The 55,121-nt window shown below is 50.0% G+C and carries 63 protein-coding genes and 3 pseudogenes (2 of these 66 cut by a window edge); 43 read left to right on the forward strand and 23 right to left on the reverse strand.

The annotated features are described in order from the left end of the window. From manX to mntP, 5 genes are all read left to right on the forward strand, one after another. A protein-coding gene (manX, locus tag ACKI5T_RS20635; protein ID WP_059179741.1) for a PTS mannose transporter subunit IIAB crosses the window boundary here: on the forward strand, positions 1–405 show its end. 558 nt of this gene lie to the left of the window's left edge; the window shows 405 of its 963 coding nt (coding positions 559–963); the start codon falls outside the window, past its left edge; it ends in the stop codon at positions 403–405. Between the two features lie 47 nt (positions 406–452). Continuing rightward, positions 453–1,253, forward strand: a complete 801-nt coding sequence (locus ACKI5T_RS20640; RefSeq protein WP_012017769.1) for a PTS mannose/fructose/sorbose transporter subunit IIC — start codon at positions 453–455, stop codon at positions 1,251–1,253. A gap of 12 nt (positions 1,254–1,265) precedes the next feature. Continuing rightward, positions 1,266–2,117 (forward strand): PTS mannose transporter subunit IID, encoded by an 852-nt coding sequence (locus ACKI5T_RS20645; RefSeq protein WP_012017770.1) that lies wholly within the window; start codon positions 1,266–1,268, stop codon positions 2,115–2,117. A 54-nt stretch (positions 2,118–2,171) separates the two neighbouring features. Next, positions 2,172–2,630, forward strand: coding sequence for a DUF986 family protein (locus ACKI5T_RS20650; RefSeq protein WP_407439856.1), 459 nt, complete (start codon positions 2,172–2,174; stop codon positions 2,628–2,630). A gap of 397 nt (positions 2,631–3,027) precedes the next feature. Then, a complete protein-coding gene (gene mntP, locus ACKI5T_RS20655) occupies positions 3,028–3,594 on the forward strand; it encodes a manganese efflux pump MntP (protein ID WP_235135751.1) in 567 nt (188 codons plus the stop codon). Here mntP and rlmA read toward each other — a convergent pair. The 6 genes and pseudogenes from rlmA to mgrB form a co-directional block, all read right to left on the reverse strand. Continuing rightward, complete coding sequence (gene rlmA / locus ACKI5T_RS20660) at positions 3,547–4,407, reverse strand: 23S rRNA (guanine(745)-N(1))-methyltransferase (protein ID WP_407439858.1); 861 nt, start codon at positions 4,405–4,407, stop codon at positions 3,547–3,549. The genes mntP and rlmA overlap by 48 nt on opposite strands. 66 nt (positions 4,408–4,473) lie before the next feature. Beyond that, positions 4,474–6,192 carry a peptidoglycan glycosyltransferase FtsI gene (ftsI, locus tag ACKI5T_RS20665; RefSeq protein ID WP_407439859.1) on the reverse strand — a complete coding sequence of 573 codons (1,719 nt, stop codon included), beginning with the start codon at positions 6,190–6,192 and terminating at the stop codon, positions 4,474–4,476. 220 nt (positions 6,193–6,412) lie between these two features. Next, positions 6,413–6,622, reverse strand: a complete 210-nt coding sequence (gene cspE / locus ACKI5T_RS20670; protein ID WP_001062678.1) for a transcription antiterminator/RNA stability regulator CspE — start codon at positions 6,620–6,622, stop codon at positions 6,413–6,415. A gap of 12 nt (positions 6,623–6,634) precedes the next feature. Next, positions 6,635–6,779: pseudogene (locus ACKI5T_RS20675) on the reverse strand (DUF2627 domain-containing protein). An 846-nt stretch (positions 6,780–7,625) separates the two neighbouring features. Continuing rightward, positions 7,626–7,916, reverse strand: coding sequence for a YebO family protein (locus ACKI5T_RS20680; protein ID WP_407439861.1), 291 nt, complete (start codon positions 7,914–7,916; stop codon positions 7,626–7,628). A gap of 71 nt (positions 7,917–7,987) precedes the next feature. Then, positions 7,988–8,131, reverse strand: a complete 144-nt coding sequence (mgrB, locus tag ACKI5T_RS20685; protein ID WP_015959397.1) for a PhoP/PhoQ regulator MgrB — start codon at positions 8,129–8,131, stop codon at positions 7,988–7,990. 160 nt (positions 8,132–8,291) lie between these two features. On the opposite strand from mgrB, the gene ACKI5T_RS20690 reads away from it, so the two are divergent. After that, positions 8,292–8,531 (forward strand): YobH family protein, encoded by a 240-nt coding sequence (locus tag ACKI5T_RS20690; protein WP_407439862.1) that lies wholly within the window; start codon positions 8,292–8,294, stop codon positions 8,529–8,531. A 73-nt stretch (positions 8,532–8,604) separates the two neighbouring features. Here the strand turns inward: ACKI5T_RS20690 and kdgR are convergent, their stop codons facing one another. After that, positions 8,605–9,396, reverse strand: a complete 792-nt coding sequence (gene kdgR / locus ACKI5T_RS20695) for a DNA-binding transcriptional regulator KdgR (RefSeq protein WP_407439864.1) — start codon at positions 9,394–9,396, stop codon at positions 8,605–8,607. Between the two features lie 178 nt (positions 9,397–9,574). Here kdgR and ACKI5T_RS20700 point away from each other — a divergent pair, with 178 nt between their 5' ends. After that, positions 9,575–10,948: an MFS transporter gene (locus ACKI5T_RS20700; RefSeq protein ID WP_407439866.1), complete on the forward strand. Its 1,374-nt coding sequence runs from the start codon at positions 9,575–9,577 to the stop codon at positions 10,946–10,948. A gap of 56 nt (positions 10,949–11,004) precedes the next feature. Here the strand turns inward: ACKI5T_RS20700 and htpX are convergent, their stop codons facing one another. The 4 genes from htpX to ACKI5T_RS20720 all read right to left on the reverse strand — a co-directional run bounded on the left by htpX (position 11,005) and on the right by ACKI5T_RS20720 (position 15,426). Continuing rightward, the gene (gene htpX, locus ACKI5T_RS20705; RefSeq protein ID WP_015959401.1) at positions 11,005–11,886 is read right to left on the reverse strand and encodes a protease HtpX; all 882 of its coding nucleotides are present in this window, start codon (positions 11,884–11,886) and stop codon (positions 11,005–11,007) included. A 193-nt stretch (positions 11,887–12,079) separates the two neighbouring features. Further along, on the reverse strand, positions 12,080–14,128 hold the full coding sequence (prc, locus tag ACKI5T_RS20710; protein WP_407439868.1) for a carboxy terminal-processing peptidase: 2,049 nt from the start codon (positions 14,126–14,128) through the stop codon (positions 12,080–12,082). 19 nt (positions 14,129–14,147) lie between these two features. Beyond that, positions 14,148–14,831 (reverse strand): RNA chaperone ProQ, encoded by a 684-nt coding sequence (gene proQ, locus ACKI5T_RS20715; protein ID WP_407439870.1) that lies wholly within the window; start codon positions 14,829–14,831, stop codon positions 14,148–14,150. Between the two features lie 97 nt (positions 14,832–14,928). Continuing rightward, the gene (locus tag ACKI5T_RS20720) at positions 14,929–15,426 is read right to left on the reverse strand and encodes a GAF domain-containing protein (protein ID WP_407439872.1); all 498 of its coding nucleotides are present in this window, start codon (positions 15,424–15,426) and stop codon (positions 14,929–14,931) included. A 129-nt stretch (positions 15,427–15,555) separates the two neighbouring features. Here ACKI5T_RS20720 and yebS point away from each other — a divergent pair, with 129 nt between their 5' ends. From yebS to ACKI5T_RS20745, 5 genes are all read left to right on the forward strand, one after another. Next, positions 15,556–16,839, forward strand: coding sequence for a membrane integrity lipid transport subunit YebS (gene yebS, locus ACKI5T_RS20725; RefSeq protein ID WP_235133495.1), 1,284 nt, complete (start codon positions 15,556–15,558; stop codon positions 16,837–16,839). Beyond that, a complete protein-coding gene (locus tag ACKI5T_RS20730) occupies positions 16,808–19,441 on the forward strand; it encodes an MlaD family protein (protein ID WP_407439874.1) in 2,634 nt (877 codons plus the stop codon). Before yebS ends, ACKI5T_RS20730 begins: the two co-directional genes overlap by 32 nt. A 77-nt stretch (positions 19,442–19,518) precedes the next feature. Then, positions 19,519–20,961, forward strand: a complete 1,443-nt coding sequence (gene rsmF / locus ACKI5T_RS20735; protein ID WP_407439876.1) for a 16S rRNA (cytosine(1407)-C(5))-methyltransferase RsmF — start codon at positions 19,519–19,521, stop codon at positions 20,959–20,961. Positions 20,962–21,065: 104 nt separating this feature from the next. Continuing rightward, a complete protein-coding gene (locus ACKI5T_RS20740; RefSeq protein WP_015959408.1) occupies positions 21,066–21,305 on the forward strand; it encodes a YebV family protein in 240 nt (79 codons plus the stop codon). Positions 21,306–21,409: 104 nt separating this feature from the next. After that, positions 21,410–21,601 (forward strand): YebW family protein, encoded by a 192-nt coding sequence (locus ACKI5T_RS20745; RefSeq protein WP_015959409.1) that lies wholly within the window; start codon positions 21,410–21,412, stop codon positions 21,599–21,601. Here ACKI5T_RS20745 and pphA read toward each other — a convergent pair whose 3' ends face one another. Next, positions 21,602–22,246, reverse strand: a complete 645-nt coding sequence (gene pphA / locus ACKI5T_RS20750) for a protein-serine/threonine phosphatase (protein WP_407439879.1) — start codon at positions 22,244–22,246, stop codon at positions 21,602–21,604. A 167-nt stretch (positions 22,247–22,413) separates the two neighbouring features. Here pphA and ACKI5T_RS20755 point away from each other — a divergent pair, with 167 nt between their 5' ends. The 3 genes from ACKI5T_RS20755 (at position 22,414) to ACKI5T_RS20765 (ending at position 25,779) form a co-directional block, all read left to right on the forward strand. Continuing rightward, on the forward strand, positions 22,414–23,355 hold the full coding sequence (locus ACKI5T_RS20755) for a VirK/YbjX family protein (protein WP_407439881.1): 942 nt from the start codon (positions 22,414–22,416) through the stop codon (positions 23,353–23,355). Between the two features lie 350 nt (positions 23,356–23,705). Then, a complete protein-coding gene (locus ACKI5T_RS20760; RefSeq protein ID WP_407439883.1) occupies positions 23,706–24,584 on the forward strand; it encodes a retron St85 family effector protein in 879 nt (292 codons plus the stop codon). A gap of 271 nt (positions 24,585–24,855) precedes the next feature. Beyond that, on the forward strand, positions 24,856–25,779 hold the full coding sequence (locus ACKI5T_RS20765) for a retron St85 family RNA-directed DNA polymerase (RefSeq protein WP_407439885.1): 924 nt from the start codon (positions 24,856–24,858) through the stop codon (positions 25,777–25,779). 21 nt (positions 25,780–25,800) lie between these two features. Here ACKI5T_RS20765 and ACKI5T_RS20770 read toward each other — a convergent pair whose 3' ends face one another. Further along, a complete protein-coding gene (locus ACKI5T_RS20770) occupies positions 25,801–26,643 on the reverse strand; it encodes a phage repressor protein CI (protein WP_407439887.1) in 843 nt (280 codons plus the stop codon). Positions 26,644–26,755: 112 nt separating this feature from the next. Between ACKI5T_RS20770 and ACKI5T_RS20775 the strand changes: the two genes are divergently transcribed. The 10 genes from ACKI5T_RS20775 (at position 26,756) to ACKI5T_RS20820 (ending at position 33,776) form a co-directional block, all read left to right on the forward strand. Beyond that, a complete protein-coding gene (locus tag ACKI5T_RS20775) occupies positions 26,756–27,157 on the forward strand; it encodes a hypothetical protein (protein ID WP_064554414.1) in 402 nt (133 codons plus the stop codon). A 31-nt stretch (positions 27,158–27,188) separates the two neighbouring features. Beyond that, a complete protein-coding gene (locus ACKI5T_RS20780; RefSeq protein WP_407439889.1) occupies positions 27,189–27,698 on the forward strand; it encodes a phage regulatory CII family protein in 510 nt (169 codons plus the stop codon). A gap of 10 nt (positions 27,699–27,708) precedes the next feature. Next, on the forward strand, positions 27,709–27,897 hold the full coding sequence (locus tag ACKI5T_RS20785; RefSeq protein ID WP_407439891.1) for a phage filamentation protein Fil family protein: 189 nt from the start codon (positions 27,709–27,711) through the stop codon (positions 27,895–27,897). Further along, positions 27,894–28,277 carry a hypothetical protein gene (locus ACKI5T_RS20790; protein WP_407439893.1) on the forward strand — a complete coding sequence of 128 codons (384 nt, stop codon included), beginning with the start codon at positions 27,894–27,896 and terminating at the stop codon, positions 28,275–28,277. The genes ACKI5T_RS20785 and ACKI5T_RS20790 overlap by 4 nt, the downstream gene beginning before the upstream one ends. Positions 28,278–28,346: 69 nt before the next feature. Continuing rightward, positions 28,347–28,574, forward strand: a complete 228-nt coding sequence (locus ACKI5T_RS20795; RefSeq protein WP_407439895.1) for a DUF2732 family protein — start codon at positions 28,347–28,349, stop codon at positions 28,572–28,574. Further along, complete coding sequence (locus ACKI5T_RS20800; RefSeq protein ID WP_407439897.1) at positions 28,574–28,801, forward strand: TraR/DksA family transcriptional regulator; 228 nt, start codon at positions 28,574–28,576, stop codon at positions 28,799–28,801. Before ACKI5T_RS20795 ends, ACKI5T_RS20800 begins: the two co-directional genes overlap by 1 nt. Next, positions 28,798–31,152, forward strand: a complete 2,355-nt coding sequence (locus ACKI5T_RS20805) for a replication endonuclease (protein WP_407439899.1) — start codon at positions 28,798–28,800, stop codon at positions 31,150–31,152. Before ACKI5T_RS20800 ends, ACKI5T_RS20805 begins: the two co-directional genes overlap by 4 nt. Before the next feature lie 114 nt (positions 31,153–31,266). After that, entirely contained in the window at positions 31,267–31,452 is a 186-nt protein-coding gene (locus ACKI5T_RS20810; RefSeq protein WP_115628244.1) for a hypothetical protein, read from the forward strand. Between the two features lie 100 nt (positions 31,453–31,552). Next, the gene (locus ACKI5T_RS20815; protein WP_407439901.1) at positions 31,553–31,699 is read left to right on the forward strand and encodes a hypothetical protein; all 147 of its coding nucleotides are present in this window, start codon (positions 31,553–31,555) and stop codon (positions 31,697–31,699) included. Positions 31,700–31,724: 25 nt separating this feature from the next. Next, entirely contained in the window at positions 31,725–33,776 is a 2,052-nt protein-coding gene (locus tag ACKI5T_RS20820) for a hypothetical protein (protein ID WP_407439903.1), read from the forward strand. 31 nt (positions 33,777–33,807) lie between these two features. On the opposite strand, the gene ACKI5T_RS20825 is transcribed toward ACKI5T_RS20820, so the two are convergent. Together ACKI5T_RS20825 and ACKI5T_RS20830 are read right to left on the reverse strand one after the other, a co-directional pair. Next, positions 33,808–34,830, reverse strand: coding sequence for a phage portal protein (locus ACKI5T_RS20825; protein ID WP_407439905.1), 1,023 nt, complete (start codon positions 34,828–34,830; stop codon positions 33,808–33,810). Next, positions 34,830–36,512: pseudogene (locus ACKI5T_RS20830) on the reverse strand (terminase ATPase subunit family protein); the annotation flags it as partial. The gene ACKI5T_RS20825 and the pseudogene ACKI5T_RS20830, both read right to left, overlap by 1 nt. On the opposite strand from ACKI5T_RS20830, the gene lysB reads away from it, so the two are divergent. The 4 genes from lysB to ACKI5T_RS20850 are packed head-to-tail and all read left to right on the forward strand — an operon-like array spanning position 36,512 to position 37,810. After that, on the forward strand, positions 36,512–36,802 hold the full coding sequence (gene lysB, locus ACKI5T_RS20835; protein WP_407440109.1) for an Rz-like lysis system protein LysB: 291 nt from the start codon (positions 36,512–36,514) through the stop codon (positions 36,800–36,802). The pseudogene ACKI5T_RS20830 and the gene lysB sit on opposite strands and share 1 nt — an antisense overlap. Beyond that, positions 36,690–36,935, forward strand: a complete 246-nt coding sequence (gene lysC / locus ACKI5T_RS20840) for an Rz1-like lysis system protein LysC (protein WP_407439907.1) — start codon at positions 36,690–36,692, stop codon at positions 36,933–36,935. The genes lysB and lysC overlap by 113 nt, the downstream gene beginning before the upstream one ends. Beyond that, positions 36,898–37,365 (forward strand): phage tail protein, encoded by a 468-nt coding sequence (locus ACKI5T_RS20845; protein WP_407439909.1) that lies wholly within the window; start codon positions 36,898–36,900, stop codon positions 37,363–37,365. Before lysC ends, ACKI5T_RS20845 begins: the two co-directional genes overlap by 38 nt. Beyond that, the gene (locus tag ACKI5T_RS20850) at positions 37,358–37,810 is read left to right on the forward strand and encodes a phage virion morphogenesis protein (RefSeq protein WP_407439911.1); all 453 of its coding nucleotides are present in this window, start codon (positions 37,358–37,360) and stop codon (positions 37,808–37,810) included. Before ACKI5T_RS20845 ends, ACKI5T_RS20850 begins: the two co-directional genes overlap by 8 nt. A gap of 69 nt (positions 37,811–37,879) precedes the next feature. Here the strand turns inward: ACKI5T_RS20850 and ACKI5T_RS20855 are convergent, their stop codons facing one another. Next, a complete protein-coding gene (locus tag ACKI5T_RS20855; RefSeq protein WP_407439913.1) occupies positions 37,880–38,740 on the reverse strand; it encodes a pentapeptide repeat-containing protein in 861 nt (286 codons plus the stop codon). Positions 38,741–38,841: 101 nt separating this feature from the next. Here ACKI5T_RS20855 and ACKI5T_RS20860 point away from each other — a divergent pair, with 101 nt between their 5' ends. The 10 genes and pseudogenes from ACKI5T_RS20860 (at position 38,842) to ACKI5T_RS20905 (ending at position 46,000) form a co-directional block, all read left to right on the forward strand. Then, positions 38,842–39,483, forward strand: a complete 642-nt coding sequence (locus ACKI5T_RS20860; RefSeq protein ID WP_407439915.1) for a phage baseplate assembly protein V — start codon at positions 38,842–38,844, stop codon at positions 39,481–39,483. Further along, positions 39,480–39,830, forward strand: a complete 351-nt coding sequence (locus ACKI5T_RS20865) for a GPW/gp25 family protein (RefSeq protein WP_407439917.1) — start codon at positions 39,480–39,482, stop codon at positions 39,828–39,830. The genes ACKI5T_RS20860 and ACKI5T_RS20865 overlap by 4 nt, the downstream gene beginning before the upstream one ends. 4 nt (positions 39,831–39,834) lie before the next feature. Next, positions 39,835–39,936, forward strand: a pseudogene (locus tag ACKI5T_RS20870) (baseplate assembly protein); the annotation flags it as partial. Positions 39,937–39,968: 32 nt separating this feature from the next. Next, a complete protein-coding gene (locus ACKI5T_RS20875) occupies positions 39,969–40,274 on the forward strand; it encodes a phage tail assembly protein (protein ID WP_407439919.1) in 306 nt (101 codons plus the stop codon). A 32-nt stretch (positions 40,275–40,306) separates the two neighbouring features. Beyond that, on the forward strand, positions 40,307–40,426 hold the full coding sequence (locus tag ACKI5T_RS20880) for a GpE family phage tail protein (protein WP_407439921.1): 120 nt from the start codon (positions 40,307–40,309) through the stop codon (positions 40,424–40,426). Continuing rightward, positions 40,419–42,869, forward strand: coding sequence for a phage tail tape measure protein (locus ACKI5T_RS20885; protein WP_407439923.1), 2,451 nt, complete (start codon positions 40,419–40,421; stop codon positions 42,867–42,869). The genes ACKI5T_RS20880 and ACKI5T_RS20885 overlap by 8 nt, the downstream gene beginning before the upstream one ends. Before the next feature lie 12 nt (positions 42,870–42,881). Beyond that, entirely contained in the window at positions 42,882–43,343 is a 462-nt protein-coding gene (locus ACKI5T_RS20890; RefSeq protein WP_407439924.1) for a phage tail protein, read from the forward strand. Next, positions 43,343–44,497: a phage late control D family protein gene (locus ACKI5T_RS20895; RefSeq protein ID WP_407439926.1), complete on the forward strand. Its 1,155-nt coding sequence runs from the start codon at positions 43,343–43,345 to the stop codon at positions 44,495–44,497. The genes ACKI5T_RS20890 and ACKI5T_RS20895 overlap by 1 nt, the downstream gene beginning before the upstream one ends. Before the next feature lie 82 nt (positions 44,498–44,579). Continuing rightward, a complete protein-coding gene (locus ACKI5T_RS20900; RefSeq protein ID WP_074388636.1) occupies positions 44,580–44,798 on the forward strand; it encodes a DNA-binding transcriptional regulator in 219 nt (72 codons plus the stop codon). A gap of 164 nt (positions 44,799–44,962) precedes the next feature. After that, positions 44,963–46,000: a tyrosine-type recombinase/integrase gene (locus tag ACKI5T_RS20905; protein WP_407439927.1), complete on the forward strand. Its 1,038-nt coding sequence runs from the start codon at positions 44,963–44,965 to the stop codon at positions 45,998–46,000. Between the two features lie 336 nt (positions 46,001–46,336). On the opposite strand, the gene ACKI5T_RS20910 is transcribed toward ACKI5T_RS20905, so the two are convergent. The 3 genes from ACKI5T_RS20910 to yobA are packed head-to-tail and all read right to left on the reverse strand — an operon-like array spanning position 46,337 to position 47,938. Beyond that, complete coding sequence (locus ACKI5T_RS20910) at positions 46,337–46,675, reverse strand: YebY family protein (protein WP_407439929.1); 339 nt, start codon at positions 46,673–46,675, stop codon at positions 46,337–46,339. Between the two features lie 14 nt (positions 46,676–46,689). Beyond that, a complete protein-coding gene (gene copD, locus ACKI5T_RS20915) occupies positions 46,690–47,562 on the reverse strand; it encodes a copper homeostasis membrane protein CopD (RefSeq protein WP_407439931.1) in 873 nt (290 codons plus the stop codon). Position 47,563: 1 nt separating this feature from the next. Further along, positions 47,564–47,938: a CopC domain-containing protein YobA gene (gene yobA, locus ACKI5T_RS20920; RefSeq protein WP_407439932.1), complete on the reverse strand. Its 375-nt coding sequence runs from the start codon at positions 47,936–47,938 to the stop codon at positions 47,564–47,566. A 137-nt stretch (positions 47,939–48,075) separates the two neighbouring features. Here yobA and ACKI5T_RS20925 point away from each other — a divergent pair, with 137 nt between their 5' ends. From ACKI5T_RS20925 to exoX, 3 genes are all read left to right on the forward strand, one after another. Then, positions 48,076–48,306, forward strand: a complete 231-nt coding sequence (locus ACKI5T_RS20925) for a DNA polymerase III subunit theta (RefSeq protein ID WP_407439934.1) — start codon at positions 48,076–48,078, stop codon at positions 48,304–48,306. A 110-nt stretch (positions 48,307–48,416) separates the two neighbouring features. Then, entirely contained in the window at positions 48,417–49,073 is a 657-nt protein-coding gene (locus ACKI5T_RS20930; RefSeq protein ID WP_407439935.1) for a nitrilase-related carbon-nitrogen hydrolase, read from the forward strand. A 24-nt stretch (positions 49,074–49,097) separates the two neighbouring features. Next, positions 49,098–49,760 (forward strand): exodeoxyribonuclease X, encoded by a 663-nt coding sequence (gene exoX / locus ACKI5T_RS20935; protein ID WP_133630027.1) that lies wholly within the window; start codon positions 49,098–49,100, stop codon positions 49,758–49,760. Here the strand turns inward: exoX and ptrB are convergent. Continuing rightward, positions 49,742–51,817, reverse strand: a complete 2,076-nt coding sequence (gene ptrB / locus ACKI5T_RS20940) for an oligopeptidase B (protein ID WP_407439937.1) — start codon at positions 51,815–51,817, stop codon at positions 49,742–49,744. The two genes, exoX and ptrB, sit on opposite strands and share 19 nt — an antisense overlap. An 87-nt stretch (positions 51,818–51,904) precedes the next feature. Next, positions 51,905–52,555: a tellurite resistance TerB family protein gene (locus ACKI5T_RS20945; RefSeq protein ID WP_407439939.1), complete on the reverse strand. Its 651-nt coding sequence runs from the start codon at positions 52,553–52,555 to the stop codon at positions 51,905–51,907. Between the two features lie 176 nt (positions 52,556–52,731). Here ACKI5T_RS20945 and purT point away from each other — a divergent pair, with 176 nt between their 5' ends. Further along, entirely contained in the window at positions 52,732–53,910 is a 1,179-nt protein-coding gene (purT, locus tag ACKI5T_RS20950; protein WP_407439940.1) for a formate-dependent phosphoribosylglycinamide formyltransferase, read from the forward strand. A 34-nt stretch (positions 53,911–53,944) separates the two neighbouring features. Here purT and kdgA read toward each other — a convergent pair whose 3' ends face one another. Together kdgA and edd are read right to left on the reverse strand one after the other, a co-directional pair. Continuing rightward, complete coding sequence (gene kdgA, locus ACKI5T_RS20955) at positions 53,945–54,586, reverse strand: bifunctional 4-hydroxy-2-oxoglutarate aldolase/2-dehydro-3-deoxy-phosphogluconate aldolase (protein ID WP_407439942.1); 642 nt, start codon at positions 54,584–54,586, stop codon at positions 53,945–53,947. 39 nt (positions 54,587–54,625) lie between these two features. Next, on the reverse strand, positions 54,626–55,121 hold the 3' portion of the coding sequence (gene edd / locus ACKI5T_RS20960) for a phosphogluconate dehydratase (protein WP_407439943.1). The gene runs 1,316 nt beyond the window's last position; only the last 496 of its 1,812 coding nucleotides appear in the window; its start codon lies off the right edge, out of view; the stop codon is at positions 54,626–54,628.

Genomic DNA, 55,121 nt, shown 5'->3' on the forward strand with positions numbered 1-55,121 from the left:
CGTATCATTGTTGTCAGTGATGAAGTCGCCGCCGATACCGTGCGTAAAACGCTTCTTACCCAGGTTGCTCCTCCGGGCGTTACCGCGCACGTCGTGGATGTCGCCAAAATGATCCGCGTTTATAACAACCCGAAATATGCGGGCGAGCGCGTGATGCTGCTGTTTACCAACCCGACCGATGTCGAACGCGTGGTTGAAGGCGGCGTGAACATCACCTCGGTGAACATTGGCGGTATCGCTTTCCGCCAGGGGAAAACTCAGGTCAACAATGCGATTTCAGTCGATGAAAAAGATATCGAAGCATTCAAAAAATTGAATGCTCGCGGTATTGAGCTGGAAGCCCGTAAGGTCTCCACCGATCAGAAACTGAAAATGATGGATTTGATCGGCAAAGTTGGGAAATAACCCTGCGCTGATTTTTTACACAAAGCTTATGTTATAGGAGAAGTACAATGGAGATTACCACTCTTCAGATTGTGCTGGTGTTCATCGTCGCGTGTATTGCGGGTATGGAATCCGTACTTGATGAATTTCAGTTCCACCGTCCTCTGGTGGCCTGTACGTTAATTGGCGCCGTTCTTGGCGATATGAAAACCGGTATTATCATCGGTGGTACGCTAGAAATGATCGCCCTGGGCTGGATGAACATCGGTGCGGCGGTTGCGCCTGATGCCGCACTGGCGTCCATCATTTCTACCGTTCTGGTTATTGCCGGACACCAAAACATCGGTGCGGGTATTGCCCTTGCAATTCCACTGGCCGCAGCGGGCCAGGTTCTGACCATTATCGTTCGTACCATTACCGTTGCTTTCCAGCATGCGGCAGATAAAGCGGCGGATAGCGGAAACCTGACGGCCCTTTCGTGGATCCACGTTTCATCGCTGTTCCTCCAGGCAATGCGTATTGCGATTCCTGCGGTTATCGTGGCAATTTCTGTGGGTACCAGCGAAGTCCAGGGCCTTTTGAACGCCATTCCTGAAGTGGTGACCGGCGGTCTGAACATCGCGGGTGGCATGATTGTTGTGGTCGGTTACGCGATGGTCATCAACATGATGCGCGCAGGCTACCTGATGCCGTTCTTCTACCTCGGTTTTGTGACTGCGGCCTTCACCAACTTCAACCTGGTTGCACTGGGTGTGATTGGTGCAGTGATGGCGATTCTGTACATCCAGTTGAGCCCGAAATATAACCGCGTCGCAGGTGCCCCAGCGCAAGCTCCGGGTAGCAACGATCTCGATAACGAACTGGACTAGCAGGTGAGCGAAATGGTTGATATGACTAAAACTACCCCTGAGAAGAAACTGACTCCGGGTGATATTCGTGGCGTGTTCCTTCGTTCAAACCTCTTCCAGGGTTCGTGGAACTTCGAACGTATGCAAGCGCTGGGCTTCTGTTTCTCCATGGTCCCGGCAATCAAACGCCTGTATCCGGAAAACAACGAAGCACGTCGTCAGGCGATTAAACGTCACCTGGAGTTCTTTAACACGCATCCCTACGTCGCCGCACCTGTTCTGGGCGTAACGCTGGCGATGGAAGAGCAGCGTGCGAACGGCGCTGAGATCGACGATGGTGCTATCAACGGGATCAAAGTCGGTCTGATGGGACCGCTAGCAGGCGTGGGTGACCCAATCTTCTGGGGTACGGTGCGCCCTGTCTTTGCAGCACTGGGTGCGGGCATCGCCATGAGCGGCAGCCTGCTGGGTCCTCTTCTGTTCTTCATCCTGTTCAACGCAGTCCGACTGCTGACCCGTTATTACGGCGTTGCCTACGGCTACAGCAAAGGTGTCGATATCGTTAAGGATATGGGCGGCGGCTTCCTGCAAAAACTGACTGAGGGGGCGTCTATCCTCGGCCTGTTTGTCATGGGGGCGCTGGTGAACAAGTGGACGCATGTGAACATCCCGCTAGTGGTCTCGACCATCACCGGTCAGGATGGTCAGACTCGCGTGACCACTGTGCAAACTATTCTTGATCAGTTGATGCCAGGCTTGGTGCCGCTGCTGCTGACCTTCGCCTGTATGTGGCTGCTGCGTAAGAAAGTGAATGCGCTGTGGATCATCGTGGGCTTCTTCGTCATCGGTATCGTCGGTTACGCGATCGGTCTGCTGGGTCTATAAGTTTAGTGGTTCTGCACCGGGGGCATGCCCCCGGTTTTTTTATCTGGAGGATGAATGACGGTCACGGACATCGTACTGGTTTTGTTTATTGTTGCCCTACTGGCTTATGCCGTCTATGACGAATTCATTATGCCCCGCCGCAACGGCGAGACTCTTTTGGCCGTTCCTCTTCTGCGCCGTGGGCGCGTTGATGCCTTCATCTTCGCCGGACTGTTAGCCATCCTGATTTATAACAACGCCATGAGCCAGGGTGCTTTATTAACCACATGGTTATTATGTGTGCTGGCATTAATGGCTTTTTACCTGTTCTGGATCCGAGCGCCTAAGATTATCTTCAAAAGTCATGGCTTTTTCTTCGCTAATGTATGGATAGAATATAACCGTATTAAAGAGATGAATTTATCTGAAGACGGCGTGCTGGTCATACAACTGGAACAACGTCGTTTATTGGTGCGGGTGAAGAATATTGATGACCTGGAAAAAATATACAAAATAATGGTTAAAACTCAATGAGTTGAAATTATAGCAGCGGCTATATTTTGTCGCCATTTTGCGCGGGCAATATATAGCCATCGCTATATTCCCTTCTGTATTTACCTTATATTTATTAACGTTAAGTTTACCAATAAACCTAAATGAAAATCGTTATCAACAAGTTAACGGAATAATACATCCCTGTTGTTGTTTTATATTCTCAAAATATGTTAAGGTTGCGCCGTCGTTGGGGAGTAGCCGATTTCCTGTCTAAGGAAATGTACGTGTCAACATACTCGTTGAAAAACGTGGTGCGTACGGATGACTTACTGCACATTTCTTGTGCGTAATAGTCAGGCGAGACCATAGACGCATCAACTGCTGTTTACTGGGGGCAGTGATGTGTCATATGGATATCCCCGGTCTGGACGCTGTTATGAATATCTCCGCCACGATCCTTCTCGCTTTTGGCATGTCCATGGATGCTTTCGCCGCTTCCATTGGTAAAGGTGCTACGCTCCACAAACCCAAATTCTCTGAAGCGCTGCGTACCGGTCTTATTTTCGGCGCAATCGAAACGCTCACGCCTCTTATCGGCTGGTCACTCGGCATGCTGGCGAGCCAGTTCATTCTGGAATGGAACCACTGGATTGCCTTTACGCTGCTGGTTTTCCTGGGCGGACGAATGGTTATCGAAGGGTTTCGCAATACTCCCGATGATGACGATGCGCCGCAGTATCGACACGGCTTTTGGATACTGGTGACCACGGCTATTGCAACCAGTCTTGATGCGATGGCAGTGGGCGTCGGGCTGGCATTTCTTCAGGTGAATATTATCGCTACAGCACTGGCGATTGGTTGCGCCACGCTAATTATGTCAACAATCGGGATGATGGTTGGACGTTTCATCGGCCCACTGCTAGGCAAGCGAGCCGAAATCCTGGGCGGGATTGTTTTAATCGGGATTGGTGGGCAAATTCTCTGGTCGCATTTCGCCGGTTAACGTGTCGCGCTGCCAGCAGTGGATACTGAAATCCGTCTGGCAGTGAAATTCTTTTTCGTTTGTTAACGCTTCCCAAACGTCTGGTTTTGCGCGCCAGGCGAACGGCGTCATCTGTAACAACGCAACCGCTTCTTTTCCTGTCAGCTGCATGTCGTAACCCAATGACTGTTCATGCTTGAGCGTGAACCCGGCCAGCTGCTCTGAATGCGGCGCATGCAAACGCACGTCGTCGTAAATTAGCCCTTTCATTTCCATTAGGTGCCGCGGACCCGGCGTAACGGTCACGACCCAGCCGCCCGGTTTCACCACGCGTGCCAGCTCTTGCGCTTTGCACGGTGCGTAGATGCGAATAATGGCATCCTGGCTCACATCGGCAAACGGAAGACGATGGCTGGAAGCGACGCAGAATGTGACCTGCGGATAACGTTTTGCGGCAGCGCGAATGGCCGATTTCGAAACATCGAGACCTACGGTTGCTGCACCGACACGCCCCGCTACTTCGGCAAACGAGGCCGTGTAATAGCCTTCGCCACAGCCAATGTCCAAAATCGAGCTCGCGCTTTCACTGAGCGCGGTGGCTAACCACTGCGCAACCGCATCCCTCAGCAACTGGTAATGGGCGGCGTCGAGGAATGCGCGCCGCGCCTGCATCATCTCCGCGCTATCGCCCGGATCGCGGGAGCGTTTATGTTGCACGGGCAGCAAATTCACATACCCTTCTTTCGCCTTATCAAACGTGTGCCCCTGTGGACAGATGTAGCTATTTTCAGCCTGCGTGAGCGGCGCGTGGCATAAGGGACAACTGAATGACATGGTAACTCCCGGCAATATCAAAGGCCGAAAGTGTACCCCTATTCGCCCTGGTATAAAACGTCTGCCTTAGCGCATCACGACAAGATGGCTGGAATCGGGTGCTAATCCATCAGGTTCAACGTTCTCCAGACGCAATACGTCACCCATAATCTGGCTAAATACCGGTGCCGAAACGGCCCCGCCATAATATCGACCATTTTGCGGATCGTTAATGACCACGGCCAATGCATACTGTGGATGGCTTGCTGGTGCCACACCCGCGGTATACGCCACATACTTGTCGACATATTTGCCGTCATCACCGATTTTTTTGGCCGTGCCCGTTTTGACCGCCACGCGATAATCGCGCACGGCAGCCTTTGTGCCACCGCCGCCCGGTAAAGCAACGCTTTCCATCATGTGTTCAACATCATGTACGATTTCTTCAGGCATAACCTGATGACCCTCAACTGGCGGGTCAATGCGCGTTATCGACAAGGGCCGCTCCAGCCCGTAACTTCCGATCGTGGCGTAAACATGCGCCAGCTGGAGCGGTGTCGCCATCAGACCGTATCCGAACGCAAAGGTGGCGCGATCGAGCTGGCTCCAAAATTTACGCTGAGGAAGGAGCCCGCTGCTCTCGCCCGTGAGACCCAGACCTGTCGTTGTACCAAAACCAAAGCTCTTATACGTATCGAGCAAGTGCTGTATCGGCATGGCCAGCGAAAGGCGTGACACCCCCGTATCACTCGACTTCTGCAAAATGCCTGTCAGCGATAATTCCGGATAATATCCCACGTCACGGATTCGGTGCCCATCTAGCGTATAAGGATGAGTATCGAGAACACTATCAGGTTTAACAATGCCATAATGTAGCGCCGTCATGAGAACCAACGGCTTGACGGTCGACCCCGGTTCAAAGGTGTCGCTGATGGCGCGATTGCGGAAGTCGTTGAGCGTGGCGCCATCCCGATTGTTGGGGTTAAAGTCCGGGAAACTGGCCATGGCGAGTATCTCGCCGGTTTGAACATTGATTAACACCGCTGCGCCGGATTCTGCTTTGTTCCAGGCGACGGCATTATCTAACGCATCTTCAGCGATCGTCTGCAGCCGCTCATCAATACTCAGTTGAATGTTATGAGCAGGAACCGGTGAGACTTCTGTTAAATTCTCAATCACATGGCCGTAGCGGTCTTCTCTGACTCGCCTGATCCCAGCTTGACCGGTCAATTGTGCATTAAAACTCTTTTCAACCCCTTCAATCCCCTGCCCATCGATATTCGTAAATCCAAGCAGATTTGCCGCCACATGTCCTGCCGGATAAAAGCGGCGTGACTCATCCCGCAGGTTAATCCCTGGTAAGTTGAGCTTATCAATCCATTTAGCCTGCGAGGGGTCCACCTGACGCGCAAGATAGATAAAACGCCCGTTAGGATCGTGATTAATGCGAGAAGCCAACGACGTCAGTGAAATGTGCAACGTTGTCGCGAGCGCTTGCCAGCGTTCGTCAAAGCCTACGCCGCCCTTAGCCAACACGATTTTAGGATCGGCCCACACCGCCCTGACCGGTACACTGACCGCTAACGGTCGGCCATCACGGTCGGTAATCATCCCGCGCGGCGCGTCAATCGACACTTCACGCAATGAGCGCATGTCTTCCTGTTTGACCAGGTTGTCAGGCTTAATAATTTGTAGCCATGCAACGCGTCCCAGAAGAAACGCAAGGCTTACAAAAATGGCAAGGCAAAGCAATGCAAAACGCACCGGGGTAAAATTACCGGCAGGACTAGAGGGTTTCGTTTTCACCCTGGCTCCAGGTCAATGAAACAACGCCCTGATTTAACGGTAAAAAACGAATCAGCATGGAGAAAACAATGATTCTAATCTCGCAGCTTTGCAACAAACTGCTAACCAGACAGTAAAGGGTTACATTTTGAAAAATAGTGCATAAAAAAGCCCCGCAAAATGCGAGGCTTGATGTCTGAGTATGAGGCGCTGTAGCGCTTCTGAATCAGCAGTGATTCGATCAGATAGCGGTTACGTTAACAGCAGCCGGACCTTTCTGGCCGTCCTGAATTTCGAACTCAACGTTCTGGCCTTCAGCCAGAGTTTTGAAGCCGTTACCCTGGATTGCAGAGAAGTGTACGAACACATCTTTGCTGCCATCAGCAGGAGTAATGAAACCAAAACCTTTAGACTCGTTGAACCACTTAACTTGACCTTTAATCTTTGCCATTTGCAAAATTCCTTAGATTGTTTTCTTAGCCCGCAGGCATTGACCTAGATAAAACTGAGACATTACTGCTTGAGGCACTAATATAAGGTTCGGCAGAGAAGCGGTATTCAACGACAACGTGTTTACTCAGAACTTCTTTACTGAAAATGCCACACATAAACAGAACTGTACCTCGTTTGACCCAAACCGTGTTATCACATACAACGTTAATCATGGCAAGCCATTTTTAAACATGACAAGATCCGCCGCACAAACTCTGATGCCGCCTTGCTAAATTTTGAGCAACTCTACGTTATCATCATATCACTCTGAATAAGACACTCAGTATCGCCTTCCAGTTCATAGCCACTGTAATATAAGGATTTTTACCGTTTTCCCTATACCGAAGGTGTGAAAGAAAGCCGATAATGTTTATTAGATTCACTGTTACAGTTAGAACAATTTGTGAAAAGTTATGCTCAAATCAACTCAGCGATAAAATGTTTACATTGAAATAACAATGCTTATTCGCGCCGCAGCTCTCGCATAATGAATACGCATGGAAAAAAGTAGCTTTGCACCAAAATAATGAATTTTTTGTGACTTTGCTTCATAACAAGGCAAGCAAAACGTTTCGATAAAAATAAAACTATAGAGGTACGTGAAAAATACAGAATATATAGTTACGGCACGCGATGACGTCACAAGCGCAAATAGTAACCAATTTTTTATATTCTAAAATGTTTATTCATTACCACTAAACTCTTTTGCGCTTCATGAAGCCTGCCGTAGGAATTCTCGTACGTCTCATCAGCTACAGCAGCATCGGAGAAGTAAGTCCCGTCCCTGCGCCCATGGAACAGCTGAAAGCGTAATAGAGGGATTTGAACCATCCTGGTGCAGAAGTGGGAAAGGTTTGAGTAATGCACAGGCGGCTGGCATCGAGGGTATTTGTTTGAAATCGTTGGATAGGCATTAAGGGAGGGGTCATAACGGGATACAGCCGCCTCCCTAGTCTTGCAGATTAACGCTCAGCAACCAGACGGATAAAATCATCCTCGTCTTCTTCAGGCAATGCTTCAGGGGCTTTTACCACCGGTTTTTCTTCAGGCTCATTGGCTTCGCACAAACGGCGAAGCAACGCATTTTGGCGTTTCTGCTGATCAAGCAGCGCTTCCAGAAGCTCGATCTGCTCATTGGTACGTGAGCTGGTGCGATTCACAAAGAACCACAAAACCAGACCAATGACCATAATGATTGCAGAGATCGCCAGTGAGGCTACGTTCAGTAGCCCCGAATTTTGTAACTCACCCATTTTACCACCTCAATGAAAACATCTATTTTACCACTGACGCAGAGGAAGGTAACGATCTATAAAAAAGTGTCCTACCAGGGGATGAATTGATTGATCGCGCAAATGCCACTAAAGAACTGTACATCCTGATCGCACATCACATTGATTGTCTGCGTCCAAAGAATGACACAGGCAATCAGCACTATGATCAGAATTACCCAGCGTATTTTTTTCACTCCACACTCCGTCGTTTGACCTGATGTGTCCAGGTTATCACGCTTATCTTAAACAAGAACTAACTCTGCGTTACATCTGATTTTTTTCAGAATTATGCACTTGTTTAATATAGCGAAACTATTACGCTGAATAGCATTATTAGTAAAAAAAGAGGCAGCTATGCGGTTAATCATTAGGACAATGGTTGTCCTTGCCATTGTTTGGATAGGCTTATTATTATCGGGCTATGGCGTACTGGTGGGAAGCAAAGAGAACGCCGCTGGCCTGGGTATTCAGTGTAAGTACCTCACCGCCAGAGGCACCAGCACTGCGCAATATTTACACACTGACAGCGGTGTCATTGGTTTGTCTAACTGCCCGATTCTGCGCAAAAGCCAGGTGGTGGTGGATAACGGTTAATTAAGCACCGCTTAATAGCCCTGACAACAAATAAAAACGCCGCAGTGATGCGGCGTTTCATATGATTCACACGTTAGAATGGATAGTCGTTATAACCCATCTGTTCAGAAATTTTACGCGCAGCAGTATGCAGCATTTCAACATACTCGTGCAGGCGCTCTTCTGAGAATCGAAGCGTCGGGAAAGAAATACTTAACCCTGCGATGACTACACCAAAACGGTCAAATACCGGGACGCCAATGCAACGCAGCCCCTCTTCCTGTTCCTGATTATCTTCGCCATAACCCTGCTCACGCACTTTATCAAGCACTGCCAGGAGTTCTTCTGTGCTGGTGATGGTGCGCTCGGTGCTACGTTTGTACTCGACATCCTGGAGGATTTCTTTAACTTCCTCGCGGTCACGCCACGCCAGCAGTACCTTACCAATAGCAGTACTGTAAAGCGGGTTGCGACGACCAATGCGCGAATACATGCGCAGGTTATACATAGAATCTATTTTATGGATATAAACTATGCTGTCTTCATCGAGCGCCCCAAGGTGAACGGTTTCTTTCGTCAAACGAGAAAGCTCGCGCATCTGGATATCTGCACTGCGAATAAGATCGACATTTTGAAGTGCGCGAGCGCCCAGCTCAAAGAGTTTCAGCGTCAGAGAATATTTCTCAGACTCGCCTTCCTGAGCAACATAACCCAGGGATTTCATGGTTTGCAGAAAGCGATAAACAGTGCTTTTTGACATCATCACACGTTGCGACAACTCTGTAATACCAATTTCGCGCTCTTCACCCAGCGCCTGTAAGATGCCAAACACCTTCAGCACGGAAGAAACAGAATCTGGCTGCTTGTCCAAATCTGCGATTGCCATTTATCACCTCATTGCGAGTGTTTTATAAAAATCAGAACCGGTTTTTATTATAAATTCGCGTTTGCCTTGCTGCAATCGTTCTGCGTTTACTTCGTTACAAATCTGCGACATAAACCCGAAATATCGGTGCTAAAATAGTAACACTAACAAATATTACATCCTGAGCGTTTCATTTCCTATGGAAAAAATCCCCTCTGACGGCTTGCCGTTGCCGCAACGTTATGGCGCGATTGCCACTATTATTATTGGTATTTCGATGGCCGTTCTTGATGGGGCGATTGCCAACGTTGCGCTGCCGACGATTGCCAGCGATCTTCACGCATCACCCGCCAGTTCAATCTGGATCGTTAATGCCTACCAAATAGCCATTGTTATTTCTTTGCTGTCTTTCTCTTTCCTGGGAGATATGTTTGGTTATCGCCGCATTTATCAATGTGGGCTCGCCGTCTTCACTCTGACGTCTCTCTTTTGCGCATTGTCTGATTCTTTGCATACGCTGACTATCGCGCGTATTGCGCAGGGCTTTGGTGGCGCAGCGTTAATGAGCGTCAACACAGCGCTGATAAGGCTTATCTATCCCCAGAGGCAGCTAGGCCGCGGGATGGGAATCAACTCCTTCATTGTGGCGGTTTCATCTGCTGCAGGTCCAACTGTTGCTGCGGCCATTCTCTCCGTTGCGTCGTGGCAATGGCTGTTCTTGATTAACGTGCCGCTGGGTATTGTCGCCCTGCTCTTTGCACTGCGTTATCTCCCGGCAAACGGGGCAAAAAGCGCGATGCCACGCTTTGACCTCCCCAGCGCCGTGATGAACGCGCTGACGTTCGGCCTGCTCATCACTGCGCTTAGCGGTTTTGCGCAGGGGCAATCCCTAAGGCTTATCGCCGCAGAAATTATCGCCATGCTGATCGTTGGGTTCTTTTTCGTTCGCCGTCAGCTGGCATTGCCGGTGCCTCTGCTGCCCGTAGACCTATTACGTATTCCGCTTTTTTCGCTATCGATCGGGACATCCATTTGCTCGTTCTGCGCGCAGATGCTGGCGCTTGTATCGCTCCCCTTCTTTTTGCAAAACATCGTGGGGCGTACAGAGGTCGAAACGGGACTGCTACTCACGCCGTGGCCGCTCGCTACGATGGTTATGGCACCGCTCGCAGGCTATCTGATTGAACGCGTGCATGCAGGATTGTTGGGGGCAATGGGTCTGTTGGTGATGGCAACAGGTCTTTTCGCCCTCGCGATGTTACCCGCCTCGCCGACGGATGCAGATATTATCTGGAGAATGATTCTTTGCGGCGCCGGATTCGGTTTATTCCAGTCACCCAATAATCACACGATTATGTCCGCGGCCCCGCGCCACCGTAGCGGAGGCGCCAGTGGAATGCTCGGTACCGCGCGTTTGTTAGGGCAAAGCATCGGCGCAGCGCTGGTCGCACTTATGTTCAACCTGGCCGGACAAAGTGGAACTCATATCGCGCTGTATACCGCTGGGTCATTGGCAACGATTGCCGCCATTATCAGCGGCCTGCGCGTGATTCAACCCCGCGCAGAGGCATAAAAAAGCCGGGAGATGTTTTCGCATCTCCCGGCCTGCTTTATTATCTAAAACGAATTTTATTTGATGTACTGCCCACTACGGAGCGCTTCGATGCGTTTATCCAGCGGTGGGTGAGTCATAAACATTTCACTCAGCGATTTTGATTTACCGTTAATGCAAAATGCCATCATGCTGGTCGCTTCCTGCGGCTCGTAGCTGGTTTTTAAACGCTGCAACGCTGCAATCATTTTCTCCCGACCTACAAGCTTCGCGGATCCTGCATCAGCATGGAATTCGCGGTGACGAGAGAACCACATTGTAATGATGCTCGCGAGAATACCGAACACCAGTTCCAGCACCATCGCAACGGCGAAATAGATCAACGGGTTGCCGTTGTTCCCTTCACCTTCATCACGGTTGCCGCCCATAAATCCGGCAGCAATTTGTGCCAGGATACGGGAGATGAAAATAACAAACGTGTTCACTACGCCCTGAATCAGGGTCATGGTAACCATATCACCATTGGCGATGTGACTGATTTCATGCGCGATAACCGCTTCAGCCTCATCACGGCTCATGTTTTGCAAAAGCCCGGTGCTCACGGCAACCAGCGATGCATCGCGGCGTGCGCCGGTCGCAAACGCGTTAATATCAGGAGCGTGATAAATCGCCACCTGTGGCATTTTGATACCCGCCTGGCGCGACTGTTGAGCAACCGTATTCATCAGCCAATGTTCCATGTCATTACGCGGTTGTTCGATGACCTCACCACCCACAGATTTCAGCGCCATCCATTTCGACATCAACAACGAAATGAAAGAGCCACCAAAACCAAACAGCAGCGCCATAATCAACAGACCCTGAACGCTGCTCGACTGAATTCCCGTCAGGCTTAGCACAAGCCCGAAGACCACCATGACCGCCAGGTTGGTGAGCAGGAAGAGCGCGATTCGCATCATAATTTTCTTTTAACCTCTGTTTAACAAAACGCACTATGCGATTACCCACATCGTATGGGTATTGTGGCTATTTTCAAGGATTCGAGCGGTGTAAGTTACCAGAAAGACACAACTTTACATTGTTTATTGGCTTACTGACGGGAGGTTGCAGAACTAAAAAAAACAGGCACAATTTCTTGTGCCTGTCGGGTCTTTATTTGACTAGAGCCGGCTGGACCGCAGGTTTGTCTTTTTCCTGCTTCGCCAGGTCGAGCGCGATGTGCACCGTCTCGTCCAGATACGGATCTGGCTCCTGATAATCCTTCGGCAGATCGTCCAGTTTTTTCAGCTGCGGTTTACCTTCGCGTTTGAAACGGTCATTGATGCGTGCCAGACGCGTTGCATCGTCTTCCGTATTCTCTTTCTCACGCTGAGCATAATTAAGAGACACGATATTCCGTTTTTCTTTCAGAGCATTGAAACGCGCAATGTCCTTCATGATGTTCTGGAATTCCGGATCTTTTGCGATACGGTCATTGTGCGCTTTCAACAACTCAGGACCAAACTGGGTCATGTCGCCAGACTTCACGAAGGTGGCAGCATTGATGCTATCCCACGGCAACGCGTTATCTTCAAACTTCTCGCCCGTTTCAGTCTCTTCCGTCCCTGTCGGCATCATAATATCCGGCGTCACACCTTTACGCTGTGTACTTCCGCCATTCACGCGATAGAACTTCTGAATGGTGTACTGTACTGAACCGAGAGCTGGCCATTCCGGGCGCAGCATTTGGTCGTAAATGCGATTCAGGGAGCGGTATTGTTGTACCGTACCTTTACCGAAAGTCGGTTCGCCGACAATCAACGCGCGACCATAATCCTGCATCGCAGCGGCAAAGATTTCAGATGCGGACGCGCTAAAGCGGTCAACCAGCACCACCAGCGGGCCTTTGTAATACACGACACCGTCGGTATCAGCATCTTCACGTACTTTGCCATTGTTATCACGCACCTGGACAACAGGTCCAGACGGGATAAACAGGCCAGAAAGTGAAACGGCTTCTGTCAGTGCTCCACCGCCGTTGGTCCGAAGGTCGATGATCACGCTACTGACATTCTGCTTTTCAAGCTTCTGCAGCTGCACTTTCACATCGTCTGTTAAACCGACGTAGAAACCAGGAATATCGAGAACGCCGACTTTTTCTTTGCCAACGGTTTTCACCGACATTTTCACCGCGCGGTCTTCCAGACGAATACGTTCGCGAGTCAATGTGACAATTTTGGTCTTCGTACCTTTACCAGCAGGCAGGATCTCAAGGCGTACCTTGCTTCCTTTCGGGCCTTTGATGAGCGCAACCACATCATCAAGGCGCCAGCCGATCACATCGACCATGCCCTGACCCGTCTGGCCAACACCAACAATTCGGTCACCCACGCCAATGGATTTGCTCTTCGCCGCTGGACCGCCGGCAACCATGGAGTTGATTACTGTGTAATCTTCGTCCATTTGCAGCACGGCACCAATACCTTCCAGAGACAGGCTCATTTCAGTATTGAACTGTTCGGTGTTACGTGGAGAGAGATAATTAGTGTGCGGATCGATTTCGTGAGCAAACGCGGTCATCGCCAGTGAGAATACATCTTCACTATTGGTTTGCGCCAAACGACGAATAGCCGATTTGTAGCGGCGCGTCAGCGTTTCACGGATCTCTTTCTCGTCTTTCCCCGTGAGTTTCAGGCTCAATTCATCGAACTTAACCTTACCGTCCCACAGCGCATTCAGCTCAGCTTCCGTTTTAGGCCACGGGGCTTTGCTGCGATCGAGATTAAAGTTGTCGTTGCCGGTAAAGTCCATTGGACGTTCCAGCACTTTTAACGCGTATTGATAACGTTCAAAACGACGCTTCTGAGATTGATTATACAGATCGTAGAACAGATCGAGTTTACCGCTGCGCAGCTCATCGCCGACGTCGGTTTTACGTTTTGCAAACTGTTCAATATCACTTGCCAGCAGCACATTATGGCTGTAATCCAGCAGATTCAGGTATCGATCGAAGATTTTGGCCGAAAAGGCCTGATCGAGATCGAACTGACGATAGTGCGAACGGGTGAAACGCGACGTCACGCGCTCACTCACCGTTGCGTGCTGAGTCTCTTCCTTTAATACCGGAATTTGATCGGCCCGCGTAATATCGTCCGCAGCGAAAGCGTGGCCTGTTATTGCTAACAGGCCAGCCAGTGCGGTGATCTTAAAAAGAGTGTTCATGCCAGGCTTGGCCTCCGTTTCAGAACACCAGGTGTTCTGCGCGTACAATCATTGACATGCCAGAAGTCAGCTGCACACGAACGCCATCTTTGGTGATTTCGAGTACGGTGGCATCCATCGCATTGTTACCCGCTTTCACCTTGAGAGACTGACCGACGCTCAGCGCGTTAATGTCAGAAACCGGAGTGTGGCGTTGTTCTTCACGAGCCGCAGGTTGTGCTTTAGCCGCTGGCTTATCTGCACGCGGTTTGCGCTCGCTGTTTTCGTTACGACGCGGAGCAGGACGCGGTTTGCGTTCACGACGTGGTGCTTCTTCACCATTCGCCGCGGCAGCTTCGCGTTTTTTCGCCTGCTGTTCAGCACGCTGTGCCTGAACACGTGCTTTCGCTTCTTCAAGCTGTTTACGGGCATGCTCAACATGCTGCTCGTCCAGCTCACCACAAGGGTTGCCGTCGAGATCGACACGCGTCGAGCCCAGCTTGATACCGTAAAGGTAACGCCAGCTTGAAGTATAAAGACGTAAGGCAGAGCGAAGTTGGGTTTTACTGAGACTCATCTCACCCTCAACGCGTGCTACCAGATCCTGAAAAATACCAATTTTCAGGGGGCGAGCTTCGCCTTCAGCACTGAAACACTGTGGGAAACGCTCTGCCAGAAAGGCGATAACTTCTTTGCTACTATTCAACTTAGGTTGATTTTCCATGAAATTTCCTGATTACAACGGACGTTGCCAATAAGCCGCAGGCATGAACAGGCGACATTATAATGACGCCATCCGTAAATGCTACGTTATCCGTTGATTATCCTGCGACGCTCGCAAAGAATTTTTGATAATCGGTCGCGTTTAATACGTTTTCCAGATTTGCGACTAACTCGCGAAGGCCCTGCTCATCTTCTTCAGTGAAGCGGCCAAACGCGGTACTGTCGATATCCAGAACGCCAATAATCTGATTTTTTACGCTAAGCGGCAGAACGATTTCGGCATTACTCGCCGAATCGCATGCAATATGTCCGTCGAAGGCATGTACATCTTCAACGCGCTGGACCTGATTTTGAGCAACCGCCGTACCGCATACGCCCCGACCTACCGGGATTCGCACGCACGCCAGCTTGCCCTGGAACGGTCCGAGTACCAGCGTATCCCCTTCCAGAAGGTAAAACCCCGCCCAGTTCACATCCGACAGACGTTCAAACAGCAACGCGCTGGTGTTAGCCAGAGTCGCTAAAAAACTGGTCTCACCTGTCATCAATGCCTGGAAATCGCGGTTAAGATCCGCGTAGAATTCTGTTTTGTTCATTAATCAATCACTTGGTTGTCTACAAAATGTGTGCATAGCCTTTTTAACTAAACATTAAATGCTTTCATTCTCAAGATGAATCCCAAGATGAGTTAATATAACGTTAATTAATCCTTTTATGCGCGACTAATGGCTCTCAATAATCCGAAAATTACGCCGGCAAGAAAGATCACTGTCCACTCGGTCAGTGATGCGCTACCGCGTGCACATTATCAGCGTTGTCCGCAGTGCGATACGCTTTTTATGTTGCCGAAGATGAAATCGCACCAGAGTGCCTATTGCCCTCGCTGTGACGCCAAAATCCGCGATGGACGCGACTGGTCGCTGACACGACTGGCCGCCATGGCTGTTACGATGCTTTTGCTGATGCCTTTCGCATGGGGTGAACCGCTGCTCAAGCTTTATCTGCTTGGCGTGCGGATCGACGCAAATCTGCTACAAGGTATATGGCAGATGACGCAGCAAGGCGATCCTCTGACGGGAGCAATGGTGCTGTTTTGCACCGTCGGTGCCCCGGTGGTGCTGGTCGTCGCCATTGCGTATCTCTGGTTCGGCAATATTTTAGGCATGAATCTGCGCCCGGTCCTGCTGATGCTGGAGAAGCTCAAAGAGTGGGTGATGCTGGATATCTATCTGGTCGGCATCGGGGTAACGTCAATCAAAGTGCAGGATTACGCTTTCTTACAGCCAGGTATCGGGCTATTTGCCTTTATCGCGCTTGTGCTGCTAAGCATCCTGACGCTGATTCACCTGAATGTGGAACAGCTGTGGGAGCGCTTCTATCCCCAGCGCCCGGCGACGCGGCCCGATCCTAATCTCAGGGCCTGTCTGGGCTGCCATTTTACGGGATTGCCTGACGCGCGGGGCCGCTGCCCTCGCTGTCACATTCCGTTGCGGCTGCGCCGCAAACACAGTTTGCAAAAATGTTGGGCCGCGTTGATCGCCTCGATTGTGTTCCTGCTGCCAGCGAATCTCCTGCCAATCTCCGTTATTTATCTTAACGGCGGACGGCAGGAAGACACCATTATGTCTGGCATCGTCTCCCTGGCGCACAGTAACTTTGCAGTGGCCGGTGTCGTGTTTATTGCCAGTATTTTGGTGCCATTTACCAAAGTCATTGTCATGTTTACCTTGCTCATCAGCATTCAGTTTAAGTGTGAACAAGGGCTACGGGCACGTATTTTGCTTTTACGTTTCGTCACGTGGATTGGCCGCTGGTCGATGTTGGATTTGTTCGTTATTTCGTTGATGATGTCGCTGATCAATCGCGATCAGTTACTTGCTTTTACTATGGGACCCGCGGCTTTTTATTTCGGCTCTGCGGTGATATTGACTATTCTTGCAGTGGAATGGCTGGATAGCCGCTTACTTTGGGATGCACATGAGTCAGGAAACGCCCGCTTCGCCGACTGAAGCGAGAATTAAAACAAAACGCCGTATTTCGCCTTTCTGGCTACTCCCTGTTATCGCATTGATGATAGCGGGCTGGCTTATCTGGACGAGTTACGAAGATCGCGGTAATACCGTTACGATTGACTTCCAGACCGCCGACGGCATCGTCGCCGGGCGAACACCCGTGCGCTTCCAGGGCGTTGAAGTGGGTACTGTCCAGGATATCCGGCTCGGTAAGGATCTGAATAAAATCGAGGTTCGTGTCAGCATCAAAGCCGATATGAAGGATGCGCTGCGCAGTGAAACCCAGTTCTGGCTGGTCACGCCAAAAGCGTCTCTGGCGGGCGTTTCCGGACTGGATGCACTGGTGGGCGGGAACTACATTGGCATGATGCCAGGTAAAGGTGAGCCTCAGGAACACTTTACCGCACTGGATACGCAGCCTAAATACCGGCTAAATAACGGCGATCTGATGATTCAGCTCCATTCGCCGGATTTGGGCTCGCTCAACAGCGGATCGCTGGTCTATTTCCGCAAAATCCCGGTCGGGCGCGTCTATGACTACGCCATTAATCCGAATAAACAGGGCGTCACGATTGATGTGCTGATCGAGCGTCGATTCACTTCGCTTGTCAAAAAAGGCAGTCGTTTCTGGAATGTTTCAGGCGTGGATGCTGACGTCAGTTTGAGCGGCGCAAAAGTGAAGCTCGAAAGCCTGGCAGCACTTGTTAACGGTGCCATCGCCTTCGACTCACCAGAGGGTTCAAAACCCGCCGAGGTAGATGATAGTTTCGGTCTCTATGCCGATCTGGCCCATAGCCAGCGCGGCGTGATCGTCAAACTGGCACTGCCGGACGCAAAGGGTCTGAAAGCGGGCTCTACCCCGCTGATGTATCAAGGCTTACAGGTTGGTCAGCTCACCAAATTGACGCTTAATCCGGGCGGTTCGGTTACCGGCGAAATGACCGTTGACCCAAGCGTTGTCGATCTGCTTCGCGAAGGAACACGTCTTGAGCTTCGCAATCCAAAACTCTCTCTCAGCGACGCCAGCATTAGCAGTCTGCTGACAGGCAGCACCTTTGAGCTAATTCCTGGTGATGGGAAACCCAACAATAATTTTGTCATTGCCCCAGCGGATAAAGCCCTGCTGCAAAAACCCGGCGTGATGACGTTGACCCTCAATGCGCCCGAAAGCTACGGTATCGAAGCGGGCCAGCCGTTGCTGTTACATGGCGTGCAGGTGGGCCAGGTTCTTGAACGTAAGTTGACGGAAGATGGGGTAATTTTCTCCGTTGCGGTCGATCCGCAATACCGCGATTTAGTGCATGGCGATAGCAAATTCGTGGTTAACAGCCGCGTAGATGTCAAAGTGGGTTTCGACGGGGTCGAGTTCCTTGGCGCGAGCGCAGGCGAATGGCTCAGCGGCGGCGTCCGTATCCTGCCGGGCCAGAAAGGGGAAATGCGCGAAGCCTATCCGCTGTATGCCAATCTGGATAAAGCGATTGAAAACAGCATGAGCGACCTGCCAACCACCACGTTGACGCTCAGTGCTGATACGCTGCCTGACGTTCAGGCAGGTTCTGTCGTTTTATATCGCAAGTTTCAGGTGGGTGAAATTATCACCGTGCGGCCGCGTGCCAATGCCTTTGATATCGAACTGCATATCAAACCGGAATATCGCAACTTACTGACCGCCAACAGCGTGTTCTGGGCAGAAGGCGGGGCAAAAGTGCAGCTCAATGGTAGCGGGCTGACCGTGCAAGCGGCTCCCCTCTCCCGTGCGCTGCGCGGTGCTATCAGCTTCGATAACTTGAGCGGTGCGAGTGCCAACCAGCGTAAAGGCGATAAACGTATTCTGTATCCGTCTGAAACCGCCGCACGTGCGGTTGGCGGTCAAATTACGCTGCACGCCTTTGATGCCGGTAAGCTCGCCGAGGGAATGCCGATTCGCTATTTAGGGATTGATATCGGCCAAATCCAGAAACTGACGTTGATCACCGCGCGCAATGAAGTGCAGGCTACGGCGGTACTTTATCCGGAATACGTGCAGAACTTTGCCCGGACGGGGACACGCTTCTCGGTCGTCACTCCGCAGATTTCTGCAGCGGGCGTTGAGCATCTGGACACCATTTTGCAGCCTTATATCAACGTTGAACCGGGTAGCGGTAAGGCGCGTCGTGACTTTGAACTGCAGGAAGCGACGATTACCGACTCGCGTTATCTAGACGGTTTGAGCATTGTTGTCGAAGTGCCAGAAGCGGGCTCCATGAGCATCGGTACGCCGGTGTTGTTCCGCGGTATCGAGGTCGGGACCGTCACGGGCTTGACGCTGGGCACCCTGTCAGATCGCGTGATGGTCGGGCTGCGCATCAGCGAACGCTTCCAGCATCTGGTTCGCAACAACTCAGTCTTCTGGCTGGCGTCGGGCTATTCGCTGGACTTCGGTCTGACCGGCGGCGTAGTGAAAACAGGGACATTTAACCAGTTCATTCGCGGCGGTATCGCCTTCGCCACCCCGCCAGGCACACCGCTCGCGCCGAAAGCGCAGACGGGTAAACATTTCCTGTTGCTCGAGAGTGAACCGAAAGAGTGGCGTGAGTGGGGAACCGCACTGCCACGTTAATCCCACAGGCTCCGGTGTCAACGCGCCGGAGCCTTTATGCTACACTGCGCGCCTGAACTATTCCCAGTGGTGTGTCCGTGGCTCAAAACTCCGTATTTTTTCCTGACGAATTCCTGGCGCAAATGCGCGAGGCGCTTCCCGCTCATCTCTCTTTTGATGACTTTATCGCAGCCTGCCAGCGTCCTTTGCGCCGCAGCATTCGCGTAAATACATTAAAAATCAGCGTGCCGGATTTCCTGACGCTGGTATCTCCTTATCGCTGGCAGTTGACGCCCGTGCCATGGTGCGCAGAAGGTTTCTGGATTGAACGCGAAGATGAAGACGCCCTGCCGCTCGGGAGCACGGCCGAACATTTAAGCGGGCTGTTTTATATTCAGGAAGCCAGCTCGATGTTGCCGGTAGCAGCCTTGTTTGCAGACGATAATCAACCCACTCGGGTGATGGATGTTGCCGCTGCGCCGGGTTCTAAAACCACCCAAATTGCCGCGCGAATGGGCAATCGTGGCGTTATTCTGGCAAATGAATTCTCTGCCAGCCGGGTCAAAGTGTTACACGCTAACATCAGCCGCTGCGGGATCAGCAATGTCGCCCTCACCCACTTTGATGGACGTGTTTTCGGTGCCGCTTTGCCGGAATCCTTCGATGCCATTCTGCTGGATGCGCCGTGTTCGGGAGAAGGCGTTGTCCGTAAAGATCCCGACGCCCTTAAAAACTGGTCCGTTGCCAGTAATCTTGAGATTGCCGCCACCCAGCGCGAACTTATCGACAGCGCGTTTCATGCGCTGCGTCCTGGCGGAACGCTGGTTTACTCTACCTGCACATTGAACCGTGACGAAAACGAATCGGTATGCCTGTGGCTCAAATCACAATACCCACAAGCCGTCGAGTTTCTGCTGTTAGATTCGCTTTTCACCTCCGCAAAAGAAGCGCTCACGCCTGAAGGTTTCCTGCACGTTTTCCCGCAGATATATGACTGCGAAGGTTTCTTCGTTGCGCGCTTGCGTAAAACGGCGGCCATTGCGCCATTACCTGCACCGAAATACAAAGTCGGTCACTTCCCGTTCGCCCCGCTCAAAGGGCGCGAAACGGCACAGATTGTCGCTGCCGCGCAAAAAGCAGGGCTTAACTGGGATGATAATTTACGTCTCTGGCAACGCGATAAAGAGATCTGGCTCTTCCCGGTGGATGTCGAAACGATGATTGGCAAAGTACGATTCTCCCGCATCGGCATGCGATTAGCAGAAGTGCATAATAAAGGCTATCGCTGGCAGCATGAAGCCGTGATCGCGCTGGCCAATGACGCAAACACGTTTGCGCTGACCCACACAGAAGCCGAAGAGTGGTATCGCGGACGCGATGTTTACCCTGAGCTCACACCCACGGGTGACGAAGTGGTAGTGACTTATCAGGGGTTTCCGTTAGGACTGGCGAAGAAAATCGGCTCCAGGCTGAAAAACAGCTATCCGCGAGAACTCGTTCGTGATGGTCGCTTGTTTACCGGCCACGATAGCGCCAATTAAAAAAACCGCACATTTTCACTGGCACTTCTGCTCTCCTGCACTACGCTAAAAAATGGACGATCACACTGGTCGAACCAGATTTTCAGCGAACTGCGGAGAGCATTATGACGAAAACCAACGTGCGTATCGGCGCATTTGAAATCGACGATGCCGAGTTACAAGGCGATAATCAAGGCGATCGAACGTTAACCATTCCGTGTAAATCCGATCCGGATTTATGTATGCAGCTTGATGCCTGGGATGCGGACACCAGTGTTCCAGCGATCCTTGATGGCGAACATTCCGTTCTATACCGTGAGCACTACGATCAACAGTCCGATGCCTGGGTCATGCGCCTTGCCTGATTCAAAAAGAACCCGCCCGAAGGCGGGTTATTTACCCCCTCAAATTTCCCCTGCGCTAAATCATCCCCTACACTGATAGTCTGGAAGCCAGATCAGAGGATGAGATGTTTGCACTGGTACTTTTTGTTTGTTACCTGGATGGCGGCTGTGATGACATCGTTATCGATGTTTACAACACCGAATGGCAATGCGTGGCGTCGAAGAAAGAACAGCGAATTCGCCATGGCGGTTGCTATCCTGTCGAAGATTTTATCGACGGATTCTGGTCACCCGCACAGGAATACAGCGACTTTTAATTACTGTAATTGAGCCAGCGTCAACGTGCCACCGAACACAGCACCCGTGTCGATATAGTGCAGGTTGTGAAAGTCGCTGCGTTTGTTGAGTGGAGTATGACCAAACCAGAAATGGTCAGCGCCAGAAATCCCTTCGCCCTCTCCGTTCAGTAAACGGGTTAAACGCTCTCGATTCCACAACACGCGATGGAGGCTGACCGGTTTATCCCAAAGGTAAACCGAAGACGGGTAATCAGCGTGCGCAATGACATTCCGTCCATTTGCACAGGTTATTTCAATAATATGCGGTAATTCCCGGCACGCCTGGAGTAATGCCATTGCTTTTATTTTTTGCGAAGACGTCAGGCGAGAAAACCAAATACCACCATTTATCGTCCAGAGTGCAAAATCATTATTTTCGAGCGCATCCAACGCCATTTGTTCATGATTTCCCCGTACCGCCAGGAACCATTTTTCCTGCGTCAGTTGCAGGCATTTTACGCTATCCGGCCCGCGATCGATAAGGTCACCGACGGAAATAAGCAAATCCTCATCGGGATTAAAACCGCGCTGAGTTAATTCATCAATCAGCCACTGGTAGCAACCATGAATGTCGCTCACCACCCAGATATGCCGCCATTTTTTGCCATCGAATGATTGATACATAGCGCCTCCTTTAAAAGTATAGCGTGCTAAATCATTTAAAAATCGCGTTGGGGTATGTTGCCAATATCAATCATGGTTAAACGAAGCCGAAATAAAGGTTTAGCAAATCTTAAATCATCCTGTTCAGGACCTTAGAATAGACTGAGAATTCTAATGAGGTCTCCATCGTGTCAAACACCAGCCTGCAAATCGATGTGCCTGAAGCACAACCCGTTAATATTATTTCATCGCTGATCAATGGCCAGCTTATCCCTGGCGCAATCTGGCGCAAGCGTAACTATCGGCTAAAGTTCCTCCTGCGCTCATTGCTGTTCTGGTCTTCGACCAACCACATGTTGACAGCGCTGTCACGACGGGCCGATTTTGACAAGCTGCTGGCTGCACAGATCACGTTGCCGAGTAAAACGCATCGGCAGTATCTGACACGCGGAATCGGTGCTAAAGAGCGTGCCGAGGCAGTCATTCACCACTATGAATGGCTGGATGCTTTACCTGATGCCAACCTGAGAAATGCCCTCACCCATCAAACCGCGCAGCCCGTTGTGCACTTTCAGGCAAAGGATGACGTGGGTTTTACCGTATTTGCGTCAACCGCAAGCAAAGCGGAGCGCGAAGGCGAGAGCACGCTTTGGCTTCGCGACAATGAGGACACGCTACTGGCGAGCCTGACATTCAGCGTTGTGCCGGAAGGCGACCATTCAGCGCTGGTTATCGGTGGACTTCAGGGACCACGCAGAGGCGTGACGCGTGACGCGATCAAAAAAGCGACCCGAGCTTGCCACGGCCTGTTCCCAAAACGCGTGCTGATGGAAGTCATTTTTAATCTCGTCGCTAAAAGTGGCATTAAAGCTATTTACGGCGTCAGTGATGAAGGCCACGTGTTTCGCGCCCTGCGCTATCGCCTGAGCAAAGGCCGTCACTTCCATGCCAGCTATGATGAATTCTGGGCGTCTATCGACGCTAAAAAAATCTCCTCATTCCGCTGGGCGTTACCGTTAGCAATGGAACGTAAGTCGCTTGAGAGCATCGCCAGTAAAAAGCGTGCAGAATACCGTCGTCGCTTTGGTCTGCTGGATGAGATCGCGGAGTCCGTTAACGCGCGTTTTTAACCGGATGACGGCTTTCGTCGCAGTCGTACATAAATTTAACAAAACGGCTAAAAAGCGCTGGACTTTCGCCTGCCCGATTGTGGTATGGTTAAAAGAGAAGCACAGGACGTTCTTCATCTGCAGAGACTCAAAACGGGAAATGAGTTCATTATCATGCAGATAAAAAGAGACCGAATACGATTTTTTTCGATGTCATTCAATGGGTTACATTGATATCAGCCTACATATTGACTACATGATTTTTTCGGTAGCAAGACCTTCACGGTTAAGCAAAGCAGAAACAACTTGTATGCCAGGTGACTTACATGGTATTTAAATTAATAACTAATCAGAATATTTAAGAAATTATTATGTTGATTGCTAATTTTCGTGAAAAGGATCTCGAGCATTTAGGCCAGAGCATATCAAAAATAATAAAAGATGGAACCGATAACTCAAAGAAAGTAATATTTTTATGTGGAAAAGATAAAAGCGATACAGAAAGTTATCGTTATAAAATCTCAAAAGTATTACTCAAAGAAAAAAATCTTCAACTCGCTTATCCTGAAGACTTGTTTGAGGATTTACTAGAGGGGCAAGCTAACAACAGTCTTCTACATCTTGAAGAACAACTCGCACAAGCTGTTGACCTAATAGTTCTTATCCCTGAAAGTCCTGGTTCATTTGCAGAATTGGGTGCTTTTTCTATGCGCGAAGATCTCGCGCAAAAGACATTAGTTCTCCGACAGAGTAAGTTTAAATCAGATAAAAGCTTTATAAACCACGGCCCAATAAGATTAATACGTTCATATAAAGGTCACGTACAAGATATACCGAATAATTTTGATGTGACCGATACATTACAAACAAGTAAAATCATTAAAAAAATAAAGAGAATGCTCCCTCCAGGAAGGGTGAAAAAAAATATAGATAATATTTTACTTTTCCAACACCACTTACTTCTTTTTATATATTTATTTGATAATTCTAATTTCCAGATATTAACTAAGCTACTTAGCTTAGTATTAAACAGACCTTTAGTAAAAGATGATTACATAGCATGTCGAGCTGCTTTACATGGATTGGTAAGAACATCTATGGTCGAAAAAAATAATGACATTTTTACTATCAGACAAAATGGTTTTGATGATATTTCAACGAGATATTATTCAATAAATGAAATAAATTCATTAAGAATCAAGATCATGAACAAACAATTGGCTAGACAAAATGCAAAACATAGTGAATAATATTTCTACTAGCTCCTAAGCGGGATCGAACTGTTTTTGTGAGGCCTAAACCGTTAACAGTGAGGTTCAGTGGATAGAGAATCTTTAACTCTATGCCCACAAGAGATCGCTTCTATTGACTGTTCGATCGATGCACCAAAACTACCGTCCGTAGTTTAGGTGCATCGTACGAACAGTTCATGATGCATGAAGCCGCTATTCGCGGATCCATGCATCATTTCTTCAGCCGTTAGGAGCTAGTCTTAATTACAAATTTAGTTTGAGGATTGAAATGCCTAGCCATAATCAGGGACTTTACACACAGCGGCTTTTATCTTTACCAATCCTTCAAACTTTAGATGACCTAGCTACAAAGACAAGACTACCTAGATCTATCTTATCCAAGTACCTACACAGAAATAATAGATTTTATAAATCCACCTATATATCTAAAAAATCTGGCGGATTGAGACCAATTAGTAATCCTAACAGTGAACTAAAGGCTATACAGCGTTGGATTCTTCGGAACATATTGACCCACCTTTCGCCCTCACCTTACGCCAAAGGTTTTATTCTTGGAAAATCAATCAAAGATAATGCTCAACCACATGCTGGTAAACAATATATTCTTTCCATTGATTTAAAAGACTTTTTTACAACGATAAAAGCTTCTTACGTATTTTCTATATTCAACTCTGTTGGCTACTCTTCAAATATGTCATATTTTTTGACATCTATATGTACACTAGATGGTGTTTTACCTCAAGGCTCTCCGACATCGCCAACTTTATCAAATTTAATTTGTTTGAGGTTAGATGAGAGAATTGGAAGGTATTGTGAAAATAAAGCACTCACATACACACGCTACGCTGATGATATTACAATTTCAGGCAATAAACTGTCTGTTATTAAAAAGGCATGGCATATTGTTAGGATGATAATAAAGGAAGAAGGATTTACAATAAACAAGAAAAAAGAATTGTTATCTGGCCCTCAATCTCAAAGAAAAGTCACAGGGTTAATTGTTACTCCTTTAGTAGGTATTGGCCGTGAAAAGTACAACTATTACAGAAAAAAAATATTCATTCTTCTAAAAAAAGCAGAAGCAAATCATGAAGATAAAATACACGGAATCCTTTCCTTTGTTAAAAGCGTTGATGAACAAAAATTTAAAAAACTATCATCCTACTACCAAAGTTTGCTTGTAAAGCCATAATTCCAATATTAAAAAAATTAATTAATTATTTATAATTGATTTTTTTACTTGCCCAGCACAGATCACATCAGATGCATTGCATTCAAAATTACTGCCTGCATTGCTCAAATGAATTCTATTGCCAGGAATTCTTACAACATCATAAATATCATAACTCCCATCAATACTAATAAGCCAGCGGCCATTTGATAAATGTTTAGTATCAAAATCCACAAGCCATAACTCACTTCCCTTTTCGACCATCCCGCAATTTTCAGGAAGCGAACTGATCATCTTTTTATCAGTAATCCATTCGCCGCTTTCAATAAATAAACCAGAATTAATAGAATATCTTTTCAATATTGCGACATTTTTCATACTCAAATCTGTGGGTTCAATTGAAGATGTTTTACCTGTTGAAAGCCACTCGAGTGAAGCCCCCGTATCTAATGCACAAGTTATAACAATATCTCCAGGGAAAAAATCACGACGAACCCAAGTACTAACAGTACCAGATGAAATATCTAATAAATCACAAAGCTGCCTTTGTGTTGTGAAGCCATACGCATCAAGTATTCTTCTTAAAACAACACGCCCTCCGTTAGACAAAATTTCTTCATAGCGCTTCCTACCTTTAACATCCTTGTGAGCTTTTGCGGGATTTGCATTTGCAAGTTTTCCACTAACTAACCATGCAAGATCTGCCCCAGTATCAAGCGCACATTTTATGATTGAATTCCCAGGAACACTCTCTCTTTGCGCCCATGCACTTACATTATTTGCCGGTATTTCAAGAGATTTCGCCAATTCTCGCTGAGATTTTACACCATAGGCAGCACATAGCCTTTCGATTATCTCTTGCGCGCTAGATTCACTTTCAAACATTTATCACCACAAATACAAAAAGTATTTTACATGAATACATTTGTGATCTAATGTTGTTGCACACCACATGTAACACCATAGAACACAACCATTAATACGGAGATACTGCGTTATGCATACTGAAAATGCAAACTCTCAGCTCACATCTCAGATGCTGGCCTCCCCTGACTTCATTGCAAGCATTGCAGCTCAGTTAGTTCCTGCTATCAATACTGCTCTTGATCAGGCTCTGGAAAAAGCTGCTGCGCTTGCAAATTCCCCTACCATGTCGAAAGAAAACTTCTGCGCTGCCAATGGTATCAGTAGTTCTGTACTCGAAAAGTGGATTGCAAATGGCGTAGTGCTACTTGCCCCGACCCCGACCTCTACAGTCACAAGAACGATTACCTGCAAAGAGACCGGAAAATCACGTAAGGACGTGATGGAAAAACATGGTAACGCATTGATTAACGTTGCTGCATGGCGTGAAAAGAATCGCCAGCACGCCGTCAATTGTCGCTACATCAAACGATAACTTGATTATGCAAGTTTAAGGATGAGCAACCATGTTTGATTATCAAGTTTCTAAACAGCCCCACTATGAAGATGCCTGTCGCAATTTCGCTACCAAACACAACCTGGCTGAACTGGCGGAAAAACTCGGTATGCGCCCTCAAGTACTGCGCAACAAACTCAATCCAGAGCAGCCGCATCAGTTGAATATTCCTGAGCTGATGGCTCTCACTGATGTGACAGAAGATCCATCGTTAGTTGATGGGTTTCTGGCGCAATTGCATTGCCTGCCATGCGTTCCGGTTAACGAATTAGCCGATGACAAACTCCAGTTATACGCACTTAAAGCAACTGCCGAAGTAGGCCTGATTGCAGCGGGTGCAGTATCTGATGAAACACTCACAGCGTGCCGTAAGCACTCGATGGTTGAGAGTGTCAATTCGGGTATTCGGTATTTGTCACTTGCTGCAATGACGATGCACGCACGCTTACAGACCAACCCTGCCATGAATAGCGTGGTTGATACGGTTAGTGGTTTAAGCGCTTCATTCGGTCTGATTTGAGGTGATGTATATGGAACCGTCATTCGCTTCATTACTGAAACGCCAAAGCCCGTCCATTAGTTATGGCCACGGCTGGATTATGGGTGAGAACAATCACCGCTGGCACCCTAGCCGCGACCAGTCCGCATTGTTAAATGGTCTGCATACTCGCAAGCCATCACTCGTTACCAAACTGATTAAGCGCTGGAGGACTAAATGAAAAGTGCTGCTCTGGCTGAATCCGTTAAGGCTCCACGAACGGCGTTTAACAATGTGTATCTGATACATGCGCGGATTGATGCCCCGTTAAAAATGACCGGTGACGAATGTCTCGCGCGTTTCCGCCAGCAATTAAAAGCGACCAACAACACGGCGCTGCGCAATTTTAATAAGCTCGACAACAACTTTAAATTTGTTGTTCTTACCCTGGCTAACCGCCTGGAGCCGTCCTCATTCAAACCCGACGAAATCGGTAAGCCCTTTGAATATTTTGAGCAGGCGCGCCGTTTACTGATTATCCGTTCGATGAATGAAATTACCCGTTGGGGAAGTTTACTCCCGGCGAGATTTTCAAAGCACGACTGCTATTTAGCTGATTAATTAATCCCTCAAAAAAATCAGGCGTAAATCCGCCGGGCATTCTTTTGCCAAAAATCAGGAAACAGAGATATGCGAAACATCGAAAACCACAATTTTGAAACTGAGAACACTGCTTTGGTTTCTCTGCTGAATAAAGCAAAAAACGAAGAACGTAAAGACCGTGCACTGGCTGTCTCATTGCGCCTGGAGGCGCTGGCGGTTCACATCACTCGCGAGGGTATGGACGGGAAAGAAGCTGCCGAGCTGTTACGTCGTGAAGCACTCCGCTATGAAAACGAATCACAGGAGCTGCACTAATGGCCGACGCAATGGATTTAGTACAACAGCGCGTGGATGAGGAACTGGCGCGCAATATTAAACAGGCTCGACCACTGCCTCAGCGTGCTGCCAGCGCATTTTTTTGCGAAGAATGTGACGCTGCTATTCCCGAAGCACGTCGCGCTGCGGTGCCAGGTGTCACGCACTGCATTACCTGTCAGGAAATCGCAGAGCTTAAAAATCAACACTACAAGAATGCGATATGAACCGCATTAACTTCGCCTGGCCGTGGAACGTAGCACGGCAGGCGATTGCTAGCCCCTATCTGACCTACAAAGAACAGCATCGCCGTGATCGAGAGATTGCGGCGTTGCTGCGTGCGCGTGATGCACTGGCAAAGCAGCCTGAATGTGTGCGTTACGATATTAATCGTCGGGTCGATTATTTAGAGCGTAATTTCGGTGCTCAACGAGCCAATGCTCACCTCGTGACGTTTGTCAGGCGAGCATTGCCACGGCTTGAGCTGGTCGCCGGTATTTATCAAATCACCGGCATCGACAGCCACCTTTCACAGCAATTATTTGGCGGTCGTTTTGATGCGCCGGACATCCGTTTTCTTGCCTCAAAACTGGTGAACCTGACCGCCCGATATAACCGCTTGCAGGATATGTCCAAAGCCGATATTGAGCTGCTGGCTGCTGATATTGCGAATTACATTAACGGCGAGATCGGGACTATCGAGGGCGATGTCGGTAGGTTAAAAGTGCTGTATGCGATTTATATGCGTGCGGCACAGATTGCCCGTCATTTCAGGTGTCAGCCGCCGCTGTGGGAACGCGTCACCACTAAATTAGTTTCCCTTGATGATATTGGCCCTGCCGTGCTGCGCATGGTCAATGAAAAATGGTGGCGTGGGCGATTACGCCGTGTCGCTTCTGAATGGCGTGAACATCTGCAAATCGCCCTGGGTAATGTCAGTAAAAAACACACTCCATACGCCAGCAAATCCTGCGTTGCGGAATGGCGCGAACAAAGACGGCGTACCCGTGAATTTCTCAAAGGAATGGATCTCGAGGACGAGGAAGGAAACCGCATCAGTCTGATTGATAAATACGATGGCAGTGTGGCTAATCCGGCCATCCGTCGCGGGGAATTAATGACGCGCATCAGCGGGTTTGAAAAGATCTCAAACGAGCTGGGTTATGTGGGGGAATTTTACACCCTCACCGCGCCGTCGAAATACCATGCCACAACCAAAGCAGGCTACCGTAACAGTAAGTGGAACGGTGCCAGCCCCTCAGATACGCAGAGCTATTTAACCTCCGTCTGGTCGCGTATTCGCGCCAAACTGCACCGCGCTGAATTGCGTATTTTTGGTATCCGGGTTGCAGAGCCTCATCATGACGGAACACCCCACTGGCATATGCTGATTTTCATGCGTCCCGAGGATGTTTCCCGAGTGCGTGCTGTGATGCTGAAATATGCGCATCAGGAAGATGCTGCCGAGCTGGTGAGTGATAAAGCCCGTAAGGCTCGCTTTCATGCCGAAGCTATCGACCCCGAAAAAGGCAGTGCTACTGGCTACGTGGCGAAATACATCAGTAAAAATATTGATGGTTTTGCACTGGATGGTGAACGCGATGACGAAAGCGGTGAACTGTTAAAAGAAACGGCTCCGGCTGTCGCTGCCTGGGCGGCTCGCTGGCGTATCCGTCAGTTTCAGTTTGTGGGCGGTGCGCCGGTGACAGTTTATCGCGAGCTGCGAAAAATGGCTGATACCGAGACCGCTCACGCGCTCAGTGTCGAGTTTGCCGCTGTACATGATGCGGCTGATGCGGGTCAGTGGGCTGATTACGTCAACGCGCAGGGTGGCCCGTTTGTGCGCCGTGACGAATTGCAGGTGCGTACCTGGTATGAGCCAGCCGAAACTCTCAACGAATACGGCGAGGAATGCACGCGTATTAAAGGTGTTTTTGATACCACCGTCGGCAGTGATACACCGATTTCAACCCGTCTCATTCAGTGGAAGATTGTCCCGAAACTCGCCCTTGATTTGGACGTTGACCTTAAGGGCGATCCTTCGCCCTCTCGGAGTTCTGTCAATAACTGTACGGGGGAGACTTTCGCAGCGCCCCCTTCCCCGTCAGAGATTGACTTAAGCAAACCTCTGAGCCGGTCGGCCAGACGAAAATTAGCTGAACGAATAACAGAGAAGAAGCCAAAACGGCAGCATGCATCACACTACGCCGGTTTATCAAACGATAAGGCGGTGAACTTGCTCATTGAGAACGCTAAGAAACAAACTGGTGAAACCATAAACCGTGGCACAGCTCTGCATCTTATCGCTGGCAGTAAAATGTCTATCAATGGCAATTGGTATCGAGGCACAGCTAATGGCGATTTAATCGCTACGAAACCAGACACCACGGCATTGAGAGTTAAAAAGCTTTGGAAAAGCATGGAAAGAATGCACAACGTTGATACAAACAAGGTTGTTAATGACCCATTCGGCCAATATGCGGAGATGCTCAAGAAGGCTGACCGTGCCGCGTGGGAGCGCCTTTTCGGAACCGATAAAACGAGGCAGCGAATTTGCGCAACTTTCAAGCAAGGATAATTTATCTATTGTTTTCATGACCATAAATCGAGTTACGAGATAAGAATTTTCTTCACAAATGTTAACCCCACATGATACTGTACATTCATACAGTGAATTTATTGAGAGGAACTCATGCTGATGGAAGAGACCAGCCGCGCCCAACATAAATGGGCATGTGTGCAATTTATCGCTGAAGTGTCACTTATCGCGAATTGCAAACCATCAGATTTAAAGCTGGCGCTTTCGCTGATAGCTGACCTGGCGAACAGTGAAAATGAGAATCAGGAAAGTGATGATGTTTACTACGAAGCGAAGTGATGTTTCTGCAAAAAATCATGCATCCATTTTTTGCAGAAAACCCCATTTAACGCGCTAAAACGCGTGCATGCATATACTGCATGGAAACGCATGATCGTAAATGGATCGTTTTTATCAAAGCCTGCCAGCTCTGGCGGGCTTTGCTGTCTTTGTTGCACCTGCATTAAAACCGACCCATGAAGCGCGCAGGCGTGGCGGGGATAGCATTGCGCGACTGGACGCATTATTATTAGAAATAACTACTTGATGTCAAAGTGATAAAGGAGTGAGTAATGGATTTGAAAATATTCAAAAAATCATGCGACCAAATACTTTTAGAAGGAAATATTAAATCTGCAAAATACAGCGATGCTCATGAGCAAATTTATCAGCTTTGCAAGCTACATATCGACGAAGTGAGTAGAAAAATTCGCTTTCTTATAAAACAAACTATCTTCGAACATATTTGCCACAATGCTCCTCTCAGACCATATATTGATATTTTGTGTTTCCTTTCGGATGCCGTAAGAGAAAAGGCAGACAATATAAAATCAGTTGCTAAGGCTGAAGATAGTGAGTTTAAAAACTGGAAAAATTTAATATCAAATGCAATAACTGCAAGGTCTGACTCGCACTTTTTCAAAGATGGTACAGATCATTTATCTTCTCATAATAAAGAAGTTGAATTTTCCCGTAGCTGCGAAAGGTTAATTAAGCATGGTGTATTTTTTGAATGTCACGATGATAATATTTTCATCAATTTAAAATCTCATGATTTAGTTTCCAACAAAATTGACTCATATGTAAAAAGAATTGGTGGGCTAAATGTTTTAGAGATGTCATTTAAAATATTAACAAATATTTACAACGAAGAACAGGAACGATATTACATATACAGGAAAACCACTCAAGGCATGGAATGGATTACACCGGAAATTCCTTGGGGGTATATTATCGCTCTTGGTGCTAAGAATTGCGATAAACCAGGGGAGTTATCACAATTAACAATGCACAATGAGTTTCAATCATTTATTAACTTTATAAAGGATGTGGTTTCGACATTTGAAATACAACCATATGTAGTATGGGAAGCCGTGTTCGTTGACAAAATGAAAACAATATCATTTCTTCAAGATAATGTTCTGTATGATAACTTAATATCATTCTTCCAACTAAAAGGCGAGTACGCCAAATCTATCATAAACGGATTGAACGAATATACTGACTTTAGAAGTCTAGATAGTTATGGTTACAAATTACAAGACATCATTAAAGTCGGAATTGGTTTAATTGATATTTCAAGTAAAAACAAAATTAATATTTTAACCACAGAAGATATTAAGGAAGTCAGTAAAGTTAGTCGCAGAAAGGCTGCTGGCATAATTGACACTTTCTTTTTGATGAAAAATAAAACTCTAAACCTTGGGTTTCCTCCTTCAAGTGAAGAGATAGATCACATCCTAACACCTTTAGTTCCTTTAAAGGGAAAATACCTTTCCCTACCTAAATGCATTACTAGCCTTTCTGTTATAAATGTAATACTTAATCAAATAAGCAAGCCAAATGGCTCGTTTAACAATGCTAAAGACAGTTTGATCGGTAATTTTTTGGAATCATTCCTTTGGGATAAGTTATCAAAGTCTGGGATAACCTGCTATAGAGGGGATTTTAAATCAAAGGATAAAAAAATATCAGGCGATTGCGACCTATTAATAAAATCAGAAAAATTTATCTATATATTTGAAATTAAGAAGAAATCACTAACAAGAAAAGCAATGTCAGGCACGGACTATCAACTTATAAAAGATCTAGGTGATAGCCTCATGCGATCTCAATCACAATGTGCGAAAATTGAATATGTTTTATTAAATGATGGCGAACTATCCTTAGAACATAAAAAAACAAGGACAAAATCAATCATAACGCATGACAAACAACGAGTAGTCAAAATATCTTTAAGTTTACATGACTTTGGTGCATTGCAAGATACAATAATATTGTCAACCGTATTAAAACTCTCATTACAAGTTCAGTTTAACACTGATGACCCATCAAAGGCAGGTTATTTAGAAAAATGGAAAGAATATGTAGAAACATTTACCAATTATTCTGAGAAGGTTATGAAATTAAAAGGGGAAAGTGAAATTAAGTTCTTCGGGAATATATTCATGAGCATCCCGCAACTTTTTACCATTCTTGATGATTGTCACGATGAAAACGAATTTAGTGACATATGTAATAGTTCACAACACATGACATACTCAACCCGTGATTTTTATAAAGAATATTCAGAAATGAAAAAACTAAAAAATTATTCGCAAAACGAAAAAGTCAGAGAACATTAAACATATAGCCGTGCATAATGCACGGCTAATTTCAGAGAACATAGTCGTTGAATTTTATAGCCTCCTCCCCTACCCACTCATTCACTTCCTTGATCCGCTCCTGCAATGGCGTCAGCTCATTCCTCACAAACACCTGTGCGGCCTTTACCACGTCACCAAACCCGCCGGTATTGTTGGGAATGACGCCCATCATCTGCGGCGGCACACGATGCGCACTCATTAAATCCTCTGCACTGGCTTTCTTTATGTTGAAGAAATCGTCTTTGGTCGCCACTTCACTGAGCGGCACGATTTTAATCCCGTCAGGTTTGCCGTTTGGTGCATAGAAAAACAGGTTCTTAAAATTCCCTAATCCCTTTGAGCTGCGCATTGCTTCGCGCAATGCTTCCACGTCAGTGCTGCTCTGGGCGGCATCGGTCACATACATGATGTAACCGGCGTGCGCGCCGTTCTGGTAATACTTGCGGCGGAACAGCGTTGCCGACTCATTCAGCCAGGCAGAATTTAGCGCGCTGAGATATTCCGGCAGGCCGTAAAGCTCCTGATTAATATCTGGCTCCAGCAAATGAAACACGGAACCGGGCGCGAACTCATGCGGGGTGACGAACGACTGCACGAACCAGTACGCATCCTCGCCGGTGCCTTTGCGGGTGTATTTGGCGGGTGAAGTTTCCAGCCTGAGCAGCTTGCCGGTGACACTCATGCGCTTTTCCAGAAACGCATTGCCAAACACCAGAAAATCCAGCGCAAAGCGGCTGAAATCCTGCTGCGATAACAGAGGGTGCGGAATGAATGTGGAGGCGAGAATATTGCGCTTTACGTAAATCGGCGAGCTGTGGTGAACGGCGGCGCGCAGCGTTTTAGCCAGCCCGGTAAAACTCACCGGCGGCTCAAACCATTTGCCGTTCCCTACACACTCGGTGTAATCCAGAATGTCACGGCGGTCGAGCACCGGCGACGGCTCACCAAAGGTGAAGGCTTCCATTTTTTGTGGTGCCGCAGCCGGTGCCGTAATGGTGTTTTTTGCTGCGTGATGTTTGCGTTTCTTCGCCATCAGTTGAACTCCAGAATTGAGGTGGATGCCTGACCGCTACCGGCGGTTAATGGCTCATTTAACAGCGCGTGCATGGTCGCCCACGCGACATCGGCGTGGCTGGCTTCCTCACTGCGGCTGGCTTCATAGGTGGCACTGCGACCGCTGCCGGTCATGGTTTTGCGAATCGCCATAAACGAGGCGGTGATGTCGGTATAACTCACGTCGTATTCCAGGCATCCACGGCCAATGGTGTCTTTGGCTTTGAGCACCATCGCGGTTTTTACTTCGGGGCTGTAGCGGATTTCCCGCGCGGCCGGATAGAACGCTCTGACGAGCTGGTAAACACCCTGGCCGATGCCTGTCGCATCGATACCGATGTACTCAACGTGGTATTTTTCGGTCAGCTTTTTGATGGATTCGGCCTGTGTCGCAAAGTCCATCCCCTTCCACTGGTGGCGCTCCAGAATGCGGAATTTGCCTCCGGCAACCACTGGCGGTGCCAGAACCACACATCCGGCACTGTCGCCGGTGTGTGACGGGTCATAACCCACCCACACCGGGCGATAGCCAAACGGGCGCGTGGCGAACGGCTGCCAGTCATCCGCCCAGGCTTCCATACTGTCGACCATGCAGCGTTGCAGCTCCTCGAACGGGAATACCGAGGCTTTGTCGTCGACAAATTCGCACATGAATAAATTGCGGAAATCATCGGCGCTGTTTTCACGTTTCAGCGTGTCGAGATTAAACAGGTCACAGCCCCCGGCGAGCGCATCCTCAATCGTCACAATCTGCCGCCACTGACCATCGGCGCAGGCCACGCCGTTTTTTAACGCCGCGTGGCTGATATCCAGGTCGACACACTCGCTTTTATCCGCGCGCCCTTTGTTAAACAGCTCGCCTGACCAGAACGGATAAGCCCCATGCGCCAGCGTCGACGGAGTGGAAAAATAGGTCGAGCGCAGGTGTTGTTGCGAGGCCATGCCCGACGCCACTTTGCGCAGCTTCTGAAAGTTGGGTATCCAGAAAATCTCATCAACCAGCAGGTCGCCGTTATGGCTCTGCGCGGTGTTGGAGTTGGTGCCGAGGAAAATCAGCTTTGCGCCGTTGTTGCCGATGACAATCGGGTCGCCGGTCAGGTCAACATCGACCAGGCGCGCGAACTGGATGATGTACTCGCGGAACACATACGCCTGCGTTTTACTGGCCGAGAGGAAAATCTGGTTATGGCCTGTTTTCAGGGCGCGTAAAAGCGACTCACGCGAGAAATAAAACGTCGCGCCAATCTGGCGGGATTTGAGGATATTGCGGATACGGTGTTGCAGTCCCGCCTGGTGCCATCCGAGCTGATACTCAAAGGATTCGGCAAAGAAAATCTCCTCCAGTTTTTCGATAGCTTCATCGCTGAAATAGTTCTTTTTCGGCTTCTTACGCTCGCCTTTATTGCGGTTCGCCACGTTGGGATTTAAATCCGCTTCACTGCCGGTCTGGCTATAGCGATTCACCCTCGCCAGCCGCTCAATCTGTCGGCCTAACAGGTCGATTTCCTTGAAGTCGCCACCGTCTTTTTTGGTCTTGGTGATGAGCTGAATCAGGCGCGCTTCAAGACTGTTTTCCACGCGGGTGATCGGCGCAATGCCGTCCCATCCGTCGCGCTGTTTCCAGCTCTGCACCGTCGGGCGTTTCTGGCCGAGTAACCATGCTGCGTAATCAGCTCGATGTCGCTGCCGGACTCCGGCAGCGCAACGAGCAGGCGCAGGTCGACTTACGCAATCGACTCGCTACCGCGAACACGCTGGCGACGAACCGTGGCAACACCGTAACGAGGTTACTCAATGAAGATAAAGCGCTGCGTGAGTGGTATGAGTCTGATTTGCCTGATGACATTATCCGGCTGCACACCCGTCCCGCCTTCACCACCACCGCCGATTATTTACAGTGGCTGTCCGAAAGTGGCGCTGTGCAAGATACCGGCAAGTCAGCCACGCACTAACGGCGATTTAAGTCACGATATTCGCCAGCTCGAGGCAGCACTGATGAGTTGTGCCGCCCAGACTGAAACAACCCGACACTGCCAGGACGAACTCGATGCTCAAGCCCGCCAGCTTACGCAAAGCCCTTTGTGATGCGGCACCGGTACTGCGTAATAACCCGGACATGCTGCGTATTTTTATCGACAGCGGGAAAATTGCCGCCACGCTGGCGATCTCGCTGTCGTTTGAAAATCAGTACACGCTGAATGTTGTTGTCACGGATTATCACGGCGACCTCGATTACCTCATCGTGCCGGTTATTGCCTGGCTGCGTGAGAACCAGCCCGACATCATGACCACAGATGAGGGGAAGAAAAGAGGCTTTACGTATATCGCCGATATCAACGATGACGAGAGTGTCGACGTAAGCATCAGCCTGTTGCTGACTGAGCGCACACTGGTCAGGCAGGATGGCGAAGCCCTGCACGTGAAGCATGCCGCCGAACCACCATTGCCGGAGAATGTCACGCGGCCTATGGAGCTTTATGTTCACGGCGAACTGGTGAGCCAGTGGCATGAATGAGTTCAGACCCTTTGAGGACAAGCTCGCCGGGCTGATTGCCAGCCTGTCACCGGCTGCGCGTCGCAGAATGACGGCAGAGATTGCGAAAAAGCTCAGAGCCTCGCAGCAGCAACGCATTAAGCGGCAGCAGGCTCCGGACGGCACACCGTACGCCGCCCGTAAACGCCAGCCGGTGAAGGGTAAAAAAGGCCGGGTAAAACGTGAAATGTTTACCAAATTGCGCACCAACCGGTACATGAAAGCGAAAGGCACTGATAATGCTGCGGCTGTGGAGTTTGTCGGAAGAGTGCAGCTTATAGCAAGGGTGCATCAGGAGGGGTTACGGGATAAGCCAAACCGCTACAGCGAGGGCGTGCAGTATGCAGAACGTCAATTGTTGGGATTGGGCAGTGAAGATATAAAATGGATCAAAGAACGCATAATTAGGACATTGACGAAAGAGTAAAGCTACTGGTAATGTTCTCCGTAGGAGTGATGCTGGTCAGTGGAGGGCTTAACCCCTCCATGTGTGGGTTCAATTCCCCAACTCCGTAAAAGAATGAGTTACCATATATTTAGTATCATTAGCTAATTTTAAAACTTCCTTATTTAAATTAATAGATTCTATCAGGTTTACACTTCTTAATGATGCGTTTGAAAAGTCTGCATTTTTTATATCGCAGTTTCTTAAGTCTACGCTTTTCATATTTGCATTGATGAATTTTGCATTTTCAAGATTAGAGTATCTAAATGAATTTCCGCATATATTGGCATTTTCTGCCTTGAGGTTTTTTAAAATGCAGTGTTCAAAAGTGGATTTTTTTATTTTTGCATTGGTAATATCCATTCCTTGAATTGTGCAATTAATTAGATTTAAGTTTTCAATATTACAATTCCGTAATGATAATCCTGAGATTTGTGAGTCTTTGAATGTCAGGTTTTTTATCATAAGTCCATCAATGTTTATTCTTTCGATGTCTATTTTAAAAATATTCATTTCGTTTAGTTTTCTAATGATTTGTATTTTACGAATATTCATTTCCACTGATGAGTGGATTGAGTAGTTGACCAAGTCATCAAAGAGTTCATTTGCCTTTTCTTTGCTATTTTTTGATGCTTCAAGAAAATACAACACAATTGTTATTGCCAAGAAATCAACAATTGAAGCATTGGCATTAACAAGGAAGTCTTTCCAGAAGGGTTTGTCATATAGGCCGAGATCTGTGTCTTGAAAAAATAGATTGCTAAGTTGAGGGAAGAATGCTGTCCAGAATATTATTATTAGCGCATAAATCGTAAATGCCAAAAATACATGTTTCATGTTTTTAATAGTGGTTTTTAAATGGGGTAAGGCTTTTTTATGTTTTTTTGAATGATGCTTATGGTTTTTTTTCATTAGTTAAGTTAGTGCTTTTCTTGTTTTGCAGATTGTAGTGCCATTGATAGTACATTAGATGCTAATTGGCTGAAAACCCCAACAGCCTAATAATCTAGCATATGAAAACCTATGCTTCTTTTTCAGAGATTCGCAGAATCCTACATAATCTCATCCGCACCGGCATCGTGACCGAAGTTGACACCGCGCGGGCGTTATGTCGTGTTGAAACGGGCGGGATTACAACCGACTGGCTGCACTGGCTGACACCCCGCGCTGGTCGCTCCCGTACATGGTGGGCACCGTCTGTCGGCGAGCAGGTAATAGTGCTGGCGGTGGGAGGCGAGCTGGATACCGCCTTTGTACTGCCTGGCATCTATTCCGATGACAACCCCGCCCCGTCAGCCTCTGCCGATGCGCTGCATATTTCTTTTCCTGATGGTGCGGTGATGGAGTACGAACCGGAGACCGGCGCACTCACCGTGTCGGGCATTAAAACCGCCTCGGTAACAGCCTCCGAATCTGTGGTCGTCACGGTGCCGGTGGTGACGGTAAAAGCCAGCCAGAAAATCACCCTCGATACGCCGGAAGTGGTCTGCACCAGTAAGCTGACCACCGGCACGCTGGAAGTTAAGCAAGGTGGCAAGATGAGCGGCAACATCGAGCATAGCGGCGGCACCTTTAAATCCAACGGCGTGCAGGTTGATGACCATAAACACGGTGGTGTTGAGCGTGGCGGAAGTCAGACGGAGGGAACGCAATGACCGTTCGTTATCTCGGCATGAATCGTGCCACCGGGATGAGTTTGTCCGATTCCGCACATATCAGTCAGAGCGTGCGCGACATTCTGATCACCCCCATTGGCTCGCGTGTCATGCGCCGTGATTATGGTTCGCTGCTGTCGGCACTGATTGACCAGCCCGTTAACCCGGCGCTACGCCTGCAAATTATGTCGGCCTGCTACATGGCGATCCTCAAATGGGAGCCACGCATCCGGCTGACGGCCATCACCTTTGAGAGCACCACCGCTGGCACGTTATTTGTCGACATTACCGGCGTGCGCACCGGCACCGGTGGCGCGTCATTTTCCCTAACCATTCCCCTGAGCTGAGATTATGGCAACCATTGACCTGAGCCAGTTACCCGCCCCGGATGTGGTCGAGGTGCTGGACTATGAAACCCTGCTTTCCGAGCGCAAAGCGACACTGATTTCCCTGTAACCCTTGTTTAATTCCCGGAGAAAAACCTCATGAGCAACGCAAAAAAATACAAAAACACCTCTGATAACCCGAACATTGTGACCCTGGTGAAACCAATTAAACGCGGGGAAATCGTCATTGAAACCATCACGCTGATTAAACCGACCGCAGGCACCCTGCGCGGGGTGAGCCTCGCCGATGTCGCCAGCTCGGATGTGAACGCGCTGATTAAAGTGCTGCCGCGCATGACCTATCCGGGCCTGACCGAGTCGGATGTCGTCGCCATGGAGTTGCCGGATATAATGACGCTGGCCGCAAAGGTGATCGGTTTTTTGGCTCCGGCTTCGGCGGTTTAAGTTTCCCGCCAGGTTTATCGGTCGACGACCTGATGGCGGATATCGCAGTGATTTTCCACTGGCCGCCATCAGAACTCTACCCCCTGAGCCTGAGCGACCTCATCAGCTGGCGCGAGATGGCGCTGAAACGGAGCGGAAATTCTCATGAGTAATAACGTCAGAATCGAAGTGCTGTTAAAAGCCGTTGACCAGGCGACGCGCCCGTTTAAACACATCCAGACGGCAAGCAAGACGCTGTCGGGTGAAATCCGCAACACGCAAAAATCCCTCAAAGAGTTAAACGGCCAGGCATCGCGCATTGAGGGTTTTCGCAAGACGAGTGCGCAGCTTGCGGTCACCGGTCAGTCACTGACGAAAGCGAAGACTGAAGCTGAAGCACTTGCCAGACAGTTTCAGAACACCGAACGTCCGACCCGCGAGCAGACGAAAGCCCTGGCAGCGGCAAAAGCGGCGGCAGACGGGTTGCAGACCAAATATAACAGCCTCACCGAATCGGTGAAGCGTCAGCAGCGCGAACTCGGCCAGGCGGGAATTAATACCCGCAATCTCACCCGCGACGAGAAGAGCCTGAAAGGTCGCATCAGCGAAACCACGAACCAGCTTAACCGGCAGAAGCTGGCACTCGAGCAGGTCAGCGCCAAACAGGCCAGACTCAACGCGGTGAAAAACCGCTATCAGGCCGGGAAGGAGCTGGCCGGGACGGCGGGTGCCGTCGGTGCCGCAGGTGTCGGCATGGCAACGGCGGGTGTGGCGGCAGGTGTCGGTATCCTGAAACCGGGTTATGACTTTGCGCAGAAAAACTCTGAGTTACAGGCCGTACTCGGGGTGGAAAAAACCTCACCGGAAATGGAAGCCCTGCGTAAACAGGCGCGCCAGCTCGGCGATAACACCGCCGCCTCAGCCGATGACGCCGCCGGGGCGCAGATTATTATCGCCAAATCCGGCGGGGACAGTGCTGCTATCCAGGCGGCAACGCCGGTCACGCTGAATATGGCACTCGCCAACCAGCGCACCATGGAAGAAAACGCCGCACTGCTGATGGGGATGCGCTCGGCTTTCCAGCTCTCCAACGATAAGGTTGCGCACATTGGTGATGTGCTCTCGACCACGATGAACAAAACCGCCGCCGACTTTAACGGGCTGAGTGACGCGCTCACCTATGTGGCCCCTGTGGCGAAAAATGCCGGTATCAGTATCGAAGAAACCGCCGCCATGGCGGGTGCGCTGCATGACGCCAAAATCACCGGCTCGATGGCAGGCACCGGCAGTCGTGCGGTGATCAGCCGGTTGCAGGCTCCGGTCGGTCAGGCAAAAACCGCACTCGGTGAGCTTGGGGTCAGGAATGCTGACAGCAACGGCAATATGCGCCCGCTGTTTACCCTCCTGAAAGAAATGCAGGGCAGTTTTACCCGCAACAAACTCGGTGATGCACAGCGTGCGGAGTACATGAAGGTCATTTTTGGTGAGGAAGCCAGCTCCGCTGCTGCCGTCCTGATGACCGATGCCATGACCGGAAAACTCGACAAACTCACCGCTACCTTTAAAGCCTCGGACGGGAAAACCGCCGAACTGGTGAAGGTGATGCAGGACAATCTCGGCGGCGACTTTAAAGAGTTTCAGTCGGCGTATGAGGCAGTCGGCACCGACCTGTTTGACCAGCAGGAATCTTCCCTGCGCAAACTCACGCAGACCACCACCAAATATGTGCTGAAACTCGACCACTGGATTGTGCAGAACAAAGGACTCGCGCAGACACTGCTCAAGGTCGGCGGTGTCGCACTGGCAGTCATTGGCATGGTCGGCGCAATTGGCCTGGTCGCGTGGCCGGTGATTGCGGGCATCAATGCCATTATTGCCGCCGCCGGTCTGCTCTGGACGGCATTTACCGTGGCAGGCAGTGCCATCATCACGGTGCTCGGGGCGCTGACCTGGCCGATTGTGGCCGTCGGTGCGGCGGTTGTCGCCGGTGTGATACTCATCCGCAAATACTGGGAGCCACTGGGCGCATTTTTCTCCGGTGTGGTGGAAGGACTGAAAGCCGCCTTTGCACCGGTGACTGAGATGTTCGCGCCACTGGCCCCGCTCTTTGAGGCGATTGGGCAGAAGGTGCAACTGGTCTGGCAGTGGTTTAAAGAGCTGATCGCCCCGGTTAAAGCCAGCAAGGACACGCTCGACAGCTGCAAAGAATCTGGCGTGGCGTTTGGTCAGGCACTGGCCGGTGCTTTCCGGTTAGCCATGACACCGTTTACCGCCCTGCGCGACGGTATCGAGTGGGTGCTCGACAAGCTCGGCATCATCAATCAGGAATCCAGTCAGCTTGATGCGAAAGCCGAGAAGGTTAATGCATACGCTAACGGTTCGGGTGGCGGGTATTCCCCGTCAGGTGGACTGCTGACCGGCGGTTTTGGTAGTTATCAACCGGTGACGGCAAACGCGGGTAAAAGCTACACCGACCAGAGCCGCAACGAGTATCACATCGCCATTGGCGGCGGTGTGCAGAACGGCAGCGAGCTTGACCGCCAGCTCCGTGACAGCCTGGAAAAATACGAGCGTGAGAAACGGGCGAAACAGCGCGCCAGCATGATGCATGACTAAGGAGGCATAACAATGATGCTTGTTCTCGGCATGTTTGTTTTTCAGTTACAGACACTGCCTTATCAGAGCCTGCAACGCGATGTAGATTATCGCTGGCCGTCAAACAGTCGCGTGGGTCAGCGACCGGCGATGCAGTTTCTCGGCGTCAACGAGGAGAAAATTGTCTTAAGCGGAAGTCTGCTGCCGGAAATCACCGGCGGCAGGTTATCACTGCTGGCACTCAACCTGATGGCCGATGAGGGGCGCGCCTGGCCTTTGCTCGATGGCAGCGGCACCATTTACGGCATGTTTGTGATTAATTCCGTCAGCGAAACCTACACCGAGTTTTTTGCCGACGGCTCGGCACGAAAAATTGATTTCACCGTCAACCTCACGCGTGTGGATGAATCTCTGACGGCGATGTTTGGAGATATCCAGAAACAGGCCGACAGCCTGGTCGGGAGCTTGCAGAGCAAAATCGGAGGGTTATTCTGATGCTGACAGGAATGACACTGGATGCAGGCGCCACGATGGCACCAGCGTTTATGCTCACCCTGAATAATCAGGACATCACCCGCAATATCAGCGACCGGCTGATAAGCCTCAGCCTGTCGGATAACCGGGGTTTTGAAGCTGATCAGCTCGATATTGAACTTGATGACAGCGACGGCCTGATTGAGTTGCCGGTGCGCGGTGCGGTGCTGTCGCTGTTTCTCGGCTGGCAGGGGTCGGCACTGCTGGGGAAAGGGCAGTTTACGGTGGATGAAATCGAGCACCGGGGTGCACCGGATACGCTGACCATCCGGGCGCGCAGTGCGGATTTTCGCGGCACGCTCAACTCCCGCCGTGAAGCGTCGTATCACGACACCACACTCGGTGAAGTGCTCAACACCATTGCCAGCCGAAACAAACTGACCGCCAGTGTCGCCCCGCAGTTTGCCGCGATTGCTATCCCGCATATCGACCAGACGCAGGAGTCGGACGCCAAATTCCTCACCCGCCTGGCGGAGCGCAACGGGGCCGAGGTATCGGTCAAGGCGGGGAAACTGCTGTTCATCAAAGCCGGTGCCGGTGTTACGGCCAGCGGTAAAGCCATTCCGCAGATGACTATCGAGCGCCGCGACGGCGATCGTCATCAGTTTGCGATTGCCGACCGGGGAGCCTATACCGGCGTGACGGTGAAATGGCTGCACACGAAGGAGCCGAAAGAACAAAAGCAGCAGGTGAAGCTCAAACGCAAGGCCAAGCCGCAGCACCTGCGCGCGCTGCAACATCCGAAAGCAAAGCCGGTAAGAGCAAAGAGCGCACCAAAGGAAAAGGAAGCACGCGAAGGTGAGTACATGGTCGGTGAGGAAGATAATGTCTTTGCCCTGACCACTATTTACGCCAGTAAAGCGCAGGCGATGCGTGCGGCTCAGGCGAAATGGGACAAGTTACAACGCGGTGTGGCGGAGTTTTCCATCAGTCTCGCTATGGGGCGCGCCGATCTCTACCCGGAAACACCAGTCAGAGTGTCAGGCTTTAAGCGCGTCATAGACGAGCAGGCATGGACAATAACAAAGGTGATGCACTCACTCAGTAATAGCGGCTTCACGACGTCGCTTGAACTTGAGGTGCGATTAAACGATGTGAGTTACGAATCTGAATGAGTTAAATTTGCAAACAATAACTTGCAAATGCGATCTGTGAGTTTATCATTCCCTCAATGATGAGCGAGAGGGGAAATAAATCATGATGCATTGCCCGTTATGCCAGGACGCAGCCCACGCGCGATCCAGCAGATATTTGAGCATAGAAACCAAAGAACGTTATCACCAGTGCCAGAATATCAACTGTGGATGCACTTTTGTTACCCATGAATCACTTGCTCGATACATCGTTAAGCCTGGCGAAGTTGAACCAGCACCGCCCCACCCTAATCGCTATAAACAACAACAGCTCTGGATGTAGAAAAAAGCCTGCGAAAGCAGGTTTTTTTATGCCTGCTCTTCGTCTCAGATAACAAAGATACTCTTTTAAGTAAGCATTTGAATGTATGAGTTTGCAAAATCAAACATTGAATACTGTTTAAATATACAGTAATTTTCAATCATTTGATTTAGCAGGATTCTCACATGACCGTACGAAAGCAAGCTGATGGACAATGGCTTTGCGATGTTTATATCGATGGGCGCGGCAGTAAGCGTGTTCGCAAGAAATTCTCCACTAAAGGTGAAGCGCTTGCCTATGAAAGTTATCAACTGGAACAAGCGAAGCAAAAGCCCTGGATGGCAGAGAAGGATGACCGTCGACATCTAAGTGAGCTAATCGAGCTATGGTACAAGTTACATGGATGCTCTCTCAGTGATAAGAAAGGTCGCTTGGGTAAACTGCATATCATCTGTAATGGTCTGGGCGATCCCGTCGCCTCACAAATCACTGCTAAAGATTGGGCGCATTACCGGGATAGACGACTCACCGGCCAGATTGCTAACGGTTATAAAACCAGTGAAAAATCACTCAAGGTTTCCATCGGAACGGTCAACTGTGAACATGCTTTTCTACGAGCAGTGTTTAATGAGTTAACCCGGCTTGGTGAGGTTAACTACCCTAACCCACTCAAGAATATTCGTGAGTTTGATGAACCTGAAAAAGAGATGTCCTGGCTTACTGACGATGAAGTGAAAAGATTGATGGGGGCGTGTCGTGGGCATGGAAATCCTGAATTAACTCTGATTGTAAAAATCTGCCTTTCCACTGGTGCACGCTGGAGTGAAGCGGCAAATCTTAAGAAATCTCAACTCTCACCTAATAAGATTACTTTCGTAAACACGAAGGGCAAAAAGAACCGAACAGTTCCAATATCTGATGAGTTATATAAAGAACTCATCAGCCGTGACGGTAAGCCTTTTGAGCAATGCTATCGCCAGTTTTATCGCGTAATAAAAATTGCCGGATTACAATTACCAGAAGGCCAAATGAGTCATGTACTTAGGCATACATTTGCCAGTCATTTTATGATGGGGGGCGGGAATATTATTGTCCTGCAAAGAATTTTGGGGCATTCTGATATTCGAGTTACGATGCGTTATGCCCATTTTGCACCTGATCATCTTGAGGAAGCGCTTATATTAAACCCGCTCAGTAAGCTTGGCGGGGCGTCCACAAAGTGACTACAGAGCATCATATTGGGTGTAATGGAGTGCAAGAGGATGTGCGGTAAGTAACTGAATTTATTATAAGTCGCTGATTTTAATCAGCGAATAAAAAAAGACCGAATACGATTCCTGTATTCGGTCCAGGGAAATGGCTCTTGGGATAGAGCCGTGCGCTAAAAGTTGGCATTAATGCAGGCTAACTACGCCTGACACTCTAAGAATAGATGACGACGCCAGGTTTTCCAGTCCGCGACTAAAGTGGTCAGAAAAAAAGCGTGAGATCATCCCCAAACAAAAAAACCGCAATGCTTTCGAAAGAAGCCTGCGGTTTTTTTATTGGAAACGCGTAGTCTAACAGAGCGTATCGGCACGCTCGATAAAGGGTGCAAGACTCATCTTCTGGCTCGGGTTTGCCGGGTCATCAATCTGAATAACGCCGATCGGCTGTCCCTTGCTTTGACCGTTAGCGACCTGCTTTTCTGCTACATCATTCAGTGGATATTGCACCAGCGTGCTGGGGTTAATCGCATACAGGGCGTGTCCCGGACGGCAGGTGAGCATGACCTCTTCCCGATTGAAAGCCCATTTTTCTTTACCCACTTCGAAGCGACTCACGGTAATCACCTGTGGGGCAGCAAACGCGGAACTGGCACATGCCAGCAATAAAAGTGAAAGCACTGTTTTTTTCATAGCATTAAACCTTGTCAGAAAGGCTCCCAGGTGGCGAAAAGACTGACGACTGCCAGCACCAGCGCCCCTAATACAACTTCAGCCTGTGTCATCCAGATAAAAAATTGTTGCTCACGCCCGGCATCAGGGCGGAATCGTGGCACCAGAACATACCGATTCACCAGCGCAATGGCTACCATTAGCGCCACCAGCGCACATTTGAACAAAAGCATCTGCCCATATTCCGTGCGCCATGGCAGGGTTATTCCGAGGATCAACAGCATGTTAACGATACCGGATAAAATCACACCCGCCACCGCACAGTGACCCATTCGGGAAAAACGCATCATGGTATAAATGGCCGGATTGCGCCAGCGCCCCTTAGCCAGACGCAGACAAAAAATGAGCGGTAGCAGCGCACCCACCCACATTGCTGCGCAAAGCAGATGAATTGCATGATTGACGCGTTGTAAAATGCCCTCGGCGCCGTCATGCATCGCCGCATGTCCGACACCCGCCAGAAGAACGAACTGACCGGCTGCCAGCAATAATAACAGCCGCGCACTTTTGCCTGGGGCAATCCACGCCGCACATGCGGTCAGCACGGCAAAAACAATCTGCCACAGCCAGACGCTGCCAAACTGGGTACTGCCAACCGCCATCCACACCTCTGGACGGAAAACGTCAGCCCAGCCATCGCCCATTAAGCCGCCCTGCGTCGCCAGCATCAGCACCGCTGACACAAGGCTCGCGATGGCAGCGATTTTTTGCTGCCGCTGAAAGCGACGCGTCATCAGACGCTGCAACGAGGAAGGCGCCAGCCACGCGCTGTACAACGCGTTACCGAAAATCAGCATTAGCGCGGTGAAGTGCATAAATCGCAGGGCGACGTAGCTGAATGCCAGCATGTTATTTCACGCTGAAGTGATAGCTGCCTTTGGTTTTGTGGCCGTCAACGGACACCACATGCCAATCCACCTGATAGGTCCCCGGCGTTAATGCTTGCTCAAGCGGCGCAATAAGCTGCGTTTTATCATTTTCAGCCCGTTTTACCGCGCCGACTTTTACGATTTGCTGCTTATCACCCGTGACCGAAATGCCGCTAAATTTTGGCTCGATGCCTTCCGAAAAATTCAACGTCAGCGCCTGCGGCGCGGCGACGACTTGCGCGTCAGCAGCAGGATATTGGTGTTTCAGATGTGCGTGCGCCAACGCTGCGGGAGCCGCCACAACGCAGAGGAAAAAAGTCAGTGCGCAAGCCGCGCGGGATGCGGTAAATACCATATCAATCATTCCTTTTGGTTATGTCTATATGACAGAGGATAACGCTGTATAATATCTGAGTCGAGGATCATCCTCCGGCGGCTTGTCAACGGCATGCAACCGCGGTAACGTTGGCGCCGCAAAAACAGGAGAAGAGAATGAAGATTAATCTGGCGACCCTTCCTCAGGACGAGATGGACAAAGTAAATGTCGATCTGGCGGCTGCAGGCGTGGCCTTCAAAGAACGCTATAACATGCCTGTCATTGCCGAAGTGGTCGAGCGCGAACAGCCCGCTCATCTGCGCGACTGGTTCCGCGAACGATTAATTGCGCATCGCCTGGCCTCCGTAACGCTGTCGCGCTTACCTTACGAACCTAAAGTTAAGTAAACGCTTCATCTGGTGACATTTCCTTACAGGGATTGTGGCAGGATAAGAAAACCCTGAAGTATTCAGGTGTATTATCGAATCTTTGCGACGAAGTGCATAAGGAAATCACGATGTCTCCATGGAATGTTGCCGCCGCTCAGTTCACCCCAGGCCGTAAGGGCATTGACGCCCACGTTCAACACCACCTGCGTTTTATCGACGCAGCTGCCCGCCAACAGTGCCATTTACTGGTCTTTCCAGAACTCTCATTGACGGGCCCTGCTAATGAGCGTGGTCTATTGGTCGCTCCGCCCAGTGAGCACGATTTGGCGCCTGTCGTTCGCGCCGTTCACACGCACAACATTACGGTGATCGCCGGTGTAACGCTCAACAGTGAAGGAATTCGCCAGAAAGGCGTTGCGCTGTTTTCCCCTAAAATGGCCAAACCGGTGTGCTATCGTCAGGGCAGCGGTGCGTACCTGTCCGCAGACGATCCGCACCTGCTCATCGTTGAAAACAAAGCAGAACTCCCTCCTGCCGATCCGCTGGCCGCATTATTTACCAGCAGTCAGGCAATCGGTGAAACGCGATGCCGCGACTCGATTAGCCGTTTGCAGCGTTTCGCCCATAAATACGCTATTGCCGTCCTGATGGCGAATGCTCACGGGAACAGCGCGCTGTGGGATGCGAGCGGCCAATTAATTATTCGCGCGGATAAAGGCGAACTCTTATTAACGGGTTCCTGGGGTAAGCAGGGTTGGCAAGGTGATATCATTCCATTACGCTAAACGTTTTAAGGCCAGGAGCGAGCCATGCTGCGTGTCATCGATACCGAAACCTGCGATCTGCAGGGCGGGATTGTCGAGGTCGCGTCTGTTGACGTCATCAACGGACAGATAGTTAACCCGATGAGCCACCTGGTTCGTCCCGATCGTCCTATCAGCCCTCAGGCGATGGCGATTCATCGCATCACAGAATCGATGGTGGCCGATAAACCCTGGATTGAAGAGGTGATCCCAAACTACTACGGCAGTACATGGTATGTCGCGCATAACGCGAGTTTCGACCGCCGTGTATTGCCCGAAATGCCCGGGGAATGGATCTGCACCATGAAGCTGGCGCGGCGCTTATGGCCGGGGATTAAATACAGCAATATGGCGTTGTATAAATCCCGCAAGCTGAGCGTGAAAACGCCGGAAGGTCTCCATCATCACCGCGCACTCTATGATTGCTATATCACGGCGGCATTGCTCATCGATATCATGAATAACTCGGGATGGACGCCGGATGATATGGCGACCATCACCGGCCGCCCGGCGCTATTGACGACCTTCACCTTCGGTAAATATCGTGGAAAAGCGGTGTCAGAAGTGGCAGAGCGCGATCCGGGATATTTGCGCTGGCTATACAACAACCTCGACCGCATGAGCCCGGAGCTGCGTCTGACGCTGCGCCATTATCTGGACGAAGCCTGATCGGCTGAACGGCCTTGCAAAGTTCCCTGCGCAAGGCCAATGATAAAGGCATATTCCAGCGCCACCCCTTCATAAGATTTAAAGCGGCCGGATTTACCGCCGTGCCCGGAATCCATATCCGTGCAGAGCAGCAGTAAATTATCGTCCGTTTTCACTTCGCGCAGTTTCGCCACCCATTTTGCCGGCTCCCAGTATTGCACCTGGGAATCATGCAGGCCCGTCGTCACCAGCATATGAGGATAGGCTTTGGGCTCAACGTTATCGTACGGGCTGTATTCCTTCATGTAGCGATAATAGGTTTCATCCTGCGGATTGCCCCACTCCTCAAACTCACCGGTGGTTAAGGGGATCGATTCATCCAGCATGGTGGTCACCACGTCCACAAAAGGCACTTGCGCGACAATGCCCTTAAATCGTTCCGGGCGCTGGTTGATCACTGTCCCCATGAGCATCCCGCCCGCGCTGCCGCCCATGCCAAAGCACAGGTCAGGATCGCCGTAGCCTTTCGCGATGAGATCATCGCAAACGTCAAGATAGTCGTTAAAGGTATTTTTCTTCTTCAGGAACTTGCCGTCTTCGTACCACTGCTGCCCCAGTTCACCGCCGCCGCGGATGTGTGCAATGGCATACACAAATCCCCGGTCGAGCAGGCTTAGCCGGCTGCTACTGAAATCCGCATCCATGCTGGATCCGTACGAGCCGTAGCCATAAACCAGCAGGGGATTTTTGCCTTTGCGGAAATGAGCTTTGTGATACACCAGTGACACCGGCACTTCTACGCCGTCGCGTGCCGTCACCCACAGGTGTTCGCTACGGTAATGGCTGGCGTCAAACCCGGTGACTTCCGCCTGTTTGATGACCTTCCGCTGTCCGGTATCCATGTCCAGTTCAAACAGTGTGTCCGGCGTCGTCATTGAGGAATAGCCGTAGCGTAGCCGCGAAGACTCCGGTTCGGGATTATGACCAATCCACGTCACATAAGCCGGATCGTCAAAGGCAATACCCACTACTTCTCGCGTTTTACGGTTAATTTGACGAATACTGGTCAGCCCGCGCTGGCGCTCTTCAACCACCAGCCAGTCGGTGAACAAGGTAAACCCTTCCAGCATGACCTGATCGCGAGCCGGGATCAGCACTTCCCATTTACGTTCATCACGCACTTTGGTTTTGTACAGGCCAAAGTTTTTACCTTCACGGTTAGAGCGCAGATAAAAAGAGTGCTGGAAGTGATCGAGACTGTATTCATGGTCTTTACGACGCGGCAAAAAACAGAGCGGCTGGGCATCGGGCAGTTCAGCATCCAGCAGCAGCACTTCCGTGGTGGTCGCACTGCCCAGCGAGATAATCACGTAGTGTTTCGAGGTGGTTTTATGCAGGCTGACGTAAAACGTTTCGTCTTTTTCTTCATATACCAGCTCGTCGTTATCCGACGCAGTGCCCACCGTGTGGCGCCACACCTGATAAGGCAGCAACGTCAATGCATGTTTTTTGACGTAATAGACCGTTTCTGAATCATTCGCCCAGACGAAAGCAGACGAGACGTTATCCAGCATCTCTGGATACCAGTTTCCGGTCTCTAGATTGCGAAATCGCAGACCATACTGCCGCCGCGAAAGATAATCCTCCGCCAGCGCCATAATGGTGTTGTCAGGCGAAATGCCCATCCCGCCGAGCGTGTAGAATTCGCTGTGTGCGGCGCGCTGGTTGGCATCAAGCAATATTTCCCAGTCGTCCCACTCAGCGCTCAATACCGACTGGCGTTGATAGATAGGGTATTCGTTGCCCGGTTCGTAGATGTGGCGATAGCGGTAACCGTTTCGGGTCCAGGGTGCAGAGATATCGCGCTGCGGTTCGCGTGCGACCATTTCCGCCAACAGTTCATCCTGCAACGCCTGCTGAGAAGACATGACCTGACGGCCATAGTCATTTTCCTGGTGAAGGTAGTCGAGAACCTCTGGCTGCGAGCGTGAATCATCCCGCAGCCAGTAGTAATTATCGATGCGCGTCTCACCGTGAGCGGTGAGCGCTTTTGGAATGCGTCGGGCTTTTGGCAGCATGTCAGTCTTTCTTTTATGTTTTACACTCTATAAGGGTGGCAAAACACACGCATGATGCAAGCGAAACGTGACAGCCGCAGGCGAAATTTACCCCGGTAATGCCTGTTTTTGCGCCTGAATATCCTTTTCGATCCCTTCGCGAACATCGTGCGGAATTTTGAGCGCGTCGCCCAGCGCATTCAGATAGCTGCGTTCCATAAAGTGATCGATGTCGATGGCCGCACAGCTGAGGAAATACAGCTCAAGCGCTTCTTCTTCATTCTTGACACTCTGCGCCAGACGCGCGGGATCCAGCGGCTGTTCAATCGCCTGGGCTACCAGCGCTCTGCCCTGCTCCTCAACGCCTGCTTCCTGCATCTGTTGTTCAATGGCGGTGCGCTCCTGGTCGTCAATGTGTCCGTCGCTTTTAGCAGCAAAGACCAGCGCCAGAATTAACCGCTCGGTGCGCACATCAATTGGCGAAGTGTGTTGCCCAAACTGGGGTTCGCCCTGATGAGCCGTTCGGACTTTATCCTTGTACTTATTCCAGAGCACCGTTCCGGCGATGGCTCCTCCACCGGCTAACAGCGCGCCGGTACCGTACTTGGCCAACAGCTTTCGCGAGGATTTATTCGCCACCAATAAGCCAGCCAGACCGCCCAGTGCCCCCGGCACCAGCAGCTTGCTCAGCCCCTGCTCACCGGACGATGACGCCTTTTGACCTAACATCGACTGCAATTGATTTAACCAGCCTGACATATTCTTCCCCACTTATCCGTTCACAATTATCACAGCCTAAGCGAGGTGATGTCAGGAAATGTCTGTCCGTGCTAAAGAAGCGCAAATTTCCCGACCCAGCATCATTCCCGTTCCCTGGTGAAGACACACGCAAACGTTTTCGTATATACTGCGCGCAACTTTTTCAGGGGGATTTTATGACTTGTTTAGGAACTGCGCTGCGTCCGGCAGCCACGCGCGTCATGCTGTTAGGTTCGGGCGAACTGGGAAAAGAAGTAGCGATTGAATGCCAGCGTCTGGGCATCGAAGTGATCGCTGTAGATCGTTATGCCGATGCCCCGGCCATGCACGTTGCACACCGGTCCTACGTTATCAATATGCTGGATGGCGATGCCCTTCGCGCACTGATCGAACGCGAAAATCCTGACTATGTCGTGCCGGAAATCGAAGCCATCGCGACCGATACCTTGCTGTCACTGGAAGCGGAAGGCCAACGCGTTGTGCCTTGCGCACGCGCTGCGAAGCTGACCATGAACCGTGAAGGCATACGTCGTCTCGCGGCGGAAGAGTTGGCAATCCCGACGTCAAGCTACCGTTTCGCCGATGGCAAAGCCGATTTCCTGCTGGCCGTTGAAGAGATTGGTTACCCGTGCATCATTAAGCCGGTAATGAGTTCCTCGGGTAAAGGACAGAGCTTTATTCGCGATGAAAGCGCGCTGGATAAAGCCTGGGATTATGCCCAGCAGGGTGGCCGTGCGGGTGCCGGACGCGTCATCGTTGAGGGCGTAGTGAAATTTGATTTTGAAATCACCCTGCTCACAGTGAGCGCGGTTGACGGCGTGCATTTCTGCGACCCGATTGGGCATCGTCAGGAAGACGGCGATTACCGTGAATCCTGGCAGCCGCAAAAAATGAGCGCTCTGGCGCTTGAGCGCGCGCAGGAGATCGCCCGTAAAGTGGTCATCGCCCTGGGCGGTTTCGGCCTGTTTGGCGTTGAACTGTTTGTGTGTGGCGACGACGTCATTTTCAGCGAAGTGTCCCCTCGCCCCCACGATACCGGCATGGTCACGCTGATATCTCAGGATTTATCAGAATTTGCCCTGCATGTGCACGCATTTCTGGGCTTGCCGGTGGGCGGAATTCGTCAGTATGGCCCGGCAGCCTCCGCCGTGATCCTCCCGAAACTCACCAGTCAAAACGTGATGTTTGATCACGTAGAATCAGCTGTGGGGGCGGGTCTGCAGGTGCGTTTGTTTGGTAAGCCGGAAATCGACGGTGCGCGTCGTCTGGGTGTGACGTTAGCGGTAGCGGATAGCGTGGAAGAGGCCGTGACGAGAGCGAAAAAAGCCAGTGCGAGTGTGAACGTCAGAGGATAAACAAAACGGGCCGTTTGGCCCGTTTTTGATGGTCTTACTGTTTCGCGCCTTCGACTGCTTCGCGCGCCAGTTTGGTGATGCGATCCCAGTCGCCCGCTTCCAGCGCATCCGCCGGAACCAACCAGGAACCACCGATACACAGCACGCTTTTCAGCGCCAGGTAGTCGCGGTAGTTTGCCGGGGAGATACCGCCAGTTGGGCAGAAACGCACCTGAGAGAACGGGCCTGCAATCGCTTGCAGCGCTTTAGTGCCGCCGTTCGCTTCAGCCGGGAAGAATTTAAACTCTTTCAGACCGTAGTCCATACCCAGCATCAGTTCGGAAACCGTGCTGATCCCTGGAATCAACGGGATAGAACCTTCGATTGCCGCTTTCAGCAGTGGCTCAGTCAGGCCAGGGCTGATGGCAAACTGTGCGCCTGCTTCAGTCACTTCAGCCAATTGCTGCGGATTCAGAACGGTACCAGCACCGATAATGGCATCAGGTACTTCTTTCGCAATGGCACGGATTGCATCCATCGCACATGGCGTACGCAGCGTCACTTCCAGAACACGAACCCCACCTGCAACCAGCGCTTTCGCCATCGGAACAGCGTGCTCCAGTTTATTCACCACGATAACCGGCACTACAGGGCCCGTTGTCAGGATTGCTTCCGCACTTGTTTTCCAGTTTTTCATCAGTGTTTTTCTCTCGCCAGATCGATAATTCTTGTCGTCTTAAAACGTAATACAGGTCGCACCCTGTTCAGCGCCGGAAAGTTTCTCGCGCAGCGCACTGAACATTTCGCGCCCTGTTCCCACACGCGACGCGCTCAGGTCAGGAATATGCGGCTTACGGGCTTCAAGTTCGGCTTCATCCACCAGCAGGGTCAATTCGCCTGTCTGGCCATTGACGCGGATGATGTCGCCATCACGGACTTTCGCCAGCAACCCGCCGTCATAGGCTTCGGGAGTGACGTGAATCGCTGATGGCACTTTACCTGATGCGCCAGAGAGTCGTCCATCGGTGACCAACGCAATTTTGAAACAGCGGTCCAATAATACACCAAGTGGCGGCATAAGTTTATGTAATTCTGGCATGCCATTCGCTTTTGGTCCCTGATGACGCACCACCACCACGCAGTCTTTGTTTAACAGTCCTGCTTCGAAAGCCGGTAATACGTCATGCTGGCTTTCGAAAATAACGGCCGGCGCTTCCACCACCTGGTTTTCA

Source organism: Lelliottia sp. (genome assembly GCF_045627565.1).
GTDB lineage: Bacteria > Pseudomonadota > Gammaproteobacteria > Enterobacterales > Enterobacteriaceae > Enterobacter.

Coding starts and splice junctions, on each gene's coding strand:
- ACKI5T_RS20855 (WP_407439913.1), bottom strand. CDS start 38,740: ATGAAAAAAAACCATAAGCATCATTCAAAAAAACATAAAAAAGCCTTA.
- ACKI5T_RS20785 (WP_407439891.1), top strand. CDS start 27,709: ATGGAACCGTCATTCGCTTCATTACTGAAACGCCAAAGCCCGTCCATT.
- ACKI5T_RS20800 (WP_407439897.1), top strand. CDS start 28,574: ATGGCCGACGCAATGGATTTAGTACAACAGCGCGTGGATGAGGAACTG.
- kdgA (WP_407439942.1), bottom strand. CDS start 54,586: ATGAAAAACTGGAAAACAAGTGCGGAAGCAATCCTGACAACGGGCCCT.
- ACKI5T_RS20900 (WP_074388636.1), top strand. CDS start 44,580: ATGATGCATTGCCCGTTATGCCAGGACGCAGCCCACGCGCGATCCAGC.
- prc (WP_407439868.1), bottom strand. CDS start 14,128: ATGAACACTCTTTTTAAGATCACCGCACTGGCTGGCCTGTTAGCAATA.
- ACKI5T_RS20850 (WP_407439911.1), top strand. CDS start 37,358: ATGAATGAGTTCAGACCCTTTGAGGACAAGCTCGCCGGGCTGATTGCC.
- ACKI5T_RS20770 (WP_407439887.1), bottom strand. CDS start 26,643: ATGTTTGAAAGTGAATCTAGCGCGCAAGAGATAATCGAAAGGCTATGT.
- ACKI5T_RS20820 (WP_407439903.1), top strand. CDS start 31,725: ATGGATTTGAAAATATTCAAAAAATCATGCGACCAAATACTTTTAGAA.
- ACKI5T_RS20720 (WP_407439872.1), bottom strand. CDS start 15,426: ATGAACAAAACAGAATTCTACGCGGATCTTAACCGCGATTTCCAGGCA.
- ACKI5T_RS20700 (WP_407439866.1), top strand. CDS start 9,575: ATGGAAAAAATCCCCTCTGACGGCTTGCCGTTGCCGCAACGTTATGGC.
- ACKI5T_RS20745 (WP_015959409.1), top strand. CDS start 21,410: ATGTTTGCACTGGTACTTTTTGTTTGTTACCTGGATGGCGGCTGTGAT.
- ACKI5T_RS20790 (WP_407439893.1), top strand. CDS start 27,894: ATGAAAAGTGCTGCTCTGGCTGAATCCGTTAAGGCTCCACGAACGGCG.
- ACKI5T_RS20815 (WP_407439901.1), top strand. CDS start 31,553: ATGGATCGTTTTTATCAAAGCCTGCCAGCTCTGGCGGGCTTTGCTGTC.
- mntP (WP_235135751.1), top strand. CDS start 3,028: ATGAATATCTCCGCCACGATCCTTCTCGCTTTTGGCATGTCCATGGAT.
- ACKI5T_RS20890 (WP_407439924.1), top strand. CDS start 42,882: ATGATGCTTGTTCTCGGCATGTTTGTTTTTCAGTTACAGACACTGCCT.
- ACKI5T_RS20905 (WP_407439927.1), top strand. CDS start 44,963: ATGACCGTACGAAAGCAAGCTGATGGACAATGGCTTTGCGATGTTTAT.
- ACKI5T_RS20860 (WP_407439915.1), top strand. CDS start 38,842: ATGAAAACCTATGCTTCTTTTTCAGAGATTCGCAGAATCCTACATAAT.
- ACKI5T_RS20740 (WP_015959408.1), top strand. CDS start 21,066: ATGACGAAAACCAACGTGCGTATCGGCGCATTTGAAATCGACGATGCC.
- ACKI5T_RS20930 (WP_407439935.1), top strand. CDS start 48,417: ATGTCTCCATGGAATGTTGCCGCCGCTCAGTTCACCCCAGGCCGTAAG.
- htpX (WP_015959401.1), bottom strand. CDS start 11,886: ATGATGCGAATCGCGCTCTTCCTGCTCACCAACCTGGCGGTCATGGTG.
- ptrB (WP_407439937.1), bottom strand. CDS start 51,817: ATGCTGCCAAAAGCCCGACGCATTCCAAAAGCGCTCACCGCTCACGGT.
- ACKI5T_RS20640 (WP_012017769.1), top strand. CDS start 453: ATGGAGATTACCACTCTTCAGATTGTGCTGGTGTTCATCGTCGCGTGT.
- ACKI5T_RS20875 (WP_407439919.1), top strand. CDS start 39,969: ATGAGCAACGCAAAAAAATACAAAAACACCTCTGATAACCCGAACATT.
- ACKI5T_RS20765 (WP_407439885.1), top strand. CDS start 24,856: ATGCCTAGCCATAATCAGGGACTTTACACACAGCGGCTTTTATCTTTA.
- yobA (WP_407439932.1), bottom strand. CDS start 47,938: ATGGTATTTACCGCATCCCGCGCGGCTTGCGCACTGACTTTTTTCCTC.
- ACKI5T_RS20690 (WP_407439862.1), top strand. CDS start 8,292: ATGCGGTTAATCATTAGGACAATGGTTGTCCTTGCCATTGTTTGGATA.
- ACKI5T_RS20825 (WP_407439905.1), bottom strand. CDS start 34,830: ATGGCGAAGAAACGCAAACATCACGCAGCAAAAAACACCATTACGGCA.
- purT (WP_407439940.1), top strand. CDS start 52,732: ATGACTTGTTTAGGAACTGCGCTGCGTCCGGCAGCCACGCGCGTCATG.
- ACKI5T_RS20645 (WP_012017770.1), top strand. CDS start 1,266: ATGGTTGATATGACTAAAACTACCCCTGAGAAGAAACTGACTCCGGGT.
- ACKI5T_RS20775 (WP_064554414.1), top strand. CDS start 26,756: ATGCATACTGAAAATGCAAACTCTCAGCTCACATCTCAGATGCTGGCC.
- ACKI5T_RS20795 (WP_407439895.1), top strand. CDS start 28,347: ATGCGAAACATCGAAAACCACAATTTTGAAACTGAGAACACTGCTTTG.
- ACKI5T_RS20810 (WP_115628244.1), top strand. CDS start 31,267: ATGCTGATGGAAGAGACCAGCCGCGCCCAACATAAATGGGCATGTGTG.
- ACKI5T_RS20730 (WP_407439874.1), top strand. CDS start 16,808: ATGAGTCAGGAAACGCCCGCTTCGCCGACTGAAGCGAGAATTAAAACA.
- yebS (WP_235133495.1), top strand. CDS start 15,556: ATGGCTCTCAATAATCCGAAAATTACGCCGGCAAGAAAGATCACTGTC.
- exoX (WP_133630027.1), top strand. CDS start 49,098: ATGCTGCGTGTCATCGATACCGAAACCTGCGATCTGCAGGGCGGGATT.
- ACKI5T_RS20650 (WP_407439856.1), top strand. CDS start 2,172: ATGACGGTCACGGACATCGTACTGGTTTTGTTTATTGTTGCCCTACTG.
- ACKI5T_RS20780 (WP_407439889.1), top strand. CDS start 27,189: ATGTTTGATTATCAAGTTTCTAAACAGCCCCACTATGAAGATGCCTGT.
- ACKI5T_RS20945 (WP_407439939.1), bottom strand. CDS start 52,555: ATGTCAGGCTGGTTAAATCAATTGCAGTCGATGTTAGGTCAAAAGGCG.
- ACKI5T_RS20925 (WP_407439934.1), top strand. CDS start 48,076: ATGAAGATTAATCTGGCGACCCTTCCTCAGGACGAGATGGACAAAGTA.
- rlmA (WP_407439858.1), bottom strand. CDS start 4,407: ATGTCATTCAGTTGTCCCTTATGCCACGCGCCGCTCACGCAGGCTGAA.
- ACKI5T_RS20885 (WP_407439923.1), top strand. CDS start 40,419: ATGAGTAATAACGTCAGAATCGAAGTGCTGTTAAAAGCCGTTGACCAG.
- ACKI5T_RS20760 (WP_407439883.1), top strand. CDS start 23,706: ATGTTGATTGCTAATTTTCGTGAAAAGGATCTCGAGCATTTAGGCCAG.
- ACKI5T_RS20880 (WP_407439921.1), top strand. CDS start 40,307: ATGGCGGATATCGCAGTGATTTTCCACTGGCCGCCATCAGAACTCTAC.
- proQ (WP_407439870.1), bottom strand. CDS start 14,831: ATGGAAAATCAACCTAAGTTGAATAGTAGCAAAGAAGTTATCGCCTTT.
- copD (WP_407439931.1), bottom strand. CDS start 47,562: ATGCTGGCATTCAGCTACGTCGCCCTGCGATTTATGCACTTCACCGCG.
- ACKI5T_RS20910 (WP_407439929.1), bottom strand. CDS start 46,675: ATGAAAAAAACAGTGCTTTCACTTTTATTGCTGGCATGTGCCAGTTCC.
- lysC (WP_407439907.1), top strand. CDS start 36,690: ATGACATTATCCGGCTGCACACCCGTCCCGCCTTCACCACCACCGCCG.
- ACKI5T_RS20895 (WP_407439926.1), top strand. CDS start 43,343: ATGCTGACAGGAATGACACTGGATGCAGGCGCCACGATGGCACCAGCG.
- cspE (WP_001062678.1), bottom strand. CDS start 6,622: ATGGCAAAGATTAAAGGTCAAGTTAAGTGGTTCAACGAGTCTAAAGGT.
- pphA (WP_407439879.1), bottom strand. CDS start 22,246: ATGTATCAATCATTCGATGGCAAAAAATGGCGGCATATCTGGGTGGTG.
- ACKI5T_RS20865 (WP_407439917.1), top strand. CDS start 39,480: ATGACCGTTCGTTATCTCGGCATGAATCGTGCCACCGGGATGAGTTTG.
- ACKI5T_RS20680 (WP_407439861.1), bottom strand. CDS start 7,916: ATGGGTGAGTTACAAAATTCGGGGCTACTGAACGTAGCCTCACTGGCG.
- kdgR (WP_407439864.1), bottom strand. CDS start 9,396: ATGGCAATCGCAGATTTGGACAAGCAGCCAGATTCTGTTTCTTCCGTG.
- ACKI5T_RS20845 (WP_407439909.1), top strand. CDS start 36,898: ATGCTCAAGCCCGCCAGCTTACGCAAAGCCCTTTGTGATGCGGCACCG.
- ACKI5T_RS20805 (WP_407439899.1), top strand. CDS start 28,798: ATGAACCGCATTAACTTCGCCTGGCCGTGGAACGTAGCACGGCAGGCG.